The sequence below is a fragment of the Guptibacillus hwajinpoensis genome (genome assembly GCF_020171785.1).
Lineage (GTDB): Bacteria > Bacillota > Bacilli > Bacillales > Guptibacillaceae > Guptibacillus > Guptibacillus sedimenti.
On sequence record NZ_JAIVAE010000013.1, the window covers coordinates 57,672 to 115,342 of the forward strand.

The 57,671-nt window shown below is 40.3% G+C and carries 56 protein-coding genes and 4 tRNA genes (2 of these 60 cut by a window edge); 11 read left to right on the forward strand and 49 right to left on the reverse strand.

What is annotated here, in order from left to right:
* Positions 1 to 585, forward strand: partial view of a LiaG family protein gene (gene liaG / locus LCL91_RS17855; protein ID WP_224884330.1) — the 3' portion only. 267 nt of this gene lie to the left of the window's left edge; 585 of the gene's 852 nt are visible here — the last part of the coding sequence; its start codon lies beyond the left edge, outside the window; it ends in the stop codon at positions 583 to 585.
* A 129-nt stretch (positions 586 to 714) separates the two neighbouring features.
* Here liaG and LCL91_RS17860 read toward each other — a convergent pair whose 3' ends face one another.
* Genes LCL91_RS17860 through nagA form a run of 4 tightly spaced genes read right to left on the reverse strand, consistent with a single transcriptional unit; the run spans position 715 to position 4,141 of the window.
* Positions 715 to 1,464: an SIS domain-containing protein gene (locus LCL91_RS17860; RefSeq protein ID WP_224884333.1), complete on the reverse strand. Its 750-nt coding sequence runs from the start codon at positions 1,462 to 1,464 to the stop codon at positions 715 to 717.
* Positions 1,465 to 1,477: 13 nt separating this feature from the next.
* Positions 1,478 to 2,200, reverse strand: a complete 723-nt coding sequence (locus LCL91_RS17865) for a GntR family transcriptional regulator (protein ID WP_165998971.1) — start codon at positions 2,198 to 2,200, stop codon at positions 1,478 to 1,480.
* Between the two features lie 14 nt (positions 2,201 to 2,214).
* Positions 2,215 to 2,949, reverse strand: a complete 735-nt coding sequence (nagB, locus tag LCL91_RS17870; protein ID WP_224884335.1) for a glucosamine-6-phosphate deaminase — start codon at positions 2,947 to 2,949, stop codon at positions 2,215 to 2,217.
* A complete protein-coding gene (gene nagA / locus LCL91_RS17875; protein WP_224884337.1) occupies positions 2,927 to 4,141 on the reverse strand; it encodes an N-acetylglucosamine-6-phosphate deacetylase in 1,215 nt (404 codons plus the stop codon). Before nagA ends, nagB begins: the two co-directional genes overlap by 23 nt.
* Before the next feature lie 181 nt (positions 4,142 to 4,322).
* Here nagA and nagE point away from each other — a divergent pair, with 181 nt between their 5' ends.
* Entirely contained in the window at positions 4,323 to 6,182 is a 1,860-nt protein-coding gene (gene nagE / locus LCL91_RS17880; RefSeq protein WP_224884339.1) for an N-acetylglucosamine-specific PTS transporter subunit IIBC, read from the forward strand.
* Between the two features lie 47 nt (positions 6,183 to 6,229).
* Here the strand turns inward: nagE and LCL91_RS17885 are convergent, their stop codons facing one another.
* The 4 genes from LCL91_RS17885 to mqo all read right to left on the reverse strand — a co-directional run bounded on the left by LCL91_RS17885 (position 6,230) and on the right by mqo (position 10,426).
* Positions 6,230 to 6,790: a hypothetical protein gene (locus LCL91_RS17885; protein WP_159786907.1), complete on the reverse strand. Its 561-nt coding sequence runs from the start codon at positions 6,788 to 6,790 to the stop codon at positions 6,230 to 6,232.
* A 12-nt stretch (positions 6,791 to 6,802) separates the two neighbouring features.
* A complete protein-coding gene (locus tag LCL91_RS17890) occupies positions 6,803 to 7,996 on the reverse strand; it encodes a ParM/StbA family protein (RefSeq protein WP_224884341.1) in 1,194 nt (397 codons plus the stop codon).
* Positions 7,997 to 8,457: 461 nt separating this feature from the next.
* On the reverse strand, positions 8,458 to 8,724 hold the full coding sequence (locus LCL91_RS17895; RefSeq protein ID WP_224884343.1) for a DUF4190 domain-containing protein: 267 nt from the start codon (positions 8,722 to 8,724) through the stop codon (positions 8,458 to 8,460).
* Between the two features lie 139 nt (positions 8,725 to 8,863).
* On the reverse strand, positions 8,864 to 10,426 hold the full coding sequence (gene mqo / locus LCL91_RS17900) for a malate dehydrogenase (quinone) (protein ID WP_224884407.1): 1,563 nt from the start codon (positions 10,424 to 10,426) through the stop codon (positions 8,864 to 8,866).
* Between the two features lie 393 nt (positions 10,427 to 10,819).
* On the opposite strand from mqo, the gene LCL91_RS17905 reads away from it, so the two are divergent.
* The gene (locus tag LCL91_RS17905; RefSeq protein ID WP_224884345.1) at positions 10,820 to 11,818 is read left to right on the forward strand and encodes a tRNA dihydrouridine synthase; all 999 of its coding nucleotides are present in this window, start codon (positions 10,820 to 10,822) and stop codon (positions 11,816 to 11,818) included.
* Positions 11,819 to 11,973: 155 nt separating this feature from the next.
* Here LCL91_RS17905 and yiaA read toward each other — a convergent pair whose 3' ends face one another.
* From yiaA to LCL91_RS18045, 28 genes are all read right to left on the reverse strand, one after another.
* Entirely contained in the window at positions 11,974 to 12,438 is a 465-nt protein-coding gene (yiaA, locus tag LCL91_RS17910; protein WP_224884347.1) for an inner membrane protein YiaA, read from the reverse strand.
* A 270-nt stretch (positions 12,439 to 12,708) separates the two neighbouring features.
* Complete coding sequence (rlmH, locus tag LCL91_RS17915) at positions 12,709 to 13,188, reverse strand: 23S rRNA (pseudouridine(1915)-N(3))-methyltransferase RlmH (protein ID WP_224884349.1); 480 nt, start codon at positions 13,186 to 13,188, stop codon at positions 12,709 to 12,711.
* A gap of 109 nt (positions 13,189 to 13,297) precedes the next feature.
* A complete protein-coding gene (locus tag LCL91_RS17920) occupies positions 13,298 to 13,462 on the reverse strand; it encodes a CxxH/CxxC protein (protein WP_224884351.1) in 165 nt (54 codons plus the stop codon).
* Between the two features lie 79 nt (positions 13,463 to 13,541).
* Positions 13,542 to 14,753: a S1C family serine protease gene (locus LCL91_RS17925; RefSeq protein ID WP_425589694.1), complete on the reverse strand. Its 1,212-nt coding sequence runs from the start codon at positions 14,751 to 14,753 to the stop codon at positions 13,542 to 13,544.
* 77 nt (positions 14,754 to 14,830) lie between these two features.
* Complete coding sequence (locus tag LCL91_RS17930; RefSeq protein ID WP_224884353.1) at positions 14,831 to 15,625, reverse strand: MBL fold metallo-hydrolase; 795 nt, start codon at positions 15,623 to 15,625, stop codon at positions 14,831 to 14,833.
* A gap of 14 nt (positions 15,626 to 15,639) precedes the next feature.
* Positions 15,640 to 16,539: a two-component system regulatory protein YycI gene (locus LCL91_RS17935; RefSeq protein ID WP_224884355.1), complete on the reverse strand. Its 900-nt coding sequence runs from the start codon at positions 16,537 to 16,539 to the stop codon at positions 15,640 to 15,642.
* Positions 16,526 to 17,911: a YycH family regulatory protein gene (locus LCL91_RS17940; protein ID WP_224884411.1), complete on the reverse strand. Its 1,386-nt coding sequence runs from the start codon at positions 17,909 to 17,911 to the stop codon at positions 16,526 to 16,528. The genes LCL91_RS17935 and LCL91_RS17940 overlap by 14 nt, the downstream gene beginning before the upstream one ends.
* 2 nt (positions 17,912 to 17,913) lie before the next feature.
* A complete protein-coding gene (gene walK / locus LCL91_RS17945) occupies positions 17,914 to 19,716 on the reverse strand; it encodes a cell wall metabolism sensor histidine kinase WalK (protein WP_224884358.1) in 1,803 nt (600 codons plus the stop codon).
* A gap of 7 nt (positions 19,717 to 19,723) precedes the next feature.
* Entirely contained in the window at positions 19,724 to 20,431 is a 708-nt protein-coding gene (gene yycF, locus LCL91_RS17950; RefSeq protein WP_224884360.1) for a response regulator YycF, read from the reverse strand.
* A gap of 222 nt (positions 20,432 to 20,653) precedes the next feature.
* Positions 20,654 to 22,060 (reverse strand): peptidoglycan DD-metalloendopeptidase family protein, encoded by a 1,407-nt coding sequence (locus tag LCL91_RS17955; protein ID WP_224884362.1) that lies wholly within the window; start codon positions 22,058 to 22,060, stop codon positions 20,654 to 20,656.
* A gap of 274 nt (positions 22,061 to 22,334) precedes the next feature.
* Positions 22,335 to 22,410 (reverse strand) — tRNA-Phe (locus tag LCL91_RS17960).
* A gap of 49 nt (positions 22,411 to 22,459) precedes the next feature.
* A tRNA-Asp gene (locus LCL91_RS17965) sits at positions 22,460 to 22,535 on the reverse strand.
* Between the two features lie 54 nt (positions 22,536 to 22,589).
* Positions 22,590 to 22,666 (reverse strand) — tRNA-Met (locus tag LCL91_RS17970).
* 91 nt (positions 22,667 to 22,757) lie between these two features.
* Positions 22,758 to 22,833, reverse strand: a tRNA-Lys gene (locus tag LCL91_RS17975).
* 117 nt (positions 22,834 to 22,950) lie between these two features.
* A complete protein-coding gene (locus tag LCL91_RS17980; protein ID WP_224884364.1) occupies positions 22,951 to 23,388 on the reverse strand; it encodes a PilZ domain-containing protein in 438 nt (145 codons plus the stop codon).
* 128 nt (positions 23,389 to 23,516) lie between these two features.
* The gene (locus tag LCL91_RS17985; RefSeq protein WP_160918391.1) at positions 23,517 to 24,803 is read right to left on the reverse strand and encodes an adenylosuccinate synthase; all 1,287 of its coding nucleotides are present in this window, start codon (positions 24,801 to 24,803) and stop codon (positions 23,517 to 23,519) included.
* Positions 24,804 to 25,078: 275 nt separating this feature from the next.
* The gene (dnaB, locus tag LCL91_RS17990; protein ID WP_098445603.1) at positions 25,079 to 26,440 is read right to left on the reverse strand and encodes a replicative DNA helicase; all 1,362 of its coding nucleotides are present in this window, start codon (positions 26,438 to 26,440) and stop codon (positions 25,079 to 25,081) included.
* Positions 26,441 to 26,488: 48 nt separating this feature from the next.
* Positions 26,489 to 26,932 (reverse strand): 50S ribosomal protein L9, encoded by a 444-nt coding sequence (gene rplI, locus LCL91_RS17995; RefSeq protein WP_159786940.1) that lies wholly within the window; start codon positions 26,930 to 26,932, stop codon positions 26,489 to 26,491.
* Positions 26,929 to 28,905, reverse strand: coding sequence for a DHH family phosphoesterase (locus tag LCL91_RS18000; protein WP_098445605.1), 1,977 nt, complete (start codon positions 28,903 to 28,905; stop codon positions 26,929 to 26,931). Before LCL91_RS18000 ends, rplI begins: the two co-directional genes overlap by 4 nt.
* Positions 28,906 to 28,920: 15 nt before the next feature.
* On the reverse strand, positions 28,921 to 29,847 hold the full coding sequence (locus LCL91_RS18005) for a YybS family protein (protein WP_224884367.1): 927 nt from the start codon (positions 29,845 to 29,847) through the stop codon (positions 28,921 to 28,923).
* Positions 29,848 to 30,943: 1,096 nt separating this feature from the next.
* Positions 30,944 to 31,240, reverse strand: a complete 297-nt coding sequence (locus tag LCL91_RS18010) for an HPr family phosphocarrier protein (protein ID WP_224884369.1) — start codon at positions 31,238 to 31,240, stop codon at positions 30,944 to 30,946.
* Between the two features lie 150 nt (positions 31,241 to 31,390).
* Positions 31,391 to 31,627, reverse strand: coding sequence for a 30S ribosomal protein S18 (gene rpsR / locus LCL91_RS18015; protein ID WP_098445608.1), 237 nt, complete (start codon positions 31,625 to 31,627; stop codon positions 31,391 to 31,393).
* 63 nt (positions 31,628 to 31,690) lie between these two features.
* Complete coding sequence (ssb, locus tag LCL91_RS18020; RefSeq protein ID WP_224591208.1) at positions 31,691 to 32,194, reverse strand: single-stranded DNA-binding protein; 504 nt, start codon at positions 32,192 to 32,194, stop codon at positions 31,691 to 31,693.
* Positions 32,195 to 32,220: 26 nt separating this feature from the next.
* The gene (gene rpsF, locus LCL91_RS18025) at positions 32,221 to 32,517 is read right to left on the reverse strand and encodes a 30S ribosomal protein S6 (protein ID WP_048311133.1); all 297 of its coding nucleotides are present in this window, start codon (positions 32,515 to 32,517) and stop codon (positions 32,221 to 32,223) included.
* A 339-nt stretch (positions 32,518 to 32,856) separates the two neighbouring features.
* The gene (gene ychF, locus LCL91_RS18030) at positions 32,857 to 33,957 is read right to left on the reverse strand and encodes a redox-regulated ATPase YchF (protein ID WP_098445610.1); all 1,101 of its coding nucleotides are present in this window, start codon (positions 33,955 to 33,957) and stop codon (positions 32,857 to 32,859) included.
* Positions 33,958 to 34,152: 195 nt separating this feature from the next.
* Positions 34,153 to 34,350, reverse strand: a complete 198-nt coding sequence (locus LCL91_RS18035; RefSeq protein WP_098445611.1) for a DUF951 domain-containing protein — start codon at positions 34,348 to 34,350, stop codon at positions 34,153 to 34,155.
* Positions 34,351 to 34,363: 13 nt separating this feature from the next.
* Positions 34,364 to 35,248, reverse strand: coding sequence for a mechanosensitive ion channel family protein (locus LCL91_RS18040; RefSeq protein WP_224884372.1), 885 nt, complete (start codon positions 35,246 to 35,248; stop codon positions 34,364 to 34,366).
* Positions 35,249 to 35,273: 25 nt separating this feature from the next.
* Positions 35,274 to 36,296 carry a YkvI family membrane protein gene (locus tag LCL91_RS18045; RefSeq protein ID WP_224884373.1) on the reverse strand — a complete coding sequence of 341 codons (1,023 nt, stop codon included), beginning with the start codon at positions 36,294 to 36,296 and terminating at the stop codon, positions 35,274 to 35,276.
* Positions 36,297 to 36,421: 125 nt separating this feature from the next.
* Here LCL91_RS18045 and yyaC point away from each other — a divergent pair, with 125 nt between their 5' ends.
* Positions 36,422 to 37,048, forward strand: coding sequence for a spore protease YyaC (yyaC, locus tag LCL91_RS18050; protein WP_224884376.1), 627 nt, complete (start codon positions 36,422 to 36,424; stop codon positions 37,046 to 37,048).
* 54 nt (positions 37,049 to 37,102) lie between these two features.
* On the opposite strand, the gene LCL91_RS18055 is transcribed toward yyaC, so the two are convergent.
* The 13 genes from LCL91_RS18055 to rpmH all read right to left on the reverse strand — a co-directional run bounded on the left by LCL91_RS18055 (position 37,103) and on the right by rpmH (position 48,277).
* Positions 37,103 to 37,819 (reverse strand): DUF554 domain-containing protein, encoded by a 717-nt coding sequence (locus LCL91_RS18055; protein ID WP_224884378.1) that lies wholly within the window; start codon positions 37,817 to 37,819, stop codon positions 37,103 to 37,105.
* A gap of 13 nt (positions 37,820 to 37,832) precedes the next feature.
* Positions 37,833 to 38,978: an aminotransferase class V-fold PLP-dependent enzyme gene (locus tag LCL91_RS18060; protein WP_224884381.1), complete on the reverse strand. Its 1,146-nt coding sequence runs from the start codon at positions 38,976 to 38,978 to the stop codon at positions 37,833 to 37,835.
* A gap of 53 nt (positions 38,979 to 39,031) precedes the next feature.
* Entirely contained in the window at positions 39,032 to 39,877 is an 846-nt protein-coding gene (locus tag LCL91_RS18065; RefSeq protein ID WP_224884383.1) for a ParB/RepB/Spo0J family partition protein, read from the reverse strand.
* On the reverse strand, positions 39,870 to 40,631 hold the full coding sequence (locus tag LCL91_RS18070; protein WP_098445617.1) for a ParA family protein: 762 nt from the start codon (positions 40,629 to 40,631) through the stop codon (positions 39,870 to 39,872). The genes LCL91_RS18065 and LCL91_RS18070 overlap by 8 nt, the downstream gene beginning before the upstream one ends.
* 149 nt (positions 40,632 to 40,780) lie before the next feature.
* The gene (gene noc, locus LCL91_RS18075) at positions 40,781 to 41,620 is read right to left on the reverse strand and encodes a nucleoid occlusion protein (RefSeq protein ID WP_098445618.1); all 840 of its coding nucleotides are present in this window, start codon (positions 41,618 to 41,620) and stop codon (positions 40,781 to 40,783) included.
* 117 nt (positions 41,621 to 41,737) lie between these two features.
* On the reverse strand, positions 41,738 to 42,451 hold the full coding sequence (rsmG, locus tag LCL91_RS18080) for a 16S rRNA (guanine(527)-N(7))-methyltransferase RsmG (RefSeq protein WP_224884385.1): 714 nt from the start codon (positions 42,449 to 42,451) through the stop codon (positions 41,738 to 41,740).
* 18 nt (positions 42,452 to 42,469) lie between these two features.
* Positions 42,470 to 44,353, reverse strand: coding sequence for a tRNA uridine-5-carboxymethylaminomethyl(34) synthesis enzyme MnmG (gene mnmG, locus LCL91_RS18085; RefSeq protein ID WP_224884387.1), 1,884 nt, complete (start codon positions 44,351 to 44,353; stop codon positions 42,470 to 42,472).
* Between the two features lie 24 nt (positions 44,354 to 44,377).
* Positions 44,378 to 45,754: a tRNA uridine-5-carboxymethylaminomethyl(34) synthesis GTPase MnmE gene (mnmE, locus tag LCL91_RS18090; RefSeq protein ID WP_224884389.1), complete on the reverse strand. Its 1,377-nt coding sequence runs from the start codon at positions 45,752 to 45,754 to the stop codon at positions 44,378 to 44,380.
* Between the two features lie 277 nt (positions 45,755 to 46,031).
* On the reverse strand, positions 46,032 to 46,652 hold the full coding sequence (gene jag / locus LCL91_RS18095; protein WP_224884391.1) for an RNA-binding cell elongation regulator Jag/EloR: 621 nt from the start codon (positions 46,650 to 46,652) through the stop codon (positions 46,032 to 46,034).
* The gene (spoIIIJ, locus tag LCL91_RS18100; RefSeq protein ID WP_224884393.1) at positions 46,649 to 47,416 is read right to left on the reverse strand and encodes a YidC family membrane integrase SpoIIIJ; all 768 of its coding nucleotides are present in this window, start codon (positions 47,414 to 47,416) and stop codon (positions 46,649 to 46,651) included. The genes jag and spoIIIJ overlap by 4 nt, the downstream gene beginning before the upstream one ends.
* A gap of 56 nt (positions 47,417 to 47,472) precedes the next feature.
* A complete protein-coding gene (yidD, locus tag LCL91_RS18105) occupies positions 47,473 to 47,694 on the reverse strand; it encodes a membrane protein insertion efficiency factor YidD (RefSeq protein ID WP_098445624.1) in 222 nt (73 codons plus the stop codon).
* Complete coding sequence (gene rnpA / locus LCL91_RS18110) at positions 47,691 to 48,065, reverse strand: ribonuclease P protein component (RefSeq protein WP_142329598.1); 375 nt, start codon at positions 48,063 to 48,065, stop codon at positions 47,691 to 47,693. The genes yidD and rnpA overlap by 4 nt, the downstream gene beginning before the upstream one ends.
* Before the next feature lie 77 nt (positions 48,066 to 48,142).
* Positions 48,143 to 48,277, reverse strand: a complete 135-nt coding sequence (gene rpmH / locus LCL91_RS18115) for a 50S ribosomal protein L34 (protein ID WP_048311109.1) — start codon at positions 48,275 to 48,277, stop codon at positions 48,143 to 48,145.
* Between the two features lie 711 nt (positions 48,278 to 48,988).
* On the opposite strand from rpmH, the gene dnaA reads away from it, so the two are divergent.
* The 7 genes from dnaA to gyrA form a co-directional block, all read left to right on the forward strand.
* Positions 48,989 to 50,341: a chromosomal replication initiator protein DnaA gene (gene dnaA, locus LCL91_RS18120; protein WP_224884395.1), complete on the forward strand. Its 1,353-nt coding sequence runs from the start codon at positions 48,989 to 48,991 to the stop codon at positions 50,339 to 50,341.
* 196 nt (positions 50,342 to 50,537) lie between these two features.
* Positions 50,538 to 51,680, forward strand: coding sequence for a DNA polymerase III subunit beta (gene dnaN, locus LCL91_RS18125; protein WP_224884397.1), 1,143 nt, complete (start codon positions 50,538 to 50,540; stop codon positions 51,678 to 51,680).
* A gap of 188 nt (positions 51,681 to 51,868) precedes the next feature.
* Positions 51,869 to 52,081, forward strand: a complete 213-nt coding sequence (gene yaaA / locus LCL91_RS18130) for a S4 domain-containing protein YaaA (RefSeq protein WP_098445629.1) — start codon at positions 51,869 to 51,871, stop codon at positions 52,079 to 52,081.
* A gap of 14 nt (positions 52,082 to 52,095) precedes the next feature.
* On the forward strand, positions 52,096 to 53,214 hold the full coding sequence (gene recF, locus LCL91_RS18135) for a DNA replication/repair protein RecF (RefSeq protein WP_098445630.1): 1,119 nt from the start codon (positions 52,096 to 52,098) through the stop codon (positions 53,212 to 53,214).
* Positions 53,215 to 53,223: 9 nt separating this feature from the next.
* A complete protein-coding gene (gene remB / locus LCL91_RS18140; RefSeq protein ID WP_098445631.1) occupies positions 53,224 to 53,502 on the forward strand; it encodes an extracellular matrix regulator RemB in 279 nt (92 codons plus the stop codon).
* 69 nt (positions 53,503 to 53,571) lie between these two features.
* Positions 53,572 to 55,500, forward strand: a complete 1,929-nt coding sequence (gyrB, locus tag LCL91_RS18145) for a DNA topoisomerase (ATP-hydrolyzing) subunit B (protein WP_224884399.1) — start codon at positions 53,572 to 53,574, stop codon at positions 55,498 to 55,500.
* Between the two features lie 132 nt (positions 55,501 to 55,632).
* A protein-coding gene (gene gyrA, locus LCL91_RS18150) for a DNA gyrase subunit A (RefSeq protein ID WP_224884401.1) crosses the window boundary here: on the forward strand, positions 55,633 to 57,671 show its 5' portion. 520 nt of this gene lie beyond the right edge of the window; the window shows 2,039 of its 2,559 coding nt (coding positions 1–2,039); the start codon lies at positions 55,633 to 55,635; its stop codon lies beyond the right edge, outside the window.

Below are 57,671 nucleotides of genomic sequence, written 5' to 3' on the forward strand. Positions count from 1 at the left end.
CAGAAATGGTATCAATTTTTCAATTTTAATGGAGAATCAGATGTCAGTGTCTACTTACCCGCAGACTTTAATCAAAACCTTAAGCTTGAAGTGGGTTCAGGAAATGTTGAATTAAAAGGAGCTAGTTCTCTCGTTTTAAATGAGGTCGATATTGAGATGAGCTCTGGAGATGTTGAACTTTCTAACTTGCAAACGAAAAGCTTTAAACATGATGGATCATCAGGACGACTGATCATTGATCAGCTCTCAACTGAAAATGGAAGCTTTGATATTAGTTCTGGTGACGTGATCCTAACGAAATATTCGGGACCACTAAAAGGAGAAATGTCATCGGGTGAAATGAAGGTTCAAATGGAACAGTTATCTGGAGATGTATCGTTTGATTTAAGTTCAGGCGATGTAGAACTAGACCTTCCCGATGATGCTAATTTCACACTCGCTACAGAAGCAAGCAGTGGTGATATCTCTACAACTTTCACGTTAAAAGATCAAACGATAACGAACAATCAAATTTTTGGTGTCCATGGTAGCGGAGAACACCAGGTAAAGGTTTCGCTTTCAAGCGGAAACGCTCGCGTGTATTAAATCGAAAAGGATAGTTTGACTAACGAAACCTCTTCCATTATTGCCGGGGGAATGATTGGCAGAAGAATGCGGGAAACCAAGTAATACGGCTCACACTCAAAAAGCTCTCCACGACGGAGAGCTTTTTAACTAGGAATGAGGTTTATTTTCAAGTAGAGGTATACGTGATTTATATTTCTTAATTAATGTTTGATTCCACTCATCTGATCCATCTACATTCCCACTTTTAAATACAGGAGGATGAATTCCTCGTTCAATTAACTGCTGAATGGCTTCTACTGTAATGCCGTTCATAACGGCCATCCCGAGTATTGTTGAAGTCGAACCAAATGAGATTTGATTCTTCTCATTATGCATCGTCGCATCGCCTGATGGAACTTGATGATCAATCACCAGATCAACCACTTCATACAAATACTTTCCTGAATGATGCCTGGAAGTTTGCCCAATTGAAGCTTTTCGCGAAGTCACTCCAATTACATATGCTCCTCTTTCTTTGCTAAGAAGAGCTACATCGATTGGAACTGGATTACGCCCTGACGTCGATACAACAATAACGACGTCTCCTCGTTGGATATCTTGATGAGCCATAAACTCTTTGGCCAGGTCATTGGTTCTTTCTAACGCAGAAGAACGCAACCCACCCCTATGAAGCATTAGGTCTTCAATTAAAATGGGACGAATTGGAGCAAGTCCTCCTGCACGATAGAAAACTTCTTCTGCCATCATATGCGAGTGACCACAGCCAAAAACATGGACGATTTGTCCGTTTTCTATACTCGTTGCGACAGCAGAACTAGCTCGCTTTATGGCGCTTACTTCTTGTTCTTCAATGACTTGAAGTGCTTGATTAATGTGATTGAAGTATTCGCTAAACAAGCGGCATCCTCCTTTAACGTTTCAGTGTAATCATAAATTTATAACGATCTGCTCGATACGAAGACTTTACAACTTCTAGTGGTGTTTCGTCAGCAAGTTTCGTATTCCGCTGAATGAGCAGGATCGGTGCACCCTTTTGAATATTGAGGTACTCGGCCTCTTGCTGTGTCGCTACAGACGACTCAAGCACCTGGGTAGCCTCATCGATCTTGATCGCGAGCTGATTTTCAATGTGATGATACAAAGAATGTTGAACAGTTTCTTCTGTTAGTCCTTTGACGAGGTTCGCTGAGATGTACGTCTTCTCGAGAGCCATCGGAATGCCATCTGCAAGTCTAATCCGTTTTATTTCGTATACCGGCGCGTGTTCTTGTATTTTTAACTGCTGCGAAATGTAGGAAGGAGCTGGTACGATTTCAAATCCAACAAGTTTACTGCTAGGCTCCATGCCTCGAGATCTCATATCTTCAGTAAAACTGGTTAACCCCATCAACTGCTGCTCAATTTTTTTCTCGGCTACAAAAGTTCCTACGCCTTTTTGGCGATAAAGGTACCCGCCGTTCACAAGCTCTGTAATCGCCTGTCTTACCGTCATACGACTAATGCTAAACCGTTCAGCATACTCTCGCTCTGAGGGCAATGAATCACCTGGCTTTAATTCGCCACGTTCAATTAGCCCTTTTATCCACTCCACTAACTGATAATAAATCGGTAATGGGGATGTCTTATCAATCATCGAACAAACTCCTTTCAGCGCACATTTACGCCAGACAACGCTTCTTTATCAGCAATTATTGTAACATGAGAATGCTTGTTTAATACCGATGCAGGAAAAGACTCGTCGACTTCACCTTCCATCAATTTTTTCATCGCATCGTTTTTCGCTTCACCTGATACAAGTAGTAAAATTTCTTTGCTTTTCATAATTGTTGCAATCCCCATCGTAATGGCCTGGTATGGCACTTCCTTTATATCATCAAAAAATCGTGCGTTGGCTTCTCTTGTTGATTGCGCCAGTTCAACAATGTGCGTCGTTGCTTGAAAGGATGTTCCCGGCTCATTAAAACCAATATGACCATTACTCCCCATGCCAAGAAGCTGAACATTGATCCCACCCGCTTCCTCAATACGCTCTTCATAAACTTTACATTCTTCTACGAGATCAAGAGCAGTTCCGCTCGGGAGGTGAATATTTGTCGGAGGTATGTCGATTTTTTCAAATAAATTGTCGTACATAAAGGCGTGGTAACTATTTGGGTTTTCTGGCGAAAAACCTACATATTCATCAAGGTTGTATGTTGTCACCTTTTTATAGGACGTGCCGTTTTGTTCATAGTTTTTGATTAGTCGCTTATATGTCCCAAGTGGCGTTCCTCCAGTCGCAAGGCCGAGTACAATCGCCGGGTTTGTTTGCACTTTGTCTATTAGATAATTTGCTGCAAGTTCACTCATGTGTTCGTAATCATTCGCTTGAATAATTCTCATTTTCCTCACTCCTTTCATTTGAATATGCAAGATGCCCTTTACAGAAAGTCATCATGACTTCCCCGTCTTCAGATCGTACGAAAAGATCTGCCTCTTTTCCTACAGCCAGACTGCCTTTACGATCAAAAACTCCGAGCTGTTTGGCAGGATTTTCTGATGCCATTTTAATCGCACTTTCAAGGGAGCATTTTGTATACTCTTGAATATTAGTAAGGGCGTCTTTCATTTTTAATACACTACCCGCTAAAGTGCCGTTTTCTAATAGCGCCTTACCATCTTTGACTTCTACTTCCTGTCCACCTAAATCATAGCGACCATTTTTAAGACATTTCGCTCGCATTGCATCCGTTATTAAAATCACGCCTGCATCCGTTTTTTGCTGATAAGCTAATTGAATCATCTCCGGTCGAACATGATATCCGTCTGCAATCACTTCTGTTTTTAATTGTTCATTCAATAATGCAGCTCCTACAACACCTGGCTCTCGATGATGTAGTCCTTTCATTCCGTTATAAAGATGCGTAATATGCGTAGCGCCGCATTTTACTGCTTCCATCACTTGCTGATAAGTGGCATCAGAATGACCAACTGATGCGATAATACCTCGATAAGTCAAATAACGAACAAGCTCTAGACCACCTTCTTTTTCAGGAGCAAGCGTCACGAGTTTAATCTTTTCTTTTGCGAGCTTATTCCAAGCTTCAAAAACTCGAATGTCCGGTCGCTGCATCGCGTGCAGCGGCTGCGCACCTGCTCTCTCACTATTTAAGAATGGTCCTTCTAAATGAATGCCAAGAACTTCAGCATGACCTGCCTTTTGGTTCTCCTCCACATACTCTCCTGCATTCTTCACAGCACGTTCGATTGCTTTTGCATCCTGGGTAATGGTCGTTGCTAAAAAGCTTGTTGTGCCTTCGCCAGGAAGTGCTTTAGTGATCGTATCTAGTGCTTCCGTCGTTGCATCCATCGTATCCGCTCCATTCACCCCGTGAATATGAACGTCAATCATACCTGGAAGCAAAGATACTTTCTCATGGAACGTATATACTTTTTCAGCATCACTTTTATTACGTTGCTTTGCCTGCCCAATTTCAGTAATGATGCCATTCTCAACTTTAATGTAACCATTCTCAATCGTTTCTCGTTCGCTAAACACTGTTACCTGATCGATAACGAAACTTGTCTCAGCCAAACCAAACACTCCTCGCATTTCTGTTAAATGAATACTACCACCATTAAGTACAGTTGTCTATACCAGTAATCAACCCAATGTTAGATCAGACGACATAATTGGTATAGACAACTATATTTAGTGCTGTTATGATGAACAGGATAATAAAACGTTTTCAAATTTTGAAAGGGGTTGAACGTTTATGCTCGGAGCTTTACAACGCATTGGTAAGTCATTGATGCTTCCGATTGCCGTACTTCCGGCTGCAGCTTTGCTACTGAGGCTAGGACAAGATGACTTACTTGGTATTCCATTTGTCGCTGCTGCAGGTGGAGCAATATTTGATAATCTTGCTCTCATTTTTGCCATTGGTGTGGCGATTGGCTTCTCAAAAGATAGCAACGGAGCAGCCGGTCTAGCGGGGGCAATTGGTTACCTGGTTCTGACTCAGGGAACTCAAGCAGTGAATGAAAACATTAACATGGCGATTCTTGGAGGGATCTTATCTGGTATCGTTGCTGGACTGCTTTATAATCGATTTCACGATATTAAACTCCCCACCTGGCTTGGTTTCTTTGGAGGGCGACGCTTTGTACCAATCGTTACAGCCACTGCAATGGTTATACTTGCAGGACTATTTGGATTTGTATGGCCTCCTATTCAGGAAGGTATTAACGCGATAGGACAGTGGATTATTGATGCAGGCGCACTTGGGGTAGGGGTATTCGGCTTCTTAAATCGATTGCTTATTCCTTTCGGGTTGCATCACGTACTAAATAGTTTGGTCTGGTTCGTTTTCGGTGAGTATAACGGCGCCACAGGAGATCTGAATCGATTCTTTGCCGAAGATCCTTCAGCCGGAATTTTCATGGCTGGCTTTTTCCCGATCATGATGTTCGGGCTACCTGCAGCGTGTTTTGCGATGATTGCTGCGGCTAAAAAAGACAGAAGAGCTGAAGTAAGCGGAATGTTAATCGGTATTGCCTTTGCATCATTCTTAACAGGTATTACGGAACCGATTGAATTCGCCTTTATGTTCTTATCACCTTTATTATATGGTATTCACGCTCTTTTAACAGCTAGCTCAATGGTTCTCGCTTACGTTCTAGACATCCACCATGGATTTGGCTTCTCTGCCGGTGCCATTGACTTTTTCCTTAATTATGGACTAGCACAGAAAGCAGGACTATTACTTGTTATTGGCTTGATTTACGGAGTCATATATTTTGTGGTCTTCTACTTCTTAATAAAAAAATTAAACTTAAAAACACCTGGTCGAGAAGACGAAGATATGGCCATAGAAGCAACTTCTCCTACTGAAGGTGACAAATACGATGTGATGGCTGGGCATTTTATTCGCAGCATTGGCGGCATTGATAACATTTCATCTATCGATAACTGTACAACAAGACTTCGTTTACAAATGAATGATATGTCAAAAGTAGATGAAGCAGAATTAAAGCGTTATGGAGCTCGAGGCGTCGTCAAAGTGAATAATCGTAACCTACAAATTATCGTCGGAACAGATGTTGAATTTGTGGCGGATGCCATGCGAGGCACGCGCTCTAATCCATCTAAAGTGACTACTAACGCTGGAACATTAACAAAAACAATAGCAGATCAAGCGTTTATTATGCCAGTTAAAGGAAAGATTATTCCATTGAACGAAGTGCCAGACGAAGTCTTTTCTGCCGGAATGATGGGGGATGGTTTCGCCATTCTTCCTGAAGACGGCCATTTTGTTTCACCTGTTGACGGCGAAGTCATAAGCGTCTTCCCTACAAAGCATGCAGTCGGTATCAAATCTGAAAGTGGAGTCGAAGTATTAATACATGTCGGCATTGATACGGTCAATTTAAAAGGCGAAGGGTTTACGACTCATGTAAAAGAAGGAGATACTCTCAAGAGAGGGGATAAACTACTGACAGTTGATTTAAGTAGCGTCAGACGTGCTGTACCATCTCTTGCCACTCCAGTCATTTTCACAAATTTACAAACGTTAAAAATTAAAAAGACAGGAAACATTCCTCAAGGCGATAGCGGGATCATTTCCATTGATTAATTGCTTGAAAATGAAGAAAGGCAGCGGAAATTCCGCTGCCTTTCGTTTTATTTATTCATTTTATCAAGAAATCCGCCGAGCAAATCATCTACGCTCTCTTCTTCCTCTTCTTCAACAGCTGAGCTTTGCTCTTGTTTTGCCTGATCCCAATCAAAATTCATTAGATCATCATCAGACATCGGTGGTAAAGCCTCCACAGGTTCTGATACTTCTCTCTGGACTGCTCTTTCTTCCTGCAAATAAAGTGCCTGATCAATATCAATCGAGTTACTGTTAAATGATGCAAGAAGAGATGCAGCGCGTACAGGATCTGATAAAATTTGGTAAACGATGTTTCCAAGAAGCGCTTCTGAATGCTCATGTTTTAACCAATCCCTTTGGGCTTTGCTTAATCCCTTGGGCAAAGGTACAGTAATTGCATCATTATCGCGTCTGATCGTTTGCGTGACACCATCTAAAACATACTCCGCAATGCGGCTTGAGAAGTTCCGTTTTTCTTCCTCTTTTAACTTCTGCAGCTGCTTTAGAATATGATCAGGTGTATCAGAAGGAAGGCGAAAAGTGATCGCCTGTCCTCTCTGTAACCCCGTCATCCCCGCCTTTTTCATCAAATCACCCTACTAGTTTTTGACCTTGTTCTTTTCTTCTTTCTTATCCTGGTGTTGAGGTTGAGGCTTACTATTTTTACGAGTGAAGTCAGAGATAAGCTTGTAGTAAGCATTCGACATCATCCAGATGCTTTCTTTTTCATCTTCAAAGAAGTCAATGTTGTACCCATCAAGGTTATTGTTCAATGTTTTAAGGTAATCTTTCAATACAATTGAACCGCCGCCAACGAAATAGCAGATTTCAGATTGAGAGTTCTTCTGCCAAACGTTACGAAGGTGACGATATTGTTTCTTCGCAAGTTCCAAGAGAATACGATCTGTAATATCATGCACGCTTGTACGACTTCCGCGAACCATAATGTGATTACGATCATTCTTCTTCGTAATAATATCCACTACATCACGACGGCTATCGAGTTCCACCCCATGCTTCGAGCGAATTTCTTCACGAATGGCTTCAAGCGACTCAGCGACGCCAAGGTTAAAGCCCTGTGCCTTATCATCATCGACATTACGGTTTTTAATAACCGCGATATCGGTAGAAAGACCACCAATGTCTTGAATTAAAATTCGCTTGTCGATCAAATCTTTATTAATGATATTTAAATCGCTATCCATAACAAGGTTAATGTAAGCTGCAAATCCTTCAGGATAAACTTTCACTTCATCAAATTTAATATTAACTTTCTTACCTTGATATTTCGGTGTTACAAGAAACTCTACCTGGTGCACAGATCCAAGAAGTCTTGAACGATAACCAACGTCTTTTCCTTCTTTTACTTCACGAAGCGGAAGACCTGTACCAAGTGTGTAATTGGCATCAATCACGCCGTTTTGGTTTTTGAAATTCGCTGAGTTCTTTGGATCAACTGCATCTAAAGCTAGAGAAGCAAACAGCATAACTAGTGTTTGGTCTTCTTCTGACTTTGCACTTCCAGGATCTAATTCAGTCGGGTTGTCACTCTTTGTTGCTAGATTACCAACTCGGTAGATCGCATTGTTATCCTTCAAAGCAGGGGAGTGGACGCGAATGTGAATACCGTCAAGCGGATCTTTCGTATCCAATTCTTCAATTCCAATAACCGGTCGATCTTCTATATCTCTTGCAATCACATTTGGTATGTATAGGTCAGATTCGATTTTTCCATAGATTCCTTTTAGTGAGTCGTTACCTACATCGACTGCTGCAATTCTTGAATTACTCATAAAAATAATCCATCCTTTCATATTTAAAATCTAGTATTTCTACTATTAACTTAAAATTTATAGAATTTTTCAACCGAAGTCAATGAGCCATTCTATCTAGTTTACAAATATGTTTACATGTATACAAAACCGTTTACTTGTAAACAATTTTCGTACACTTGTATACAATATTGCATACATGTCGATTTAAAGCCATGTGTACGCATTTGTATACTTGTGTACATAAATAGTTTACATGCATACAAAATTGTATACTTGTAAACTAAATTCGTATACACGATTTTTTTCAAATTTTGCTTTAGCTACTTCCTTACATTTTAACTCTCTTTTTTAAAAAGAGAGTTAAAAGGAATGACCACTTAGAATAGAAAAAGAGTTAACTAGTTTATTCATTTCAAATTTATTAATAAGAAAAAGACTACACGAGAGGTAGTCTTTTTAAGAAGTTTATATGAAAGGGGTTACATGAAAAAAACGACTCCTGCCCAAAACCATATTTTCAAACCTAACGTAACAATGCCAGTGACAAGACCTGTTATAGCAAATCCTTTCTTAACCGGGTTTTTCTTGCCGATTATCCCAAAAATAATGGCCAAAATAGCCAATGGATAAGGAATTAGAGGAATTAAAAAGAGGACAAGGCCTATGATGCCCAATACCATTGAGGATACAGCTAGACCATTACTGCTACTCTCTGGTTGAGGTGTTGTTTTTACGTTACCTTCCAAATCAAATTCCCCCTTTTGAACCTATTTTTTTTCATAATTGAATGTATTTGAGTATGGAGTATTTTATTACAAAAAAAAGAAGCATGTAGCCGTTTCTTTATGCTACACGCTCACATTTGTTTCTATATCTTAGCAGTGATTAGCTATAAACAGGCTCTCCTTCATTAAGACCAAGAGTCTGTGCAATTAAGTGATTAATTTCTTTAAACAACTCTGGATTTTCCTCTAAAGCGTATCCATGTGATGGAATCATTTCTTTAATCTTTGGTTCCCATTCCTGTAGATACTCTGGGAAGCATTTTTCGAATACTTCTAACATAACATGGACAGCTGTTGATGCACCCGGTGATGCACCAAGTAGTGCAGCAATGGAGCCATCTGAAGCCGTTACAACCTCTGTTCCAAATTGAAGCGTTCCTTTGCCTTGTTCCTCTGTATCCTTAATAACTTGTACACGCTGTCCGGCTACAACAATATCCCAATCTTCCTTCTGGGCTGTCGGAATAAATTCACGCAATTCTTCTATACGCTTGTCTTCAGATAACATCACTTGTTGGACCAAATATTTGGTTAATCCCATTTCCTTAACCCCAGCTGCCATCATCGTTAACACATTATTAGGCTTCACAGAGCTAATTAGATCCATATTTGAACCGGTTTTAAGGAATTTGGGAGAAAATCCTGCAAACGGACCAAATAATAAGCTCTTTTTATTATCAATGAACCTTGTATCAAGATGAGGAACAGACATTGGAGGCGCGCCTACTTTTGCTTTGCCATAAACCTTACCATGATGCTTTTCAATCACTTCAGGATTATTACATACCATAAACAGCCCACTGACCGGAAAGCCTCCAATTTGTTTGGATTCAGGTATACCGGTTTTTTGGAGCAATGGAAGACTACCACCTCCGCCTCCAATAAAGACAAAGTCTGCCGTATGAAATTCTAAATTATTGTTGGCTATATCTTTTACTTTAACTTCCCACGTGCCCTCTTTCGTACGTTTAATATCCTCTACGCTATGCTTGTACTGAACGTCTACATTCTCATTTTCTAAGTGTTCAAACATAAGACGCGTTAATGCGCCGAAATTTACGTCTGTACCAGAATCGATTTTTGTTGCAGCCATTGGTTCATCCGATGACCGACCATCCATAATAAGTGGAATCCATTCCTTAAGCTTCTCAGGGTCCTCAGAAAGCTCCATTCCCTGAAACAGAGGGTTTCCTGACAACGCTTCCAAACGCTTTTTCAAAAATTTCACATTATCTTCTCCAAAAACAAGACTCATGTGTGGAATTGGTCTGATGAAATCTTGTGGATTATGGATTAATCCTTTATTCACGAAATAAGACCAGAATTGCTTTGAGAGCTGGAACTGCTCGTTTATCTTTACCGCCTTACTAATATCAATAGATCCGTCCGCTTTCTCGGACGTATAGTTGAGTTCACATAGAGCAGAATGACCTGTCCCTGCATTATTCCATTCATTCGAGCTTTCTTCTCCTGCACTTCCAAGTTTCTCAAAAACTTTCACATTCCATTCAGGTGCTAATTCTTTTAATAAAGATCCCAAAGTTGCACTCATGACTCCAGCACCAATTAAGATAATATCTTTTGTTTGATTCTTGCTCATGATACCCTTCCTTGTCTCATTTATTTGTAATAAAAAGAATACGCGCTCATGCTCAAATGTCATAAAAAAGCAAGGCGACAATGAAGTACACTACATGTTCTATCCTAATTATACCTTATCATAGACAATTGTTATAATTGTAGGAAAAATAACGGATAATCTGAGGCGTTTTTACTAAATTTTACACATTATTAGCTAGGAAAATGGCGAAAATAAACATAGAAGAGTAATAAATGTGAGATTAGACAGATAAATCATTTTGTTTGCTACTTCTCAGCTTTATTTTCGCAATTCGTTGTTTCTGGTAATACAAATCGATTCGTTCTCTTGCACTTTTTGGATAATACTATTAAAGTATATATCGGTTGAAACCGAGCCTAGCTAGATCTATTAAGAACATTTTTACTTTTTAATTTTGGGAAGTGCTTTCCCTTAAGGAAAGGGTTTAGATATACAATGAAAGAGAATTTTTGGAAAGAGTTGCCACGACCATTTTTTGTTTTGGCTCCAATGGAAGCCGTGACAGATGTCGTTTTTAGACATGTCGTGAGCGAAGCAGCAAGACCTGACGTGTTTTTTACAGAGTTTACAAACTCGGAAAGCTACTGCCACCCAAGGGGAAAAGACAGTTTAAAGGGCCGACTTACATTTACGGAAGATGAACAGCCAATTGTCGCTCATATTTGGGGAGACAAGCCCGAGTACTTCCGCGAAATGAGTATTGGTATGGCAGAAATGGGGTATCGTGGAGTTGATATCAATATGGGCTGCCCTGCTCCTAATGTTGCTCCAAAAGGAAAAGGATGCGGACTGATTCGTCGTCCTGATGTTGCAGCAGAAATCATCCAGGCAGCAAAAGCTGGAGGACTGCCCGTTAGTGTAAAAACTCGCCTCGGTTATACAGAAGTAGATGAGTGGCGCCACTGGCTTAGGCACCTGCTTGAACAGGATATTGTAAATCTCTCCATCCATCTCCGCACGAAGAAAGAAATGAGCGATGTTGATGCCCACTGGGAGCTCATTCCAGAGATCAAGAAACTTCGTGATGAGGTCGCTCCTGATACGCTTCTGACGATCAACGGAGATATTCCAGACCGTCAGAAGGGACTTGAACTTGTAGAAAAATATGGCGTCGACGGAGTTATGATCGGACGAGGAATCTTCCATAACCCATTTGCTTTTGAAAAAGAGAAAAAAGAGCATACGAGTGAGGAATTGCTTGATCTTCTTAGACTTCAGCTCGATCTACATGATAAATATGATAAAGAACTCGAGCCACGCATCTACAAAGCGCTTCCTCGTTTCTTCAAAATTTACGTTCGCGGCTTTCGCGGAGCAAGTGAATTAAGAAATAAATTGATGAATACAAAATCTACTGACGAAGCACGTGCTCTTCTTGATGAGTTTATAGCGAATAATGGCTTAAAAGGACAGAATGGTTTTACGGTTTCTTGAGTTAAATTTGTTTCGTTTAAAACGATAGTAGGTTCTTTCTAGGAGAGGAAAGCCAAGGGTGCTTTTCTCTCTTTTTTTATCGTTATGATAGTAAAAAAAGCATTGGTAAGCAACTAGGCTTCTCAATGCTTTCATTATTTTAGCTCCACCGACTATTAATCTCTATCTCTAGCCACCTGAGTATCTCGAATGTTTTTCTGAATTGTAATAGCCGCAAATAGGCTAAGAACAAAGGACATACCATAGAACCCTTTTTCACTTAAAATAATACTTCCAGCGTTATAAAGTCCGATTCCCATCAAGCCAATGGCTACAATAACCGCTAACCAACTAAGGCCATAATAAATGCCCGACACCGGGATTTCCTCTTCCTTGTCCCTCACCGCTTTTTGGAGGGATACAGCTGCATACAGACCGAATACCAATACGGCGAAGTAATACCCCTTCTCATTGAGCTCCATAGAGGCATTAAACAGGCCAATAAGATACGATGCTACTCCGACTACTAAAGCTGCCCAACTAGCCCCTTTAAAAGCTCCTGTGGGCTCCCCTTCTTTTCTTTCCACCTTGATCTTTTTTTCAGTCGACTCCATTAACTGATTTTCATTCATATCAGGCATTAGACGCCTCCTTCTACTTTATTCAATTTATAAGTTTCCTATAAAAACCATTATAGCAATTTCCCACAAATTGTCTTTATTAAAATTGAAGGACTGATGTATTGATTAATCATATGATCATACTGAAGCACACCTACTCATCCAACACAAGCTTTAAAATAAGAGGGAAAAGGGCCCAGATCTTGATTGCGATCCGGACCCTTTAGAATTATTTCTAGATAAAAGTTTCCTAGTCTACTTTTTCATATGTGATATCTATTTCATACCCATTCACTTATGATACGGTTCCCCTCGATTAATCTTAAACGCTCGATACACCTGCTCCACCAAAATAAGCCGCATTAGCTGATGAGGAAACGTCATTTTGGAAAAAGAAAGCGTATCGTTTGCTCGTTGCAGAACGTCGTTACTTAATCCAAGTGATCCACCAATGACGAAGGCAATCTTGCTTTTCCCGTATGTCGCTAACTGATCAAGATCTCGAGCTAGTTGCTCAGATGTTTTCATTTTTCCATTTATGGCAAGAGCGATGACGTATGCATCAGGTGAAATCTTAGATAAAATACGGTCTCCTTCTGCTTTTTTCACCTGGATCATTTCCGTCTCACTTAAATTTTCTGGTGCTTTTTCATCAGGGACTTCAATCACGTCGATTTTCGCGAAAGGCCCTAATCGCTTTGTGTATTCTTCAATTCCCAGTTTCAAATATTTCTCTTTCAGCTTTCCTACCGTAACAATACTAATATTCAAAAGTTATCCCCACCTGTGCATCATTTTGTAAGTCCACAGCAAATAAACAGGTTATCCACAGATTCTATCCACATATACACATTTTTCATCCACATATCGTGACCGAATATTAGTTCGACACCATATATGTTGCGTTATTTTTACAATACTCACATTCTGTGGACAACTTTCCTGTTTCATTTTCCACTTTCTCTAGTACAGGAAACTGTCCTGTTTCATCTACCGCAACATCAAGAGCCAGCTCTACATGTTCTTCACAACAATAAATTTTCATACAATCGCTCCTTTCTAACCCTGTCGTTTCTAAGAGGTTTTCACAAAAGGAAACAGGAGAGTTTCCTCTCCTGTTATGATTACGAATGTTGCTGCTCAGCTAGCGTAACTTCAACCTCTTGCTTTGTTCCTTCACGATAAATCGTTAATTTCACGCGATCGCCAATTTCTTTCTTCGTGTAAAGAAACTTACGTAGATCAATGGAATTCTTAATCTTATCCCCATCCATCGCTGTAATCACATCTAACTCTTTCAGACCCGCAATTTCTCCAGATGATGTTGGAAACACGCTCATCACCACAACCCCATAATCGACCTTATCAGGCAGCTTGAGAGACTCGCTCCAATGGTAAGTTGGAATTTCAGATAGTGATTTTGTTCCAATTCCAATCTCTGGTCTTCTTACTTCACCGTACGATTCAAGATCGTTGATAATTGGCTCAGCAATATTGATGGGGATTGAAAATCCGATTCCTTCTACGCTGGATTGAGCAATCTTCATAGAGTTAATGCCTATAAGTTGACCTGAAATATTAATTAACGCTCCACCACTATTACCAGGATTAATCGATGCATCAGTTTGAATAACATCTGCATTCCAATCAATCGTCCCGTTTTGATCTGTATCTACTGGAAAGGATCGCTCCGGATTACTGATGATCCCCTGCGTTACCGTCCCTTCTAAAAAACCTAACGGGTTACCGATCGCAATAGCTGGCTCACCTGGCTTTAACGTATCAGAATCGCCGAACTCTGCAACCATTGTAACCGACTCAGAAGGGATTTTAAGCACCGCCAGGTCCATCAGAGGGTCAGTGCCTATAAGCTCTGCTGAAACACGTTTCTCGGCGTTTAAACTCACCTCAAGCTGCCCAGCACCTTCTACCACGTGATTATTCGTTACAACAAAAGCATCTTTACCCTCTTTTTTGTAGATAACACCTGATCCCGCTCCAGCTTCTCCGTAATCTTCTGCCCAAAAATCGGTTTTCTGCAGATTAATAACACCTACTACCGCTTCCCCTACATTCTGTACCGCTGACGTAATATCATTTGTTACATCAATGCTAAGGTTCTTCGTAATCGGTTGCTGTTCAGCTTCTGACTCCGCTTTCTCTTCTTGAGGAGGAGCGATATCAGGTAGCACCCCAACGTCTGATAGAGCAGGAACCGTAAATAGAATGAGCAGTGCACCGAGGATCGCACCAACTAATCCCGCCACAAATGCTCCGCCGCGGTTCCCTTTCTGCCGCATTGGTCGGTTGTTTTCATCGCCATCATAATAGCCCAAAGTGTTCACCAATCCTTTCAATTAAAAAAGGAGACCTTTAAGACCAATTTCGTTCACCAAAACTCTTCTCTACGAATTTATAATTTTGTTAGAACGGTAGGGGAAGCAGGGTCTGTATCATATAACGCAACCTGCTCTCCTACCACAAAACCATTTTGTTCAAGAGTTTGTTGGACAGAAAGTCTTGCCAGGTCTTTCATGTTATTATCTTTACTTAAATGGGCTAAATAAATACGTTTTGTTTGATCACCAATAATGTCCGATAAGGCTACCGCAGCATCTTCATTGGAAACGTGCCCCATATCGCCTAGAATACGTCTCTTCACGTTCCATGGATAGCGCCCCATCATTAACATGTTAATGTCATGATTTGACTCAAACACAAGCATATCTGAATTACGAATCGTTCCTTTAATGCGATCACTGACGTATCCAAGATCAGTTGCAATACTCAACTTCTTGCCTTCGTGATGAAAGGCATAAAACATCGGCTCAGCTGCATCATGCGACACACCAAATGATTCAACATCCAGATCATCGAAAGTTTTGATTGTATCCATATCGAAATGAAACTTTTGCTCAACAGGTATTTCCCCAATTAATCCTGACATTGCCTCCCACGTTTTTGCATTGGCATAAATGGGCAGTTTGTAGCGTCTGGCGAAAATACCAAGGCCTTTAATGTGATCGCTATGTTCGTGCGTCACAAGCAACCCATCCAAATCTTTTGGATCAAGATGGGCTTTCGCAAACAGTTCTTCAAGTTTCTTTCCACTTAATCCGGCATCGACTAGAAGCTTGTGCTTCTCTGTACCAACATAAATGGCATTACCTGTGCTTCCACTTGCAAGCACACTAAATTCAAGAGACATATAATGTTCCTCTCCTACTCATCGCTTGTACCTGTCTTCGGCTTTGAAGGATCAGGCTGATTGCTGGCATCTGATTCCTTCTCCTCCTGTTCACTTTCAATACTTTCTTCCGTATCACTAAACACGGTTTTTTCTATCGCGTTAACGTAATAATTTTTTTCTGGATCATCGCTCTTTTTATTCGAAACAACAACTTGCCACGTTGGAACAAAAACAAATGTATCTCGCTCATCTTCATTTGCGACAGTTGTATAATAACCAATTGACATATTTTCAACTTCATCGTTTAAACCAATATCTTGTTGGTTTAGTAAAAGGCCAATCGTTTCAGAAGCAGGATCAATTTTACGTTCTTTGCCTATTTTCTGAAGGCTTAAATAGGTTTGTGTATAAGAAACAACTTTATCGTCCTCAAGTGTGACAATCAACATGCCTGATTCTTGACTATATATCGGGCGATCTTCAAACGTTTCTACAAAATACTTAATGTTTGGGTTGTTTTCAGCAGGACCGTAATATTGATACTTCCCACCTTCGTAAACATACGTTTCTAGAAAGATCGAAAAAGCAGAAGGCACTGTTGGATCACTTATAGGAAAAGGCTTCTTAAGCGTTGAAACTAGTTTTTCTCCATCAAGTGTAATATCCTGACTCGTTCCTTCTTCTAGCGTTTTCTCTTCTTCCTCAGTAAATTCATGAACATCTCCGCTAATAAAAGACATTTTCTCTGATTGCACAGGAAGGTTCTTTTCATACGTTACGTTTAGGTTTTTTAGCTGATCTTCAATCGTAACCTGTTTCTGTTGTTCAATTTCACTTAATTCCGTTTGCTTTTTAAATAAATCACTTGCCAGAAAGATATTAAACACTAGGAAGGTTAAGATTAATATCGTTTTCGTTCTATTCCAATCCAACTTCTTCCCCTCCCAGTGCATTGCTAGTAGGTTGCAGCGGTGTCCAGGTACCATTCAATTTCACAAACCATTGGGGTATGAGCGAAAAGTCATATGGCTGATTTGCTGAACGATCAATTGTATAACCAACTGTCATGTTTTGTATCTCACTTGTTTTAAAGCTTCCTTCTTCAAGTAGCTCCTTAACCTCTTCATAACCTGGCAGCTGACGTTCACTAATTTCCTTCGTGTATTGAATAATTTTCAACATCCGCTTGTACGTACTAACGTCATTATTTTCTAATGTCACGTTAACTTCATCTAAATCTTCTGTAGAAGAACTATAGACGGGGTAACCTTCTGTATAAAGACGGAACGTGATTTGATCTGTATTTTTCTGAGAAGATGTAACCCATTCGCTCAGCACGTACTTATCATCGTTTAAATCAGTTACACGAAAGCCAAAATGCTTGTTAATAAAGCCATACGCATCAAGAATAGGTGATTCATTTGCGTCAAATTGACTTGACGTTGATGGTGGATTTTTAAAAACCATGTATTCATTGTCGTAATTAAACGTTAAATCTCGACTTCCATCTGTATAAAGATCTGATATGTTGTTAAACGTGTTCTTTTCAACCGTATCTTGTTCAGGAAAGAGCGCTTCTTTAAAATCTTCTTCATTTGCTAGTTCGTCTGTACTTCCTCCAAATGAAGCAATCGACTGTCCTTGAATCGGTAAATAAAAAATGGGAGAGTTATTAGAAACTTGAAGTTCTTTAGCTCGCGCCATTTCCATTTCCTCTGCTTCACTGCTCGAGATATCGAAGGAAGAGAAGACGTTTGTATACCATTCTTTCATTTTACTAGAAGCCTCAATCGTGGCACGCATGCCAACTTGACTTGATGTGTTGAGAAGAATGATCTCGTTATTTTTACCAGACGCAATCGAAGGAATAATAATACGATCAAACGTCGAAAGAGGAATATCGTCTTTTGATATGCTTACTAATTTTTTTAACACATCATTGGAAAGCAAGGTAGGGAAAATCAGCTCAACGCTATCCCCCCTTCCCTCTAAATCTTCCATATCATTTTCCACCGTAAAGGATTTAATTTTAATTCCAGAAATAAATTCATTATAAAAATTATTAATGGCGTTGAAATTAAAGGAAGTAAAGTGCTGATTATCAATATGATATACGAGCTGATTTGGCTTCACCACATCACTAATATTTACTTCCTGAATACCAACAGGACTTGCTTCTGTTGGTGCTGCTTCTTTCTCATACTCAGGTTCGAACGTCCAGATCTGCCAGGTGAGAAATAAACTTGTTAGAACAAGGACGTTCAATAAGATTGTTTTAAAATTCTCAAACTGCTTCTTTGTCATTCTCACTTGTCCTCAACCTCCCTTATTCGTTTATAAGGGAGAGTAAAGTAGATCGTTGTTCCTTGTCCCCACTTACTCTCTGCCCAGATGTCCCCATGATGCGCATGGATCATTTCCTTGGCAATAGCCAAACCAAGCCCAGTTCCCCCGATCTGCCTAGAACGGGCTTTATCGACGCGGTAGAACCGATCAAATATCTTCGAAAGATTATTCTTCGGAATCCCTACACCTTCATCACTAATGCTAATCCGGATCTTCTTACCAATCGTCCAGCATCGCGCAGTGATCGTACCGCCGTCAGGTGAATACTTAATCGCATTGGATAGAATGTTATCCAACACTTGTGTCATTTTATCTTGATCGACTTTCGTATAAATTGCGACGCGAGGAAGCTGTCTGACGATGTTAATATTATCTCGCTTTGACATTTCAAATCGATCTAGAACATGATCAAACATTTCGACAAAATCAACTTCCGTGAACTCTAGACGATATTCCTTTTTATCCATTTTAGATAATTGCAGAAGATCATTTACTAATCGAATCATTCGTTCCGTTTCATTTTGCGTCACACTTAAGAAGCGAGGTGCAATCTCAGGATCCTGGAGCGCCCCTTCTTGAAGAGCTTCGAGATAACTTCTCATCGTTGTAAGTGGCGTGCGTAGCTCGTGTGACACATTGACAACGAACTCACGACGCTCCTGTTCAAGCTGTTCTTGTTCCGTAATATCATGGAGAACAGCAATTAACCCGTTAATAGGACCATCTTCTTTATGGATAATTGAGAAATTAACGCGTAAGATAAACGTTTGATGGTCATCACTTAAATCAAGAATCATTGAATCTGGTCCATTGTAGACATCATCCCACGTTTTTTCTTCTGAAAACTGGAGAATTTTATTCAAAGATGTTCCAAGGACCGTTTCACGTGAAACGCTCATCATTTCTTCTGCACGATCATTCATTAAAATAATCATACCTTCTCGATCTGTAGCAATAACGCCATCTGTCATATAAGCAAGAACAGATGTAAGCTTGCGACGCTCACCCTCCGTTATGGCATTAGCTTCTTGAAGTCTACGTGTTAAATCATTGAAAGCCAGAGCAAGTTGTCCAATCTCATCTTCGCCATATACTTTTACTTTTCGGGTAAAATCTCCACGTGCCATGACAAGCGCTTGTCTTCGCATGTCCGAAATTGGCCTTGTAATTGTACGAGAAATAATAATGCCAAGTAGCCCAGTTAACACTAATGCGATGAGAGCGGATTGAGCTAATAAGCTATTCACTTCATCTGCCTGTTCGAAGACTTGATTCATATTTGCTTGGATGTAGACTGCGCCGACAGTTGTATTGGTTTCGCCTTTTATAGGATAACTATAAGCAAAGAAACGTTCTCCCTCACTGTCGATCAAAATGTTTTCCTTTGAGACGCCATTTAAAGCACTAGCCACATAATCGTTCGTTGCGCGTGTTCCTTCAAGACCATCATCATTAAGCGTCCCGACTACCTGCCCTAATGAATTAACAACAAGGATTTGGCGAATTTCATTTTGCCTAAAATTTCTTATCAAGCTTGTAATCGTATTTTCTTCTTCATCACTCTTACTATTCACCTGATCAGACACATTATCAGCCAGGAGCTCAGCACGGTCTCGAATTGAACTCATATAGTTCTGCTGAAACTGATCTTCTAATTTGTCATTAAAATAAACAGAAATAAACTGAATCGCAACTAAAATGAGGAGAACATACACAATTGCAAACTTAAAATGGATGGACTTAAAAAAACCGACCTTTCCCATCTAAAGTTTACTGCTCCTGTTCCGGTTCACGCATATAGTACCCCACACCACGTCTTGTAATAATCCATGTCGGGTGGCTTGGATTATCTTCTACTTTCTCGCGCAAACGACGTACCGTTACGTCTACTGTTCGTACATCACCAAAATAATCATAACCCCATACGGTCTGTAATAAGTGTTCACGCGTCATCACTTGTCCAATATGCTTCGATAAATAATGCAGCAGTTCAAACTCTCGGTGCGTCAATTCAATCGATTCCTCGCGCTTTGTAACAAGATAAGCATCTGGATGAATCGTTAGCGCCCCAACCTTAATAAGAGAATTTGGAGAAGTCTCTTTCTCAGGCTCCTGCTGACGACGACGCAAATTCGCCTTTACTCGAGCAATCAGCTCTCTTGTGCTAAAAGGCTTCGTCACATAGTCATCTGCGCCAAGTTCAAGTCCTAGCACCTTATCAATTTCGGAATCCTTTGCGGTAAGCATAATAATTGGCATTTCATATTTTTTACGAACTTCTCGGCAAACTTCCATGCCATCACGCTGAGGTAACATAATATCCAAAAGAATCATATCAGGATTCTCTTCCTCAACTTTAGCAATGGCCTCATCGCCATCGTAAGCGCAAACAACTGTAAAGCCTTCCTTCTCAAGGTTAAATTGCAGAATATCTGCAATTGGTTTTTCATCATCTACAACAAGAATTTTCTTGTCCATTATGAACGCTCCTTCTTTGATATGACACTATCAATTTAACGTTGATATGAAACATGCATACTTTTGTCTATTTTATCATATTATGTAGGTTTTATTACGATCTTCCCTACAGCTCTTCCCTTAACTTCTTTCCGAGAAACGCTTTGCCTGTTATAGATCGCTCAAAAACACTAGCTTACCTATATAAAAGAAACCTTCAGCTCTCACTGAAGGCTTATCTCTTTATTTCTTTAAGTAATCCATCGGATTTTCTAACTCACCATTTTTATAAACTTCAAAATGAAGATGAATTCCAGTCGATTTCCCTGTTGTCCCCATCACACCAATTTTATCACCTTTTTGAACGGTATCACCTTTTGAGACAGAGATAGTTGCTAGATGAGAATAGGTTGTCTTCATTCCATTGTTATGACTAACCGTTACCTGTTTTCCATAACCACTTCTCGTACCTGCGGCTGTAACCTTTCCATTATCAACAGTTTTAATGGTTTTATCTGTCACACCAGCAATATCGATTCCTTTATGATAAGAACCCCAGCGTTCTCCCTGTTTACTAGTAATTGTACCTCCGACAGCTGGCCATCCAAATGTACCGGTTCCTTTAGAGGAAATTTCTTTCGTTCCAATCACTATTTCTTTAGAAATAGGTTTTTTCGTTACATCCTCTTTCACAACCTCTTCCTCGACTACCTGCCCATTCTCATATTCCTTGGAATATGTAACAAGCTTCTTTCCTTTTTCTCCATCTTGCTTTACTTTCTCTTCGCCTTTAAGAAGTTTACTACTTTTTTTCTTAATCACTTCAAAATCAATTTCTTCTAATTTCTCGACTTCGATCGTTTCCAAAACAGTTGCAAACTCTTTTTCCTGAAGAACCTTCAATTGATCGCCTTTCTTAATTTCATCATCATTCGAAAGATTATTTCGATCCAACAGTTCTTCTTTCTTCATTTTAAACTCTTCTGCAATTTCGTTAAGCGATTGATTTTTTTCTACTTCGTATTCCATCTCTTCCTTATAGCCATTAGCTAAGAGCGAAACACCTTTTTCTTTAGACACAATGTCATTCGGATGAACCTCTACCTTTTTAATTTCAAAGGGACTAGAGAAGTCTACCGCTTCAACAGGATGAAACTCTTCTTCTGAATCTTCCATGCTTTTAACCATCTTCTCAATTTCTTTTACTTTTTCATCAGAAAGAAAAGGTTTAGCATAGCTCCAAAGAGCATCCATGGCTTCTTTTTCACTCGAAAAGCTTCCAATCTGTTCGTCATGAAACGACAGGGAGTAGCCTTCACCAATAAACGAGATTTCCTCTTCTAGTTGTTCAAGAGCTTCCTTGTTATCATAAGGCGGTTTAAACAGTCGTTCGGTTACGACTTCCACATCATTCTCAACTGAAAGCTCAATACCATCGATATTTTTTTCATCCTTCAGTTCTTCTATGCTTTTGTCTAATACCGCTCGATTATCAACCGTTCCGATATTTTCTCCATCTATATAAACATGATAAACGGGTTTCATTAAATTATGAACAGACGCTCCGACTGGTTCGATCCAAAGAAGCGAACTGAAACTTGTAACAATAATGGAAAGTTGTAAGAAACGACGTACATTCATTCTTTTCATGCGACTTCCTCCTGCAATAGCTGAAACTATCTTTTTTACTCACGTTTCGCACTTTATCATAAATAGGAAGTCACATGGGTACAAGTACTCAACTTGTAATAAAAATGTAGTCTTTTCGTCACGATCGTGGCAAGTGATGGTAAGAATCTGGAAGGTTATTCATGAGTTACCACAAGAATTGACCAAAAGAGCACATTACGAAAATCCCTCAACAAAAAACGCATATCCCTCAAAGAGAGATATGCGATATATGTACGTTGTTAATTGAGAACTATGGTGGCTCCGGACGGAATCGAACCGCCGACACGTGGATTTTCAGTCCACTGCTCTACCGACTGAGCTACAGAGCCATTTAAATAATGTCTAGTAACTTTTACTATTACCATTTAATAGATTAAATGGCGGTCTCGACGGGAATCGAACCCGCGATCTCCTGCGTGACAGGCAGGCATGTTAACCGCTACACCACGAGACCAAATTATCATTGTATAATACTCACATACGTTAGTACGTAGTCAGAATTATGTATTGGTTGCGGGGGCAGGATTTGAACCTGCGACCTTTGGGTTATGAGCCCAACGAGCTACCGAACTGCTCCACCCCGCGACGGTATGAATGTAAATATGCTACACATGCTTCATTATGCTGTGCACTGTTTCTTCCTCTATATGTATCATTTCCATCTAAAGAAAGAAAATGGTGAGCCATGAAGGACTCGAACCTTCGACCCTCTGATTAAAAGTCAGATGCTCTACCAACTGAGCTAATGGCTCGTCATAAGTATCTTGTAACGACGACAAGATTTATCATATCATTGGAATTCATAAAAAGCAAGCGATCTTCAAAAGAAAATAAAAAACAGTCATGGAGCAAGTTGATCTACTCTTACTTTACCCCTTTGCCTGTTTATTTAATCGCTCTTTCATCATTTCACGGATTTCTTGTTTACGACGATGACGTTTAATCGCAAAACGATTAACCTCTTGGAAAATCAAAGATGACTCCTTTTCCGTTTTGAGATAAAATTTCACACCAAAGAAGTTACTTGCTCTCGTATTTGGGTCGTTAGGATCGTTGGGTTTCCCCCATACGACTTCACCTCTAATTCGGAATGGTTCATCGTTTAATTTGATGGAGAATTCCATATCCGTATGCATTGGGACTTCTAGATCTACTGAAAAACCAATACCTTCGAGTCCAATATCATGGATATAAATTTTATGATTAAATTCTGGAGCGACAGGTGATTCTTTTTCAATCACTCTCATTCTTGCGGCAAATGGAACGTCAAGTTGCTGACGAAAAACCTGCCTTTTATTACGACTCATATGCACACCTCATCAAAGGTCACCGATTTTAATAGTTTAAGTTTACCATAAAATTTGTTTTTCTGCAGAATTTTCCAAAATCTAAACCTTAAAAAAAGCTGACAGTTTTAAGCTGTCAGCTCTGTTCATTAAGCAAAAACGCCACGAATCATGTTTGTTTGATTGCGATCAGGTCCAACCGAGAAGATCGACAATGGAATGCCAGTAAGTTGTGATACGCGCTCAATATAATGACGTGCATTAGGAGGTAGCTCTCCTAAGTTTTTAACACCCGTAATATCTTCTGTCCAGCCAGGCATTTCTTCATAAACTGGCTCGCATTCAGCCAATACTTTAAGGCTGGCAGGGAATTCTTCAATAATTTCGCCTTTGTACTTATAAGCTGTACAAATTTTAAGCGTTTCAATTCCAGTTAATACATCAATTGAATTCAAAGAAAGGTCTGTAATGCCACTCACGCGACGCGCATGACGGACAACAACGCTATCGAACCAACCAACACGACGAGGACGTCCCGTTGTTGTTCCATATTCATTTCCTACTTCACGAATTTGATCGCCAACTTCGTCATGAAGCTCTGTAGGGAAAGGCCCGTCTCCAACTCTTGTTGTATAGGCTTTTGAAACACCTACAACATGATTGATTTTGCTCGGTCCTACTCCAGATCCAATCGTAACGCCACCAGCGATTGGGTTAGATGATGTAACAAATGGATAAGTACCCTGATCAATATCGAGCATAACGCCCTGAGCGCCTTCGAAAAGAACACGACGTCCTTCATCAATTGCATCATTAAGAACGACTGAAGTATCTACAACATACTTTGCGATCTGTTGACCATACTCATAGTATTCTTCTAGAATATCCTCTTTTTTAAAACCTTCTACTTCATACATTTTTTCAAGAAGGCGGTTTTTATCTGTAAGGTTACGTTCTAATTTTTCTTCAAAAACTTCACGATCAAGTAAATCACAAATACGGATACCAACTCTTGCTGCTTTATCCATATATGCTGGACCGATTCCTTTTTTCGTCGTTCCAATTTTATTAGCGCCTTTGTATTCTTCCTCAACAACATCAAGTTTTAAGTGATAAGGAAGAATAACATGTGCGCGATTGCTTATACGCAAATTATCTGTATTGATATTACGTTCATGTAAGTATGAGAGTTCTTCTAGAACAGCTTTTGGATCGACAACCATTCCATTTCCAATAACACAAATCTTATCATCATAAAAAATTCCGGATGGAATCAAGTGAAGTTTGTACTTTGTATCATTAAATACAATGGTATGTCCCGCATTATTTCCACCCTGATAGCGAGCGACAACCTCTGCATTTTCCGAAAGGTAATCTGTGATCTTTCCTTTACCTTCATCGCCCCACTGTGTACCTACCACAACTACTGATGGCATTTGAGCACCTCCAGATGCTTCCTAGAATTAATTGTCAGAAGCATACTACTTTTTTAAAAAACCCAGGCTAAGTGTACCAATTTGATCTTGATAAGTCAACAAACCCGAACAATTATATAGACAAAACTAAATATGTTCGTTATTTAGTTTTGCTTTCCCATTAACATAAACAAATCACGCCACTTTTATTATGCACAAAATTGGTCATCTAATAAAAGGTCGCCGCACTAATACAATCTCCTAATAAATAAAAAAGCCTCAAAAATGAGGCTTTTTTAAGCACCTGGTGGCATGTCACCTTCATCGTGACGCCTCTCCAGATTAACGAACTTATTATATTCTTTCACAAACGCTAGCTCGACTGTTCCAACAGGACCATTTCGCTGCTTTGCAATAATAATTTCAATGATGTTTTTATTCTCTGATTCCTTATCATAATAATCATCTCGATAAAGGAAGGCAACGATATCTGCATCCTGCTCAATACTTCCAGATTCACGAATATCCGACATCATCGGTCTTTTATCCTGTCTCGATTCAACACCACGTGAAAGCTGTGAAAGCGAAATAAGAGGAACTTCAAGCTCACGTGCAATCCCTTTTAGAGATCGTGATATCTCAGATACTTCCTGCTGTCTGTTTTCACCAGATCCATTTCCACGTATCAGCTGCATATAGTCAATCAGAATCATACCAAGACCTTTTTCTTGCTTCAATCGCCTGCATTTGGCACGAATGTCACCAACACGAATACCTGGTGTATCATCGATATAAATTCCCGCATTCGAAAGACTTCCCATTGCCATCGTGAGCTTTTGCCAGTCATCGCCTGTTAACCCACCTGTACGAAGACGCTGAGCATCTATATTACCTTCCGCACAAAGCATACGCATCACAAGCTGTTCCGCACCCATTTCAAGGCTAAAGATCGCGACATTCTCATCGGTTTTCGTTGCAACGTTTTGAGCAATGTTAAGTGCGAAAGCTGTTTTACCTACAGAAGGACGTGCAGCTACGATGATTAAATCATTTCGTTGGAAACCTGCCGTCATACGATCAAGCTCAGAGAACCCTGTAGGAATCCCAGTAATGTCTTCTGTATTGTTCTGAAGCGTTTCAATATTATCATAAGCAGTGACAAGAACATCTTTAATCGAGATAAAGGCTCCTGTATTCTTACGCTGAGAAACTTCCATAATTGACTTCTCAGCTTCCGAAAGAAGATTCTCAATTTCATTCTCTTTCGCATATCCATCAGATGCTATATCTGTTGCTGCGCGAATCAACCTTCTTAAGATCGATTTCTCTTCAACAATTTTGGAATAATACTCAACATTTGCAGCAGTTGGGACTGAATTAGCTAGATCACTTAAATAAGATACTCCGCCAATTTCCTCAAGAATCTTAAGATCCTGAAGCTCTGAAGTTACCGTGACAAGATCAACAGGCTCTCCTTTTTCAGAGAGATCGATCATCACAGAGAAGATTTTCTGATGTGCCGCTCGGTAAAAGTCTTCCGGCTGCAGTACCTCTGTTGCTGTTGTGAGTGCATCGATTTCCAAGAAAACAGCACCGATTACCGCTTGTTCAGCTTCAATATTTTGAGGTGGCGTACGATCAGCAAATAAATCACTCATGTTGTTTTCCCCCTGAGCAGTTCGCTATTTTCCACCCGTAATCACCTACTATTGCTCTACCACATGTACTTTAACAGTTGCTGTTACATCATGGTGCAATTTAAGGGGTACATTTGTGTAACCCAGGGAACGGATTGGTTCATCTAGTTCAATTTTGCGCTTATCAACTTTAATATTGTGCTTTTTCAATTCTTCCGCAATATTTTTGCTTGTAATGGAACCGAACAAACGGCCACCTTCACCAGATTTAGTTTCTAATTCAACCTCAAGGCTTTCAATCTTTTCCTTCAACGCTTTCGCTTCATCAAGCTCTTCTTGCGCTTTCTTATCGTCGCTACGTTGTTTCGCCTTTAGGGTTTTCATATTTGCATTATTCGCTTCTAGAGCAAGATTATTCTTAAGCAGATGGTTACGAGCATATCCATCTGCTACGTTTTTAACTTCACCTTTTTTACCTTTACCTTTTACATCTTCTAAGAAAATCACTTTCATGATTCATCTTCGCTCCCTTCCAAATAATTATCAATTGTTTCCTTCAACATTTCTTCGGCTTCTTCAATTGACCCTGAGTCAATCTGCGTCGCAGCATTCGTTAAATGTCCACCGCCATTAAGGCCTTCCATAATAATCTGGACATTCACTTCCCCTAGCGACCTAGCACTAATGCTAATTTTACCATCATTTCGTTTCGAAATAACGAAAGAAGCAATCACACCGCTCATTGATAAAAGCGTATCTGCTGCTTGAGCAATTAATACTTGATCATAGGTCTGATCCTTTTCACCTAGCGCGATCGCAATCCCACTCCGATAAATGTGTGACTTCTCTATAATTTTGGCTCTTCTAATATACTGCGCAATGTCTTCACGTAGGAACTCTTGAACAAGCACAGTATCAGCACCATGCGCCCTCAAATAAGAAGCAGCGTCAAAAGTTCTAGAACCGGTCCTAAGCGTAAAGCTTTTCGTATCCACAATAATACCGGCTAGAAGTGCAGTTGCCTCCATGATGTCCATTTTAAGCCGTTTTGGCTGGTATTCAAAGAGTTCCGTAACAAGCTCCGCTGTGGAAGAAGCATAGGGCTCCATGTAGACAAGAACGGGATCCTCAATAAACTCTTCTCCACGTCTATGGTGATCAATGACAACGACATGATCGAGCTTTTGCAAAAGACGCTCTTCCATAACAAGGGAAGGTTTATGCGTATCGACGACAACTAAAAGCGTGTTAGGCGTACAATTCTCAAGCGCATCTTCAGGATCGATAAAACGTGCCCAAAGTTGCTCATTCCCTTCAATCTCTTCGATTAATCGTGAGACACCGCTAGTCCGTTGATTTTGATCAAAAACGATTGAACCTTCTTTTCCATTTGCCTGGGCTACTTTAAGAATACCAATGGAAGCACCAATGGAATCCATATCAGGGTTTTTATGCCCCATGATAATCACTTGGTCACTATCAAGGACAAGCTCCCGTAATGCATGGGAAATGACTCGTGCTCTTACCCTCGTTCGCTTTTCAATAGGGTTAGTCTTTCCACCATAAAATTTCACTTTTCCTGTCGTCTGCTTAATAGCAACTTGATCGCCACCGCGTCCAAGCGCAAGATCAAGGCTAGATTGAGCCAACTGACCAAGTTCGGTAAGCGTACTATGTCCGCTACCAACTCCAATACTTAATGTAATCGAAACATTTTCCTTAGAAGTCGCTTCACGAACTTCATCAAGAATCGAAAACTTATTTTTTTCTAAGTCTTGAAGAATTTTTTGATTTAAAACAGCAAAGAATTTCTCAGAAGAACTTCGCTTCAAGAAGATTCCCTGTTCATCTGCCCAATTATTTAGAATCGATGTGACGGAGCTGTTTAAGTTACTGCGCACTTGGTCACCAAGACCCTGGGTGACTTCTTCATAGTTATCAAGATAAATAATCCCAACAACTGTTTTTTCTTCATTATAAAGACGCTGAATTTCAACTTTTTCACTCACATCAAAGAAATAGAGCAATCTTTCTTCTTGCTTAAAATACGTTTTGTATTTTCGATCATGAATCGTTAAAATCTCTTCATTCGCCTCTGATTTTAGAAAAGGAATAATTTGTTCGGAAATATCATTCAAAGAAAGTCCTATCAATTGCTCTTTCTCCATCATGATAGGCAAATAAGGATTCGTCCATTCGATGTGATATTCCTCATCATACAGCAAGATTCCGAATGGCATTTCCATTAGAGCCTCGTCTCCCACCTTCTTCACGCGGTGGGACAGAGTCGAAACGTAGTCTCTCAGAGCAGCTTGGAATAAAGACTCAGCTCGAATCGCTGTATAAACAAGAAGCGTCATTACGATTACGCTCCCAATTCCTAATATCCAGTTGTAATAGGTGATGATGCCGATAAACAGGATGGAAATGACGAACAAGGCTACCACATGATAACCATGCCACCGTTTCGTTAAAAACTTTGGCATACTTTCAGCTCCTACCTATAATTTCATTCTCCTCCGCAATTCGAAACCAAGATCAATGATTCCAATAATAACAACAAATGATGTTAGTGCGAAGCCAAGAAACGTTAACAGAATTGGCACGACGATGGGCCATCCTTTACGATGACTAAAAAAGTAAATGACAGCAAGACCCTGAACAAATATCAGAGCATTGAGTACAGAGTACACATTAATGGCTGCTACAAATACAGCCGATCCTTCTTCTAATCCTACCATCATAACAATAGTAACAACTAAATAATACCATAAAAAACTCTTCGGAAATGCCCATTCTCTGATTGGCTGAAAGACGGGTGGCTGAAAGTTGCCTACCCTCCTTAAAATTGGAATGGAAAGTAGCTGTGAAATCAGTGCAATCACAACACCCATGAGCACTAAACCAGTCGGAATTAAATAGCGCAATAAACTAATTTGCTCTTTAAGTTGATTAAACTGGCTAGTGTCCAAACCTAACGAACCATATATTGATTCTGCTTGTTGAAAGGATTGATTCATCATTTCAACAACAAGATCAGCTGGATTTTGACCGATCACTAGAATACTCGATACAAAAGCAAGTACAAGGCCGACTACATACGCTAACCCGCTTCCTACCAATACAGCAAGTGCAGACTTACGAATTGCGTATAAATACCCAGCAGTTATCCCTCCAAGCCCTACCGTAAACGTCATAACGAGAGAAGGAAGACCTGCAGTTAACACACCAAGCACAAGCGTCACAGCCCACATCACTAGCCCACTCTTCATACCATTGCGCACAACCATCAGTATAAACGGGATAGGAAGAGCCCAGAGCGTAAGAGAACCTAGAAGTGGTACATAAATCGTAATCAGAAACAATACAGCAAACACGGCCGCAAGCGCAGCCCCTTCAACTAACTGCCTAACACCTTGATTCTTCAATAGTCTTCTCCTTTTTGTAAAGCGGAGCGGGCCTGCTTAAATCCGTAGGATGTTGGAGCCCATGAGACTGAGACGCTTTTTGTCTCATTCGATTGGGCGAAACAGCCGAAGGATTTGGCCCGCGCAGCTGGATCATGTAAAGCGGAAGTGACCGTTTAGGCTCGACAAGCACTGGAACCTTTACCTTTGAACACGGTCTTTGTGTTCAGAGGTAAAGGTGAAGTGATCGAGAGACTGGTCACTGCAGCTGGATCAATGTAAAGCGGAAGTGGGCGATTAGACCCGTCAGGCACTGGAGCCTTGCAAATTGAACATGGCCTTTGTGTTCGAGTTGCAAGGTGAAGTGACAGAGGGTCTGCCCACTGCAGCTGGATCAATGTAAAGCGGAGCGGGCCTGCTTAAATCCGTAGGATGTTGGAGCCCATGAGACTGAGACGCTTTTTGTCTCATTCGATTGGGCGAAACAGCCGAAGGATTTGGCCCGCGCAGCTAGATCATGTAAAGCGGAAGTGACCGTTTAGGCTCGAGAAGCACTGGAACCTTTACATTTGAACACGGTCTTAGTGTTCAGAGGTAAAGGTGAAGTGATCGAGAGACTGGTCACTGCAGCTGGATCAATGTAAAGCGGAAGTGGGCGATTAGGTCCGACAAGCGCTGGAAGCCTTTCATTTGAACACGGTCTTTGTGTTCGAATGAAAGGGTGAAGCGACTCGAGGACCTGCCCACTGCAGCTGGATCAATGTAAAGCGGAAATGGGCGATTAGGTCCGACAAGCGCTGGAAGTCTTTCATTTGAACACGGTCTTTGTGTTCGGATGAAAGGGTGAAGCGACTCGAGGACCTGCCCACTGCAGCTGGATCAATGTAAAGCGGAAGTGGCCGATGAAACGCAATAATTAATTGCTACCTTCTAATCACTTAAACCCTATACCTATAGTCCATCCATTCATTTTATCAACCCGCTTAGTTAAAATACAAAAAACGGGTTGAAATCCCCTTACTATATTGTAAGAATTTCTGCCCGTTTCAGCAAATGTTTCATTAATTTGAATAGTGAGCATTAAGAAAAGGCTGTATCGTTAACAGCCTTTTGTGTACTACATAAGAGATAGCGTCTCTTCCTTCGCACCATCCATCTCTTTTTGAAGCCACTCGACTAATTGCATAGATGCTTCTTCGGCATCTTCGCCATCAGCAATAAGTAGAAGCGAATCGCTTTCTTTCACGGTGAGATTAAACGTAATAACGCTCGTTAAATTCTTTCCGTTAATGCTATGCCCATTTCGATAGAGAGACACATGACTATCAAACGTTTTTGCTTTTTTGACGAATGCCATAAGAGAATTCATACTAAGCGGTGCGGTAAGTGTTACTGTTGAAGTTTCAACGTTCATTATTGTGGTTCCTCCTTACAGGATTCTTGTAAGGGTTGTATTCCCCCATCATGCAGGAGTGTAAACCACTTATTCCAAAATTGCGTTATCATCTTAGAATAGCGTTGTATAGAAAAAAGCAGTAGGACATCATCCTACTGCTTTTCATCCTTACTCACCAAGTACGTATGGTAGTAAAGCCATTTGACGAGCGCGTTTAACTGCGCGAGTCAATTGACGTTGGTATTTAGCGCTAGTACCTGTTACACGACGTGGAAGAATTTTTCCACGCTCAGATACGAAGCGTTTAAGAAGATCTACATCTTTATAGTCGATGTAAGTGATTTTGTTTACTGTGAAGAAACAAACCTTTTTACGACGACCTCTGCGTCCACCTGGTCTTGCCATGGGTAGTTACCTCCTTTGCATTTAAAATTCGTTCTCTGCTTTCACCGCTCGAAACAGAGAGTATTAGAACGGCAAGTCATCATCTGAAATGTCGATCGGCTTGCCATCGCTCGCAAACGGGTCATCTCCAAAATTGGAGTGATCACGGTTGTTATCACGATTTTGGTTCTGATTCCCGTAACCGCCGGTTTCTCTGTTTTGGTTGCCGCCACCGTAGTTGCTGCTTCCGCCACCGCCTTGGTTAGAACCTTTAGGCTCGAGAAATTGGACGCTTTCAGCCATCACTTCTGTCACAAACACACGCTGTCCCTGGCTATTATCGTAAGAGCGAGTCTGAACTCGTCCATCTACACCAGCAAGGCTGCCTTTTTTCAAGAAATTGGCTGCATTTTCTGCCTGTCTGCGCCATACAACAATGTTGATAAAATCAGCTTCGCGGTCTCCCTGCTGATTCGTAAACGGGCGATTTACAGCAAGTGTAAAGTTCGCAACCGCTACGCCACTAGGGGTATAACGCAATTCAGGGTCTTTTGTTAAACGTCCAACTAATACGACGCGATTCAGCATCAGAACCCCTCCTATTTATAAAACAATTACTTTTTAGCTTCTTCTAGGTTGATCGTCATGAAACGAAGAACATCGTCGTTGATTTTCATCAAACGGCTGAATTCATCAATCGCTTCAGTGTTACTGTTAATGTTAAGAAGCATGTAGATCCCGCTGTTGAAATTCTCGATTTCATAAGCAAGGCGCTTCTTACCCATTTCTTTAGTTTCATTAATTTCCGCACCATTGTCAGTAAGGATTCCGTTGAAACGCTCGACAAGAGCTTTCTGTGCATCCTCTTCAATGTTTGGACGGATAATGTACATAATTTCGTAGTTACGCATTCCGTTCACCTCCTTTTGGTCTAACGGCTCTTAACTTGAATTAAGAGCAAGGAGTAAGTATACAAAGATAATTACTCACAGCTTTAGATTATACCAAATTAATTCTTTATTAGCAAGTCCCGTAGAAATTGAATCTATAGGCTGGTTGATTTCCGCTCCAGGATGCTCGCTTTCCGCGGGGCGGGCGGTGAGCATCCTCGGCACGCATTGGGCGTGCCTGTGGGGTCTCACCTGTCCCGCTAGTCCCGCATCTAGCATCCTTCCGCTCCAATCAGCTAAATGTGGACTTTTTTAAGAAAATCCGTTCAAATACAAAAATCTATTACAAAAGATCCTATCTTATACGTTAAAACGGAAATGGATTACGTCGCCGTCTTTTACAATGTACTCTTTTCCTTCAAGACGAACTTTTCCTTTTTCTTTCGCAATCGCCATTGTTCCAGCTTCAACGAGGTCATCATAAGCGACAATTTCAGCACGAATAAAGCCACGTTCAAAGTCAGTATGGATAATACCAGCTGCCTGAGGAGCTTTCATACCAAGACGGAAAGTCCACGCACGAACTTCTTGCTCACCTGCAGTGAAATAAGTTGCTAATCCAAGAAGGTCGTAAGAAGCGCGAATTAATTTGTTCAAACCTGGCTCTGAAATACCAATATCTTCAAGGAAAGCATCTTTCTCTTCCCCATCAAGCTCAGCAAGTTCAGACTCGATTTTCGCACATACAACAATGACTTCGGCGCCTTCTTTTGACGCATATTCACGAACTTTAGCAACATATTCATTATCTGAAGGATCAAGAAGATCATCTTCATCAACGTTTGCTACATAAAGAACAGGCTTTTTCGTTAGTAGGTGATACCCATATACGATTTTCTCTTCTTCTTCTGTTAATTCTACACTTCGAGCAGGCTGCTCTTCTTCAAACGCTTCTTTCAACTTTGTAAGAACGTTAAACTCAGCCAATGCTTCTTTGTCTTTTTGTTTCGCCATTTTTTGAACGCGCGCAATCCGCTTATCAACTGATTCAAGATCGGCAAGAATAAGCTCAAGGTTAATTGTTTCAATATCTGAAATAGGATCTACTTTACCAGACACATGCGTAATGTTCTCATCATCAAAACAACGAACAACCTGAGAGATTGCGTCTACTTGGCGGATATGAGAAAGAAACTTGTTTCCTAGTCCTTCTCCTTTACTTGCCCCTTTTACAATTCCAGCAATATCGGTAAATTCAAATGCTGTCGGGATGGTTTTCTTTGGCTTTACTAGTTCAGTAAGCTTTTGTAGACGCTCATCAGGAACCTCTACAATCCCAACGTTCGGATCGATTGTACAGAACGGATAGTTCGCTGACTCTGCTCCTGCCTGTGTAATTGCATTAAATAACGTTGACTTACCAACATTTGGAAGTCCTACTATACCGGTGGTTAATGCCATCTCGGTCACTCCTTTAAAGTATCTGCCTAAACAGGCGATTTTTATGAAATAAAGATGGCTAAACAAGCCATTCCTAGACTATTTTCTTCATTCTTATACACAAACGACATACCTTACTAATTATAGAGATGAGAACGTAAAAAAACAAGCGTCCTCCATTTCTGTGTAAGTAAAATGACCGCCCATAATGGACGGTCAAGATTCTGCATGCTCGAGGACTTTCTTCAGCTTTTTAGAAAACTCTTTTCGTGGAAGCATTACACTGTGGTCACAACCAAGACATTTAATTCGAATATCCGCTCCCATTCGAATCACTTTCCATCGGTTCTCCCCACACGGATGGGCTTTCTTCATTTCAACAACGTCATTTAAGCCAAATTCTTTATCGGACATAAGGATTCCCCCTTTATGCTTTTTCCTTCACTTCACCCTGTTCATCACGTTGATACATCACAACACGCGGAAGAGCAATTTCAATTCCTATTTCATCAAAACGTTGCTTAACCGCTTTTCTAATTTCTCGACCAATGACCCAGTGCTCCATTGGCTGCACTTCCGAGATGATTCTGAGAACCACTTCTGAAGGTCCTAAATTCTGTACGCCAAGATATTCTGGTTTTACAATCATAGCATCGAACTGTTCATATAGCTCGTCCAATAAGTGAATGATCACTTTTTCAGCTTCCGGTATACGTTCTTCATACGCAATGTTTACATCCACTACCGCAATACTATTATGAATGGAGTAATTCGTCACTTGATTTATGTTACCATTCGGTAGAATATGAAGTTCTCCTGTCCAACTTTTAATTTTCGTGACACGTAACCCTATTTCCTCCACAAAACCTTCCACTCCAGAAATCCGCACATAATCTCCGACGGAAAACTGTTTCTCAAAAATAATAAAAAAGCCTGTAATGACGTCGCGAACGAGGTTCTGAGCACCGAAACCAACTGCCAACCCAACGACACCAGCTCCGGCAATAAGTGTTCGAACATCGATCTCAAACTCGCTCAAGATCATGACAAGCGCAATAAAATAAGTGACGTAGGTTAAAATATTTTCAATTAAACGGATAAGCGTCGCTTCTCTCCGTTCTGATAATCGAAGCGGGCTTTTCAATCGGATCGCGAAAATTTGCGCAAGGGCAGATTTTGCGATCCGAAGAAAAATCCACGTTCCAATGATAATTGCCAGAATCGTAAACCCTCTTTTGACTACATTTCCCCAAAGATCACGATTGGATAAATAATCGTACGCAGAATTCCACATTGGCTCGAACCCATCCAAGCATCATCCCTCCCAGTATTTTGTACTATGATAACAAATCATACCGTTTTAGAACTGGGAAAATCAAGATAGATGCCAAAATATAGAGATTGAGCACACCATAGAGAGGGTATAAAAAAGCAACTAGGGTAGAAAAACCAAACGAAGTAAAAGGAATCATCGTCAACACAATGAGAAAGGCAACGAACCATAAAGGAAGTCCTAATACACCGCGGAATCTAGACGTAAGTCCAAACACACCGCTAACTGCAGTCGTGTAAATGGCTAACCATAGTAAGACAGACATAATTAAGATCATATAGTACGGGTAACTTTTCAAAATCGCAAACAGTGGGATTTCATATACAAGTAAGTCATGAGCAACTTGGATCAACGATTGATTGTAGAGAAATGAAACACCCCCCAGGATAACCCCGCTTCCAACGCTCGCAATCCAAATCTCCCCCCGATGCTTAATTTGATGGCCAACAGCCGAAAGAACAGCAACGAGCGGTAAAATATTAAGTGCAGTAAAGGTGAATGCGGCAGGCCAATTTGACTGCTTTGTCCAATTAAACAACATCGTTGATGGATTAGCATTAATAAACAATGTAAGAACAGAAAGTAGTAGAATAATAAGAAGAGGAAGAATAATAGCATTCATTGATAACATGCCATTAATATCCCAGAAGAATAAAATAACAACGAGCACTGCGAGAATACCAATACCTAACGCATAAGGAAGATGAACAACTTCCATCGTTGCCCCGCCACCTGCCAACATCACAATCGTCGTCGTAAACAAATATAAGATAATTAACAAATCATAGATGCCCGTCAGCTTTTTCCCAACAAGTCGCTCTAAAATAGGAATATAGTGCGTTGACTTCGTTTCATAACTAATTTTCATAACCACATAACAACAAATTGAGAACATGATCGTAAACAACCCAATGGCAAGTACACTTTCATGACCAAAAAACTGCCAAAGTTCACGGCCGGAAGCGTAACCAGCGCCAATCATTGTACCTAATATAAGAAACAGCCATTTCAATCCACCGCTTAACATGGCATTCCCTCCTTGGACTTCTCGTTATACGATCGAAGTGAAATACATTGTAAAAATCATCTTATATGTATAGATCACGTCAGATTTCCGTATACTGTTACTACTATTACAAAGGAGAGAATCCTATGAATCTTCGAGACAAGTTTTTTCAAAAAAAGCCTGCTGCGTATCGAATCCATCATGAGGATACTCTTGCTAGTAAAACGCTTAGTGAGAGGCTTGCCTTACTTTTACCAGCACGAAGAACGGATTCAATCGTAATTGTTTGTATTGGCACTGACCGCTCAACAGGAGATGCACTCGGTCCGCTTGTTGGCACCAAACTGCAACAATTAAAGCCTAAAGCTACAATATACGGAACACTTGAGTCGCCTGTGCATGCAGTTAATTTAAATGAGGTGATGGAATCAATCGCAGAGCAGCATCCTCGTCCATTTATAATTGGAATTGATGCTTGTCTTGGACGACTTCACTCAGTCGGTATTATTACTGCTGGAGAAGGACCAGTTAAGCCAGGAGCAGGTGTGAAAAAGGAGCTTCCGGAAGTAGGCGATATTCACTTAACTGGTATTGTGAATGTAAGTGGGTTTATGGAATACTTTGTCTTGCAAAATACGAGGTTAAATCTTGTGATGAAAATGGCTGATGTGATGGCAGTCAGTCTTCACGAATCGATTGAAGCATATGGAAGAGACGTTCCAATTGAAAAACACAAAGCAAATTGGGGAGATGACCTCATTCAACTTCCATAGCAAAAAGCTCATGGTTCGGCTACAAAGCCAAAACATGAGCTTTTTTAAATCTACTTAATTAAAGAGTAGCGGGAAAAGATACAAGGACGTTACAAGAATCGCAGCAACTAATAAAGCAGGAAGAAAATTAGCCACACGAATTTTTATGATATCAAGCAAGTTTAGGCCAATCGCCATAATCATAATGCCTCCAGCTGAAGTGACTTCTGCAATAAAAGCATCCAGGAGGAACTGAGGGACGACTTGATTAATTTGAGAAGCAAACAAAGTGATTAATCCTTGATAAATCATAACCGGAATAGCTGAAAACAACACCCCATAACCAAGTGTGGCAGTAAACATAATTGCGGTAAAACCATCAATTAGTGACTTCGTAAATAAAATTGAATGATCATTTCGCAATCCGCTATCAAGAGCACCAAGAATCGCCATTGCACCAACTACATAAACGAGAGTAGCTGTGACAAAAGCCTGGGCGACGCTCCCCTCAGAAGTAGCGCCTGTTTTCTTTTCAATCCAGTTACCTACTGTTGCAAGTTTCCCTTCAAGATCCCAGTACTCTCCTAGCATCCCTCCAATAACAAGACTGCCAATTACAATAAGGAATTGCTCACTTTTCATAGCCATTTGCAGGCCAATCACCGTAATAACGAGAGCAAGCCCTTGCATGATGGTCGTTTTCATTCTGTCTGGAATTCGACTGCTAACTGTTCCGATTAAAGCACCAACCATAATGGCCAATCCATTTACAACTGTACCTAAAAACACCATTCCCTACATCTCCTCAGCCGAAGTACCCCTCAACAATTTCTTCTATTGCTTCAATTACTTTATAAACCTCATCTTCCGTATTATAAGGGCCTACACTTAAACGAACAGTTCCCGTTCTGCTCGTACCAATCGTCTCATGACCGAGCGGAGTACAATGCAACCCAGCTCTCACTGCTATTTCATAATGCTGATCTAGGATAATTGCAATCTCCTGGGCATCTATTCCTTCAATTGTAAATGGAATAACGGCAAGTCGTTGCTCTGGTCCGTAAACGTGAACATACTCGATTTGATTCAACCGATTAACGAGAATCTCTGTTAGCTTCTGTTCATGTTTTCTTATTTCAGAAAGACCCATCTTTTTTACCGCGTTTAGTCCAGCTAGTAACCCTGCAATCCCAGGCGTATTTAGTGTACCGCTCTCAAGACGCTCCGGCAGTTGATTCGGCTGATCAATTAATTCTGAGCTCCCCCCCGTTCCGCCGTGATAAAGAGGCTTTAGTTCAATGCCTTCACTAACCATTAGCACACCTGTTCCTTGAGGACCTAGCAAGCCTTTATGACCAGGGAAGGCTAATAGATCAATATTCATATCACTCATATGGATAGGCATGATACCAGCGGTTTGAGAGGCATCAACTAAAAAGGTAATTTCTTTTTCTCTTGCCATCTCACCTACAACATCAATTGGAACAACGTTACCGGTTAAATTCGATCCATGTGAAACGATAATCATTTTTGTATTTGGTTGAATCGCCTGGCGCAATAGATCGCTATCAAATTCATTAAATTCCCCTAGGTTAATGTAATCGACTTCAATTCCCACAGTCTTTTTCATATATTCAAGAGGACGGCGAACAGAGTTATGCTCATAAGAGGTCGTTAGAACATGGTCTCCTTCAACAAAATGATAACCTTTAATCGCCTGATTTAGAGCCGCAGTTGCATTAGCTGTAAAGCAAACGCGTTCTGAATGGTTAAAACCAAAAAAGTCAGCCAGTTGTTCACGTGCACGAATAACCGTATCATTAGCACGTCGAGACAAGGCGTGTCCACCTCGGCCTGGATTTGCTGCATACTCTGTCATCACCTCTGTCATAGCTTGGACAACTTCCGGCGGTTTAGGAAAAGATGTAGCCGCTTGATCGAAATATATCACGTTACCACCCCATCATTTTCGTTAGAATAAGAGCATGAACTAAGCTCATGCTCTTATTCGGTACCTTCATCTAAAACTTCTAAAATACGATTAAGATCTTCTTCTGAAAAGAATTCAATTTCTATTTTACCTTTTTTCTTTGACCGTTTAATTGAAACAGATGTCCCGAACTTCTCACGAAGGGAACTTTCTTTTTCCTTCAAAAACGGGTCAGATTTCTCATCTTTCTTTGTTTCACGTGAAACGCTCTGATTCAATTGCGTAATTAATTTTTCAAGCTGCCGAACGTTTAATTTTTCTTCTAATGCTCGATCAGCTAACGCTTTTCGAGCTTCTTTTTTCTTTAATCCAAGTATCGCTCTTCCGTGTCCCATTGAAAGTTTTCCATCAGAAATATACTCCTGCACTTCAGATGGTAACTGCAGTAAACGTAAAAAGTTAGCCAAATGCGGCCTGCTTTTTCCGAGGCGCTTTGACAACTCTTCTTGGGTAACGTCTGTTTCTTTCATCAACTTCTGATAAGCAAGAGCTTCTTCAATTGGATTTAAATTTTCGCGCTGTAGATTTTCAATTAATGCGATTTCCATCATTTTTCGATCCGTTAACTTTTTCACAACAGCGGGAATTGTTGTAAGTCCTGCTTCTTTTGAAGCGCGATATCTTCGTTCCCCTACAACAATTTCATAACCCTTAATACTTTGTCGAACGATTAATGGTTGAAGAACACCGAAAGATTCAATCGAAGCGCGCAATTCTTCAATTGCTTCATCACTAAACTTCTTTCTTGGTTGATAGGGGTTAGGACGCAGTTCATTGAGCGGTATTTCTTTCACAACCTCGTCCTCTTTTTGAGAAGGAAATAAAGCGTTGATTCCCTTTCCCAAACCACGATTAGCCATTGTCTAACACTTCCTTCGCAAGTTCTAAATAAGTTTCAGCTCCTCGAGATTTTGGATCATATACAATGACTGGCTTACCATGACTTGGCGCTTCACTCAAACGTACATTCCTTGGAATAATTACTCGATACACTTTTTCTTGAAAATATTTCTTCACCTCTTCAATGACTTGAATACCAAGATTTGTTCTGGCATCGAGCATTGTTAAGAGCACTCCTTCAATTTCTAATTCTGTATTTAAATGCTTTTGAACAAGTCGCACGGTGTTCAATAACTGACTTAACCCTTCTAATGCATAGTACTCGCACTGCACAGGGATAAGCACTGCATTCGCAGCGGTTAGAGCATTTATTGTTAATAATCCTAATGATGGAGGACAATCTATTATAATATAATCATACTTTTTTTCAACTTTATTGAGGGCCCTCTTCAATCTTACTTCCCGGGAAATGGTTGGAACTAGTTCGATTTCTGCACCTGCAAGCTGAATTGTCGAAGGAATCACATCCAAGTTCTCGACGATTGTCTGCTGGATAACCTCTTCCGCTTCCACATCATCGACAAGAACATTATACACACAAGTTTCGATATCCCCTTTTTCAATTCCTACACCGCTGGTTGCGTTGCCTTGAGGATCAATATCTACCAGTAGAACTTTCTTTCCAAGATAAGCAAGACATGCACTCATGTTAACTGAAGTCGTCGTCTTTCCAACTCCACCTTTTTGATTCGTAATCGCTACAATATTCGCCAAGATGCCACCCCACTCCCATTCCCAACTTTACTGTCTTTAGTTTATCATGTTTCCAATTTTCCGGACCTCTTTTTCATTTCCTATCAAGTTCCCACCTTCACATGGGCATGGATTTTTGATAAGAAAAAAACTCATCCGCCTGGATGAGTTCACTTCTTTTTTGGTATTCGAATGGTAAATTGATAGTATTCGTCGTGGTCTTCTTCATCTGTGTCAATCATTAAACCAGTCTCTGTAACCATATCAAGCGATTGGCGGATGGTGTTTACTGCCAATCTCATATCCTTACTAACCGATTTTTTCCTCGGCTTCGGTTTTTGGATCGTGCCTTCTAACATACGAGCTACGCGTTCTTCCGTCTGCTTTACATTCCACTGTCGTTCAAGAACTTCACTCAGAACTTTCACCTGATTCTCAGGGTTCTTAAGTGGAATTAACGCTCGGGCGTGCCTCTCCGTAATTTTCTTCTGTAAAAGAGCTTGTTGAACAGGTTCAGGCAACTTCAATAACCTTAGTTTATTCGCTATGGTAGATTGCCCTTTGCCAAGCCGCTGAGCAAGACTCTCCTGTGTTAAATCATGTAGCTCGATTAATTGAGCGTAAGCCATTGCTTCTTCGACAGCAGTTAATTCCTCACGCTGCAAATTTTCAATAAGAGCGATTGAGGCTGTTTGAGAATCATTAAATTCCTTAACGATAGCAGGAATTCGTTCCCAACCAAGCTTCTTGACTGCTCTCCAGCGTCTTTCCCCGGCAATAATTTCATACTTGCCTTCACGTTCTCTAACCACGATCGGCTGAATAACTCCATGAGTCTTTATCGTTTGAGATAGTTCAGTAATTCTCTCATCTATAAAAATTGTTCGAGGCTGGAAGCGGTTCGGAATAATATCCTCAACAAGAAGCTGCTTCACTTCCTCTTGTTCTACTTCCATCGTCTCGCTTTTTTCATCGTTCAAACCGAAAAGACGTGAAAACGTATGCTTCATCGCCTAACACCACCTTTAATCGACTCCTTAACTGATTCGCTGCCTAAAAACAAATTCCTTCCATAGGAGCAGCGTTCCATGTGAAACACTTAACCGTTCATATGCAGTCTATCTTCATTATAAAGGATTTTTATTTGGCGTGCCTGGCTTTCTTGGATATTTTTTAGGAGTCGTTTTGATTTTTTTAATCGTTACGATATTTCGCTCACTTTTTTCAGCTGGTAGTGTTAGCGTATCTCGCTTAACGACTTCCCCACCAAGAAGCTTAATTGCTTGCTTTCCTGTATCAAGCTCATCCTCTACATTTGGACCTTTCAACGCCACAAAGTAACCGTTAGTTTTAACGAGAGGTAGACATAATTCACCAAGAACAGACAGACGCGCAACAGCTCTTGCCGTAACAACATCATACTTTTCGCGATGATCTTTGTTTTTACCAAATAATTCTGCACGATCATGATAAAAAGAGACATTTTCCAATTGAAGTTTAGAAGAAAGATGCTCTAGGAAACCAATTCGTTTGTTAAGTGAATCGACAATCGTAATGTTTAAATGAGGAAAACAAATTTTAATAGGCAAACTTGGAAATCCAGCTCCTGCTCCCACATCACAAATATGGTAGTTAGAAGAAAAGTCAAATGAGAATGCGGCCATAATTGAATCAAAGAAGTGCTTTTCGTACACTTCTTCCTTATCCGTAATAGCCGTCAGATTCATTTTCTCATTCCATTCAACAAGAATCTCATAGTAGGTTTGAAATTGTTGAAGTTGCTTAGAAGAAAGAGTAATCCCTTTCTCCTCTAACAACTCCTGAAACTGTTGCTCGTTCATAGCCCCTCCACTTGTACGTTATTTTGCAATTTTAGCGATTTTACCTTGTTCGATATACACAAGTAAGATCGATACATCAGCTGGATTAACTCCTGAAACGCGGGAAGCTTGACCAATTGATAGAGGACGAACTTCGTCAAGTTTCTGCTTCGCTTCCGTCGCAAGTCCACCAATCGCATAATAATCAATACCATCCGGAATTTTCTTCTCATCCATCTTCTTCATGCGCTCAACCTGCTGCAGACTTTTATTAATATAGCCGCTGTATTTCACTTGGATTTCAACTTGTTCTGCAACATCCTCAGGAATATCATAATCAGCTGGAGCAAGTTGATGAATCTCTTGATACGTTACTTCCGGTCGTTTCAATAAATTTGCTGCATGCATGGCTTCTTTTAATTCCGTACTTTTCTCAGGAAGCACTGCATTCACTTGTTCGCTCGGCTTAATGACCACTTTCTCGAGACGCTTCATTTCTTGCTCAATCATTTCTTTCTTAGCTATAAACCGGTCATAGCGTTCTTTCGGAATCATACCAATCTCATATCCAAGCTCTGTTAATCTTAAGTCGGCATTATCATGACGAAGAAGAAGTCGATATTCCGCACGTGAAGTTAACAGGCGGTACGGCTCGTTTGTTCCTTTTGTTACAAGATCATCGATCATAACCCCAATGTATCCTTGTGAGCGATCCAAAATCACCGCTTCACGCTCCTGTGCATTCCTTGCAGCATTAATACCAGACATAATCCCTTGCCCTGCAGCCTCTTCATAACCTGAAGTTCCGTTTAACTGTCCTGCAGTAAAGAGATTTTTAACTGTCTTCGTTTCAAGTGAAGGCCATAATTGCGTTGGAACAACGACATCATATTCAATCGCATAGCCCGCACGCATCATTTCAACATTTTCGAGTCCAGGTACGGTTTTAAGAATTTTCTGCTGCAAGTCTTCAGGAAGACTAGTGGATAGACCCTGCACATAAACTTCCTTTGTGTTGCGTCCTTCTGGTTCAAGAAAAATCTGATGTCGCGGTTTATCATTAAAGCGAACAATCTTATCTTCAATCGATGGACAGTAACGTGGTCCTGTTCCTTCAATCATACCTGAGTACATTGGAGAACGATGAAGGTTATCGTTGATCAGCTTATGCGTCTCTTCTCCTGTATACGTTAACCAACACGGCAGCTGGTCTGTAATAAATTCAGTCGTTTCATATGAAAAAGCACGAGGTTTTTCATCTCCAGGCTGAATTTCAGTTTTACTATAATCAATTGATTTATTATTAACACGTGGCGGAGTTCCTGTCTTAAAACGAACCATTTCAAATCCTAGCTCTTCTAAATGGTGAGACAAGTTCACGGACGGCTGCATATTATTTGGACCACTTTCATAAGAAAGATCACCAATAATGACGCGACCACGCATAAACGTACCTGTTGTTAACACAACAGATTTCGCTTCATACTCTGCACCTGTTTTGGTAATGACGCCTTTGCAGACACCATCTTCCACGATTAATTTCTCAACCATCCCCTGCAAAAGCGTGAGATTATCTTGCTCTTCAATTGTTCTTTTCATTTCACTTTGATAGAGAACTTTATCAGCCTGAGCACGCAGTGCGCGTACAGCCGGTCCTTTACCCGTGTTTAACATACGCATTTGTATATGCGTTTTATCAATATTACGGCCCATTTCTCCACCAAGTGCATCGATTTCCCTTACAACAATTCCTTTTGCAGGGCCTCCTACACTCGGATTACATGGCATGAAAGCGACAGAATCCAGGTTAAGTGTAAGCATGAGTGTTTTGGCACCCATTCTTGCTGAAGCAAGTCCTGCTTCCACACCTGCATGACCTGCGCCAACGACAATAACATCATAAGAATCGGCTTTGTAACCCATTGCCGTATTCCTCCTTTAATCTTCTTATTTCCCAAGACAAAACTGTGAAAATAACTGATCGATCAAACTATCAGAAACGGTATCACCAATAATTTCTCCAAGAATCTCCCAGGTGCGCGTAATATCAATCTGCACCATATCAACGGGCATTCCTGTCTCCACTGCTTCTAACGCGTCTTCAAGCGTTCTTCGAGACTGCTCCAGTAAAGCGATATGACGAGAATTTGATACATATGTTAAATCCTGCGACTCAACTTCACCTGCAAAAAACAGTTCTGAAATGGACTGCTCTAGTTCATCAATGCCCTGTTCATGTTTAAGAGAAGTTGTAATCATTGGATGTTCTTCTGCTAACTCTTTCACTTTGTCTAAATCAAGTTTCTTATCAAGATCTGTTTTATTAATAATAACGATGACATCCATACCTTTAACAGCTTCGAAAAGCTTCTCATCTTCATGGGTTAGCTCATCATTATAATTTAGCACAAGTAGAATAAGATCAGCTTGTTTCAAACGCTCCCTTGAACGCTCAACACCAATTCGTTCGACAAGATCTTCTGTTTCTCGAATCCCCGCTGTATCGACGAGTCGTAATGGCACGCCTCTTACATTAACATATTCTTCAATAACGTCCCGCGTCGTTCCGGGTACATCTGTTACGATCGCTTTATTTTCATGAACGAGGCTATTTAACAAAGAAGACTTTCCAACATTCGGTCGTCCCACAATAACGGTTGAGAGACCTTCACGCAAAATCTTTCCCTGCCTTGCAGTTACGAGAATCCCTGCAATCTCCTTTTCTACTTCTTTTAATTGAGTCGAGAGAAGATCCTTCGTCATTTCCTCTGCATCATATTCAGGATAGTCGATGTTTACCTCAACATGGGCAACCGTCTCGAGCAATTGCTGTCTCAAAGAGGCAATTAATGTCGACAAACGTCCTTCCATCTGATTCAAAGCAACGTTCATCGCACGGTCAGTTTTCGCTCTTATCAAATCAATCACAGCTTCTGCTTGCGATAAATCGATACGACCGTTTAAAAAAGCTCTCTTAGTAAATTCACCTGGTTCTGCAAGACGAGCGCCACTTCGTAATACCAATTCAAGGACACGATTCACAGAAACGAGCCCTCCGTGACAGTTGATTTCAACAATATCTTCTTTCGTAAATGTACGAGGTCCTCGCATGACCGAAACCATTACTTCTTCGGCAACTTGTTTCGTATCTGGATCAATTAAATGCCCATAGTGAATCGTATGTGTATCAACAGACGCCAGCCGCTGCTTTCCTTTGTATAACAGGTCGGCTATTTTTATAGCCTCTTCTCCGCTAAGTCGGACAATCGCAATTGCTCCTTCACCCATTGGAGTCGATATCGCAGCAATTGTTTCATATTCCACTTTACATTCACCTCTCTATCCACACTTTGTCTTTTTATTTAACGTCTATTTCTATTAATAAGTACTATTAGTTTAACCAATTATCCACAGTGGATAACTATCAGCCCAAATGCGACAGACTAATCCACAATACCTTTTAGTGTAACCCATTTTTATAAAAAAAGAAATAACGATGCTTATCCTAACAACATCAGACAGAACTACGAAAACAGTCCATTAGCAACATAACCCTCGTTCCTCAAAAAAACCTTCGGGCTACTTGCCCGAAGGTTTCATGTTACTTATTACGTGGAACAATGACCACACGTCGGTGCGGATCTTTTCCATCTGAGTGAGTTGTAATCCCTTTTTTATCTTTCAGATAAAGATGAATCACTTTTCGTTCAAGCGACGGCATCGGTTCTAGCTGTATGTCCTTTTTCGTAACCATCGCTTTGTCTGCAAGACGATCCGCCAGTTTCTTTAGCGTATCTTCACGTCTTTCACGGTAGTTCTCAGCATCGAGCACCACCCGGACAAATCGGTCAGAAAATCGATTTGCGGCAAGATTTGTTAAATATTGTAGAGAATTAAGAGTTTGGCCACGTTTCCCTATCACAATCGCAATTTTTTCACCAGATAGCGTAAAGAAAAGATCGCGATCTTCTCTTCTACCTTCTATACTGGCTTCAACTCCCATGTTACGGATGACTTTTTCTAAAAAAGCCCTTGTTTGCTCCATGATGTCAGGTTTCTCGCTAACTTTAATGCGGGCGGGCTTTCCTCCAAAGCCTAAAAATCCTTTTTTAGGCTCGTCTAACACTTCAACATCAACATTCTCTTGAACAGTCCCGATTTGATTGAGCGCATCTTCGATGGCTTTTTCAATCGTTTTCCCCGTTACCGTAACGCTTCTCACTTCTTCGCTCCCCCCGTATTCGTATCAGCGGTTTTGATGGTAGGCTTCGTAATAAAGTAAGTTTGCGCAATCATAAAGATGTTACCTACAACCCAGTATAATGCAAGCGCTGCAGGGAAGTTAATGGCAAAAACAATAATCATAATCGGCATAACGTATAGGAGCATTTTCATTTGAGGCTGCACCGTTCCGCCGCTACCCATCATGATTTTTTGTTGAATGAATGTTGTTAAACCTGCAGTGAGTGCCAGGATGATATCTGGCTCTCCAAGGCTAAACCATAGGAAAGTATGCGTTTCAATTGCTTGTGTACGCATAATCGCGTGATAAAAACCTAATAGAATTGGCATTTGTACTAAGATTGGTAAACAACCAGCAAGCGGGTTAACCCCATTCTGTTGAAATAGCTGCATCGTTTCTTGCTGAAGCTGCTGCTGCGTTTTCTGGTCTTTACTGCTATATTTCTCTTTTAGCTTCTGCATTTCTGGTTGCAGTTCCTGCATCGCTTTAGAACTTCTCGTTTGTTTGATCATTAATGGAAGCAAGAGAAGTCGAATTAAGATCGTTACAATAATAATTGAGAGACCGTAATTTCCTTCACCTGTTAAATCGGCGAAAAACGTTAAGGTCATGGATAGTGGATAAACGATATATTCCGTCCAAAATCCTGTGCTTTCTGCGTTAACTGGCTCGTTAATGTTACAGCCTGAAAGGACCGCAACGAGACCAATTAATAGAAATGCGAGGGTTAGTTTTTTCCTCACGCTTCATCCTCCTTGCAATCATATCTCGACAAAATTTATGTAGTTAAAGCATACCGTTATTTCTTCTTATCTGGAACGGGGTCAAAGCCGCCAGGATGAAATGGATGGCATTTCGAAATTCTTTTCACCGTCAACCAGGATCCTTTAATAAATCCATGCTTCTGAAAGGATTCGAAACTGTAATGAGAACAAGAAGGGTAGAAACGACAGGAAGGAGGAGTTAATGGAGAAATGAATTTCTGGTAGACGCGAATTAGCATCATAGCCAGCTTTTTCATTTAGCATCCCTTCCTTTACCAGTCTGTTTCACTCCTCTTAATACACGAGCTCGGTTCAGCACATGAATTAAGCTACTCTTTACTTCTTCAAAACTCATCTCTGAAGTAGGTTTTCGAGCAATAACGACAAAGTCATAAGGATATTTAATTTGATCGGACAATTGATGGAAGGATTCTTTTACGAGTCTCTTCACACGATTTCTCGTCACTGCATTGCCGATCCGCTTACTTACAGAAAGACCGAGTCGAAATTGAGGTTGATCATTTCGCTTTAATACGTACACAACAAATTGTCTGTTTGCAGTTGAGTTTCCATTCTTGAAAACGTTCTGGAACTCAGAATTCTTTTTAATCCGGTAGTTGCTGTTCAATCCGCACACTCCCAGTGTTACTTGGATAAGCATATTATAAACCTTATCTTAAAAAAAGACCACTGATGATCAGTGGTCTATGCAGACAATACTTTTCTACCTTTACGGCGACGACGAGCAAGAACTTTGCGTCCGTTAGCTGAGCTCATACGCGCACGAAAACCGTGAACTTTTTTACGTTTACGTGTGTTTGGTTGAAACGTTCTTTTCATTCTATTACACCTCCCTGAGGATAAACTGTATAAAGACAGTCCAAGTAATTATAAGGAAAGTGGTGGGTAATTGTCAAGTTTAATTAAAATTTCAACCTATCGCTTTCAAATCTCAATATTAAATCACCAGGTAGATCCACCTCATGTGCTTGTCCTCAAATCATCAACGAAAGGTCTACAAATAGCTGTGTGGATAACTCCATTCGACACTTTTCACTTATTCACATCACTTATCGACAGCTTCTACACAAAATCTAGTGCTGTGGACAGTTTGAATCCACAAGATATGTCCTCTGTGGATAACCACTTGAAAAACATTGCAAACAAGCTATTCTTTTGTTATGATATTTGTGTTTTAACTCGTGAATAAGTTTAGCGAACTCAAAACTAATCCACAGTCTGTGGATAAAAGTGTGGACAGTTATTAAGAGCTGTTATTCATCGTATCCACAACGGTGTGAACATAGTCGATAATTCGACTTTCTTCTATATTATATGATCCACTTCGATATTGTGGACAGTATAATTATTCGTGAATATTCAAATGATTGTACAAAGGTTGTACGTTGGCACATTAGGCGAGTATCGTCAGCGATTACAGCCTGTTTTTATTTGGGGGAAAATACAGGATACCTATTGAGCTAAGTATCATCAATAGAAGTAAACCGGTTTGCCCTAGTTAGATATTTTTGAACAAAAGGAGGGACTTCGTTGGATAACATCACGGATCTCTGGCAACAGGCTCTATCCGAAATCGAAAAAAAATTAAGTAAGCCAAGCTTCGAAACCTGGCTCAAGTCTACTTCTGCAAACCGAATGGAAGGCGACACAATTATTATTACTGCTCCCAACGAGTTCGCTAGAGACTGGCTTGAGTCAAGATATTCAAGTTTAATAACGGAAACGTTGCTTGAGCTGACCGGAAGTGAATTACAAGCTAAGTTCATTATTCCTCAAAATCAGTCCGATGCTGATTTGGATCTAGAACAAGCTATGAAAAAAAAGCCTAAGGGAAATCCAGCTCAAGAAGAACACCCTCAAAGTGTGCTTAATTCAAAATACACGTTTGATACGTTTGTTATTGGATCTGGAAATCGCTTTGCGCATGCTGCTTCTTTAGCCGTAGCAGAAGCACCAGCAAAAGCGTATAATCCGCTATTTATATATGGAGGAGTTGGGCTTGGAAAAACCCATTTAATGCATGCTATTGGTCATTATGTTATTGAGCATAATCCGAATGCCAAGGTCGTTTATTTATCATCGGAAAAGTTTACAAACGAATTTATTAATTCGATTCGAGATAATAAAACCGTTAACTTTCGAAACAAGTATCGTAATGTAGATGTACTACTGATTGATGATATTCAATTCCTGGCTGGAAAAGAACAAACGCAAGAGGAGTTTTTCCATACATTCAATGCTCTTCATGAAGAAAGTAAACAAATTGTTATTTCAAGTGATCGACCACCTAAAGAAATCCCAACACTAGAAGACCGACTTCGATCACGTTTTGAGTGGGGATTAATTACTGATATTACGCCTCCTGATCTGGAAACGAGGATTGCTATTCTTAGAAAGAAAGCAAAAGCAGAAGGTCTTGATATTCCTAATGAAGTTATGCTTTATATAGCGAATCAAATTGATACCAACATTCGTGAACTTGAAGGTGCGCTCATACGTGTAGTTGCCTATTCTTCATTGATTAATCAAGATATGAATGCAGATCTTGCAGCTGAGGCGTTAAAAAACATTATTCCATCTTCAAAACCAAGGGTGATTACGATTCATGATATCCAAACTGTCATAGGAGATCATTTTTCAGTAAAGCTCGAAGACTTTGCGGCGAAGAAAAGAACAAAATCTGTTGCATTTCCTCGTCAAATTGCCATGTACCTTTCGAGGGAGCTTACCGATTTCTCGCTTCCAAAAATCGGAGAAGAATTTGGTGGAAGAGATCATACAACCGTCATTCACGCACATGAGAAGATCTCGAAATTAGTGGATTCTGATCAAACTTTTCAAAAGAAACTACAAGATATCGTCGAACAACTAAAAAACGGATAAGTCTCTTTTTGTGGATAGTAGTTAATAGAGTGTGTACAATTATCAACAGTTACTCACACACTATCCACAGGTGGATAACTTATTCGTTATGGGTTTGTGAGCACTTATCCACACATTCACAGCCCCTACTAGTAAGACTACGACTTTTTTTAAGTAATAATTATATAATCTGGGTCATTTATTTAGGAGGTTAATTATGCGTTTCAAGATCGAAAGAGATTATCTAGTATCAAGCGTATCTGATGTAATGAAAGCCGTGTCTTCAAGAACAACGATACCTATTCTTACGGGGATTAAAATCGTAGCAAGTGATGAAGGCGTAACGTTAACAGGTTCTGACTCAGATATTTCAATCGAATGTTTCATTCCCTCAGAAGAAAATGATAAACAAATTGTTGAAATCTCTCAGATGGGAAGTATCGTACTACAAGCTCGATTCTTTTCTGATATCGTGAAAAAGCTACCAGGTGATCAAGTCGAGATCGAAGTACACGATAGTTTAACAACAAGAATCCGTTCAGGTTCTTCAGAATTCAACTTAAACGGTTTGGATCCTGAAGAGTACCCTCGTTTACCTGAAGTGGAAGCACAAGAAGGTTTTCAGATCCAGGCGGACTTACTTAAAAACATTATTAGGCAGACTGTATTTGCTGTTTCTACATCAGAAACTAGACCGGTGTTAACAGGTGTAAACTGGAAGCTGGAAGATGGTGAGCTTAACTGTACTGCTACAGATAGTCATCGACTTGCACTCCGCACAGTTAAAGTTGAACCGAATGGTAATGACCTTTCGTTTTCAAATGTAGTAATTCCGGGGAAAAGTTTAAGTGAGCTTTCTAAAATCATCGATGATAACGAAGAACTTGTTGATATTACGGTTACTGAAAATCAAATATTGTTTAAATCAAATCACATTCTTTTCTTCTCAAGACTTCTTGATGGGAACTATCCGGATACAAGCCGCTTGATTCCAAATGAAAGTAAAACAAACGTAACAGTTTCTGCAAAAGAATTGTTACAAGCAATCGATCGTGCATCCGTATTAGCACGAGAAGGAAGAAATAACGTAGTAAAACTCGCTAGCCTTGAAGAGTCAACACTAGAGATTTCTTCAAATTCTCCTGAAATCGGTAAAGTTATTGAACAAGTTCAATCACATTCTTTTGATGGTGAGGAACTTAAGATTTCATTTAGTGCAAAATACATGATGGATGCTTTAAGATCAATGGACTCTAACGAAGTAAACATTAGCTTTACGGGGGCTATGAGACCATTCTTGATTAAACCAGTTGAAGGTGCTGCGATTATGCAGTTAATCCTCCCTGTACGAACTTATTAAATTCTAACGAGGTATTACCTGTTGCCACTGAGAAGTTTTCCTTCCAGTGGCTTTCTTTTTTTAGCTATTTATGAAATTTCCATGAGATTATTCATGCGTTATAATAAAAAAAGAGTTATAATAAACTATTGTCATCCTTCAGACTCTATATAGTAAGATGGAGCAGGAGGAAAATGAGGTGAACGAACGTGAATGAAATTAAACTAATTAAAGAATTCATCACTCTTGGACAACTTCTTCAAGAAGCAGGAGTGATCAATACAGGCGGAATGGCAAAGTGGTTCCTGTCAGAGTATGAGGTCTATGTAAACGGAGAATTAGAAGACCGACGTGGCAGAAAACTCTACAACAAGGATACAGTTATGATTCCTGGCGTAGGAGAGTTTGTTGTATCTAGCTGAATGGGGGTTTCCCGTTGCATCTAAACACATTAAAAGTAACGAATTATCGTAATTATCATAAGCAAGAACTTCAGTTCGAAAATAACGTAAATGTTTTTCTTGGCGAGAATGCGCAAGGAAAAACGAACATCATGGAAGCCATCTATGTCCTTGCTATGGCGAGGTCCCATCGTACACCAAGAGATAAAGAATTAATCAATTGGGACGAGGAATATGCTAAAATAGAAGGTAGAATTGAAAAACGAAATGGTCCCCTCTCCCTCCAACTGGTTATTTCCCAAAAAGGTAAAAAAGCCAAACTAAATCAATTGGAACAGCAGAAGCTTAGCAACTATATTGGTGCCATGAATGTCGTCATGTTTGCACCAGAGGATCTCAATCTAGTTAAAGGTAATCCTGGCGTGCGTAGAAGGTTTATCGATATTGAGATTGGCCAGGTTCAACCCGTTTATCTTTATCATCTGGGAAGATACCTTAAACTTCTTCAGCAGCGGAACAGCTTATTAAAGACGATGCGATATCAAAAGAAGCCTGATTATGTCATGCTTGATATTTTGACCGAACAATTAATAGAAGCAGCTGCGAATATCTATTTACGACGAGTACGATTCGTTCAACTCTTGCAACAGTGGGCTGAACCAATTCATTATGGGATTAGTAGAGGACTAGAAAAACTTGAAATCCATTATAATCCGACGGTTGAGGTATCAGAACCAACGGATTTGTCGAAAATAGTAGATGGATATAAGGAAAAGTTTGATAAAATTAAAGAGAGAGAAGTTGAGCGTGGCGTCACGCTCGCGGGACCGCACCGAGATGATTTGTCGTTTTTTGTAAATGGAAAGGACGTTCAAACGTATGGATCCCAGGGACAACAGCGAACAACTGCTTTATCCCTGAAACTCGCTGAAATTGAATTAATCCATAGTGAAGTAGGCGAATATCCTTTACTTCTACTCGATGACGTACTGTCAGAGTTGGATGACTTTAGACAGTCTCATCTTTTAAATACAATTCAAGGAAAAGTTCAAACGTTTGTGACCACAACGAGCGTTGAAGGCATCCATCATGAAACGCTTGAAAAAGCGACGACTTTTCAAGTTCAAGAAGGACTAATCGAAAAGGTGAAATGAGGTGAAGTGTTGTTTATACACTTAGGAGAGGACGTTGTCGTCCAATCGAGAGATGTTGTAGGAATCTTTGATTGGCAAGTTATGGAGGAAGCAGAGATCACAAGTGAATTTTTGCATCGCCATCAAAAAGACAGGCTAGTAGAAGACATTGGTGGTGATTTAACGAAATCGATCGTTATCACGACTGATACGGTCTATTTGTCTCCTTTATCTTCACTCACACTAAAAAGACGAGCATACACAATCTCAGACAGTGTGGAAGTTACATCAAATGGAGAATCATCTTAAAACCAGGTTGTCTGATCATCAGCAAGCTGAATTGAGTCTATCTTTGATAGAGAAATGTAGGTGAACAATATGACATTAGAGCAACAGTCGAATAAAGAAAGTTATGATGAAAGTCAGATTCAGGTCCTTGAAGGACTTGAGGCTGTTCGAAAACGCCCAGGTATGTATATCGGTTCAACGAGTAGCCGTGGACTGCACCACCTTGTATGGGAAATTGTCGATAACAGTATTGATGAAGCCCTTGCAGGGTACTGTTCGCAAATTACTGTAAGTATTGAGAAGGACAATAGTATTACGGTTGAAGATAACGGACGAGGAATCCCGGTCGGAATCCAAGAAAAAATGGGACGTCCTGCAGTTGAAGTTATTATGACCGTACTGCATGCCGGCGGTAAGTTTGGTGGCGGCGGATATAAAGTATCTGGTGGACTGCATGGTGTGGGAGCATCTGTAGTAAATGCTTTATCCTCAAAGCTTGAAATTACAGTAGAGCGTGAAGGAAAGGTTTATTATCAGAGCTATACGCGCGGTGTACCTGATGAAGATCTTAAGGTAATTGGTGAAAGTGATGTGACGGGTACAACAATTCACTTCATCCCAGATAACGAGATTTTTACTGAAACAACAGAGTATGAATTTGATATTCTTGCTCACCGCCTTAGAGAGCTTGCATTCCTAAACCGTGGAATCATGATTGTTGCACAGGACAAGCGTCCTGAAGAAACGAAACGCAACGAATACCATTATGAGGGTGGTATTAAGTCTTACGTAGAACATTTGAATCGTTCTCGAGAAGCTTTACACGAAGAACCAATCTTTGTGGAAGGTGAACGTGAAGGGATTTCTGTAGAAATTGCCGTTCAATATAACGATGGATTTGCAAGTAACATTTATTCTTTTGCAAATAACATCAATACCCATGAAGGTGGAAGTCACGAATATGGCTTTAAGACGGCTCTTACTCGCGTAATTAATGACTATGCACGAAAAAATAGCTTGTTCCGTGAAACGGATCCAAACCTAACAGGCGACGATGTTCGTGAAGGACTAACAGCCATCATATCGATTAAACATCCTGATCCTCAGTTCGAAGGTCAGACGAAAACGAAGCTTGGAAATGCTGAAGCTCGTACCATTACCGAATCAATCTTTGGAGAGAAGTTCTCTACTTTCCTTTTTGAAAATCCTCTCGTTGCAAAGCAAATTGTTGAAAAAGGCCTAATGGCTTCAAGAGCACGTGCTGCAGCAAAGAAAGCAAGGGAGTTAACAAGAAGAAAAGGAGCACTCGAAGTAAGTGCACTTCCTGGTAAGTTAGCGGATTGCTCTTCTAAAGATGCATCGATCTCTGAAATTTATATCGTTGAGGGTGATTCAGCTGGTGGATCTGCAAAGCAGGGGCGTGATCGTCACTTCCAGGCTATTCTGCCGCTGAAAGGTAAAATTCTTAATGTGGAAAAAGCTCGTCTAGATAAAATCCTTTCAAACAATGAAATTAGAGCCATTATCACCGCACTAGGAACTGGGATTGGAGAAGATTTTGATTTAGCAAAAGCTCGATATCATAAGTTGATCATCATGACAGATGCCGATGTTGATGGTGCACATATTCGAACGCTCTTATTAACATTCTTCTATCGCTATATGCGCCCTTTGATTGAAAACGGCTATGTCTATATTGCTCAACCACCTTTGTATAAGATTTCTCAAGGGAAAAAAGTGACTTACGCTTATAATGACCGTGAGCTTGATGTCATCTTAAATGAGATTCCGAAAAACCCTAAGCCTGGTATTCAGCGTTACAAAGGTCTTGGTGAGATGAACCCAACGCAGCTATGGGAAACAACAATGGATCCTGAATCACGTACTGTATTGCAGGTAGAATTGCAAGATGCTATTGAAGCGGATGAAGTGTTTGATATGCTCATGGGTGATCGTGTTGAACCGAGACGAAACTTTATTCAAGATAATGCTCATTACGTACAGAATTTAGACGTTTAAGAGACAAAGGGGGATATCCCCCTTTTCTTCTGTTTCTATTAAGTGGTTACGTTAAAAGACAATATAGATTATCGAAAAGATCATTAGCTAAATGTTATGAGATGAACAAGAGTATAATTGGAGGTTTTCCGTATGTCTGATATGGAAAGATCGAGAGTTAAAGAAATAAATATTAGTCAGGAAATGCGCACCTCCTTCATGGATTATGCGATGAGCGTTATTGTAAGTCGTGCTCTTCCTGATGTGCGAGATGGTCTAAAACCAGTACATCGACGAATATTATATGCGATGAACGACCTTGGTATGACTTCTGATAAGGCTTATAAAAAGTCTGCGCGTATTGTTGGAGAAGTCATTGGTAAGTATCACCCACACGGTGATTCAGCTGTATATGACACAATGGTCCGTATGGCTCAAGACTTCAGCTATCGCAATATGCTGATTGACGGTCATGGGAACTTTGGTTCTATTGATGGTGATTCAGCAGCTGCAATGCGTTACACAGAAGCAAGAATGTCCAAGATTGCCATGGAAATGGTGCGAGATATTAATAAAGATACCATCGATTATCAGGACAACTATGATGGTTCTGAACAAGAACCCATCGTTCTTCCAGCAAGGTTTCCTAATCTACTTGTAAATGGTGCTTCAGGAATTGCCGTCGGAATGGCGACAAACATCCCACCGCATAATCTAGGTGAAGTAATTGAAGGACTTTTAGAACTAAGTAAAAATCCTGAGATGACAATTCCTGAACTAATGGAATTTATTCCTGGACCAGACTTCCCAACAGCAGCTGAAATTCTTGGACGTGAAGGAATTCGCAAAGCTTATACGACGGGGAGAGGTTCAATCATTCAGCGTGCAAAAGCTGAAATTGAGGAATTCAGCAATGGTAAGAAAACGATCATTGTTTCTGAGCTTCCTTATCAGGTTAATAAAGCGCGTCTTGTCGAGAAAATTGCAGAGCTTGTTCGTGATAAGAAGATTGAAGGAATCACCGATCTACGCGACGAATCTGACCGTACAGGTATGCGTGTTGTGATTGAAGTCCGTAAAGATGCAAATGCAAATGTTCTATTAAATAACTTATATAAACAAACGGCACTTCAAACTAGCTTTGGTATTAACACTCTTGCATTAGTAGATGGACAGCCTAAAGTGTTAACTTTAAAAGAATGTCTAGAACACTATCTTGAGCATCAGAAGGTCGTTATTAAAAGAAGAACGCAATTTGAGTTAAATAAAGCGGAAGCAAGAGCTCATATATTAGAAGGTTTGCGAATCGCACTTGATCACTTAGATGAAGTAATCAAATTGATTCGTGCTTCTGAGACGACAGATATTGCTAGAGAAGGCCTGATGACTAAGTTCTCCTTAAGCTATGATCAGTCTCAAGCCATTCTTGATATGAGACTTCAGCGTCTGACTGGTTTAGAACGAGATAAAATTGAGTCTGAATATCAGGAGTTAATGAAGCGAATCGCAGAATTAAAAGCTATTCTTGCTGATGAAGAGAAAGTTCTTGAAATCATTCGCGAAGAGCTAACAGAGGTAAAAGAAAGATTTGCTGACAAACGTCGTACCGAAATCACAGTTGGTTTCGATATGATTGAAGATGAAGATCTTATTCCTAAACAGAATATCGTGATCACCTTAACTCACAAAGGGTATATTAAGAGATTGCCGATCGATACGTATCGAAGTCAAAAGCGTGGCGGTCGTGGAATCCAGGGGATGGGTACAAACGACGGAGATTTCGTCGAACACTTATTTACAACACTTACGCATAACACCATTCTTTTCTTTACGAATAAAGGTAAAGTATACAGAATGAAGGGATATGAAGTACCTGAACTTAGTCGAACAGCAAAAGGGATCCCAATCATTAACCTGCTCCAGATCGAAAAGGATGAATATATCACTGCGATTATTCCTATAGAAGAATTCGTTGATGATTGGTTCGTGTTCTTTGCTACAAAGCAGGGTGTTGTCAAACGTTCGCCACTTTCTGCTTTTGCGAATATCCGAAAAGGTGGACTCATTGCCATCAACTTTAAAGAAGATGATGAGTTAATGGGCGTTCGACTAACAAATGGATCGAAAGAGCTAATCATGGGAACAAAACAAGGGATGGCGATTCGTTTCCATGAAGAAGACGTTAGATCTAT

What these genes read in the sequence shown, in the direction of transcription:
- LCL91_RS17865 (WP_165998971.1), bottom strand. Translation starts at nt 2,200, where the DNA reads ATGATTGATAAGACATCCCCATTACCGATTTATTATCAGTTAGTGGAG.
- nagB (WP_224884335.1), bottom strand. Translation starts at nt 2,949, where the DNA reads ATGAGAATTATTCAAGCGAATGATTACGAACACATGAGTGAACTTGCA.
- nagE (WP_224884339.1), top strand. Translation starts at nt 4,323, where the DNA reads ATGCTCGGAGCTTTACAACGCATTGGTAAGTCATTGATGCTTCCGATT.
- LCL91_RS17885 (WP_159786907.1), bottom strand. Translation starts at nt 6,790, where the DNA reads ATGAAAAAGGCGGGGATGACGGGGTTACAGAGAGGACAGGCGATCACT.
- LCL91_RS17890 (WP_224884341.1), bottom strand. Translation starts at nt 7,996, where the DNA reads ATGAGTAATTCAAGAATTGCAGCAGTCGATGTAGGTAACGACTCACTA.
- mqo (WP_224884407.1), bottom strand. Translation starts at nt 10,426, where the DNA reads ATGACATTTGAGCATGAGCGCGTATTCTTTTTATTACAAATAAATGAG.
- LCL91_RS17905 (WP_224884345.1), top strand. Translation starts at nt 10,820, where the DNA reads ATGAAAGAGAATTTTTGGAAAGAGTTGCCACGACCATTTTTTGTTTTG.
- yiaA (WP_224884347.1), bottom strand. Translation starts at nt 12,438, where the DNA reads ATGCCTGATATGAATGAAAATCAGTTAATGGAGTCGACTGAAAAAAAG.
- LCL91_RS17920 (WP_224884351.1), bottom strand. Translation starts at nt 13,462, where the DNA reads ATGAAAATTTATTGTTGTGAAGAACATGTAGAGCTGGCTCTTGATGTT.
- LCL91_RS17930 (WP_224884353.1), bottom strand. Translation starts at nt 15,625, where the DNA reads ATGTCTCTTGAATTTAGTGTGCTTGCAAGTGGAAGCACAGGTAATGCC.
- LCL91_RS17940 (WP_224884411.1), bottom strand. Translation starts at nt 17,911, where the DNA reads ATGACAAAGAAGCAGTTTGAGAATTTTAAAACAATCTTATTGAACGTC.
- walK (WP_224884358.1), bottom strand. Translation starts at nt 19,716, where the DNA reads ATGGGAAAGGTCGGTTTTTTTAAGTCCATCCATTTTAAGTTTGCAATT.
- yycF (WP_224884360.1), bottom strand. Translation starts at nt 20,431, where the DNA reads ATGGACAAGAAAATTCTTGTTGTAGATGATGAAAAACCAATTGCAGAT.
- LCL91_RS17955 (WP_224884362.1), bottom strand. Translation starts at nt 22,060, where the DNA reads ATGAAAAGAATGAATGTACGTCGTTTCTTACAACTTTCCATTATTGTT.
- LCL91_RS17980 (WP_224884364.1), bottom strand. Translation starts at nt 23,388, where the DNA reads ATGAGTCGTAATAAAAGGCAGGTTTTTCGTCAGCAACTTGACGTTCCA.
- LCL91_RS17985 (WP_160918391.1), bottom strand. Translation starts at nt 24,803, where the DNA reads ATGCCATCAGTAGTTGTGGTAGGTACACAGTGGGGCGATGAAGGTAAA.
- dnaB (WP_098445603.1), bottom strand. Translation starts at nt 26,440, where the DNA reads ATGAGTGATTTATTTGCTGATCGTACGCCACCTCAAAATATTGAAGCT.
- rplI (WP_159786940.1), bottom strand. Translation starts at nt 26,932, where the DNA reads ATGAAAGTGATTTTCTTAGAAGATGTAAAAGGTAAAGGTAAAAAAGGT.
- LCL91_RS18000 (WP_098445605.1), bottom strand. Translation starts at nt 28,905, where the DNA reads ATGCCAAAGTTTTTAACGAAACGGTGGCATGGTTATCATGTGGTAGCC.
- LCL91_RS18010 (WP_224884369.1), bottom strand. Translation starts at nt 31,240, where the DNA reads ATGAACGTTGAAACTTCAACAGTAACACTTACCGCACCGCTTAGTATG.
- rpsR (WP_098445608.1), bottom strand. Translation starts at nt 31,627, where the DNA reads ATGGCAAGACCAGGTGGACGCAGAGGTCGTCGTAAAAAGGTTTGTTTC.
- ssb (WP_224591208.1), bottom strand. Translation starts at nt 32,194, where the DNA reads ATGCTGAATCGCGTCGTATTAGTTGGACGTTTAACAAAAGACCCTGAA.
- rpsF (WP_048311133.1), bottom strand. Translation starts at nt 32,517, where the DNA reads ATGCGTAACTACGAAATTATGTACATTATCCGTCCAAACATTGAAGAG.
- ychF (WP_098445610.1), bottom strand. Translation starts at nt 33,957, where the DNA reads ATGGCATTAACCACCGGTATAGTAGGACTTCCAAATGTTGGTAAGTCA.
- LCL91_RS18035 (WP_098445611.1), bottom strand. Translation starts at nt 34,350, where the DNA reads ATGTCCGATAAAGAATTTGGCTTAAATGACGTTGTTGAAATGAAGAAA.
- LCL91_RS18045 (WP_224884373.1), bottom strand. Translation starts at nt 36,296, where the DNA reads ATGTTAAGCGGTGGATTGAAATGGCTGTTTCTTATATTAGGTACAATG.
- yyaC (WP_224884376.1), top strand. Translation starts at nt 36,422, where the DNA reads ATGAATCTTCGAGACAAGTTTTTTCAAAAAAAGCCTGCTGCGTATCGA.
- LCL91_RS18055 (WP_224884378.1), bottom strand. Translation starts at nt 37,819, where the DNA reads ATGGTGTTTTTAGGTACAGTTGTAAATGGATTGGCCATTATGGTTGGT.
- LCL91_RS18065 (WP_224884383.1), bottom strand. Translation starts at nt 39,877, where the DNA reads ATGGCTAATCGTGGTTTGGGAAAGGGAATCAACGCTTTATTTCCTTCT.
- noc (WP_098445618.1), bottom strand. Translation starts at nt 41,620, where the DNA reads ATGAAGCATACGTTTTCACGTCTTTTCGGTTTGAACGATGAAAAAAGC.
- rsmG (WP_224884385.1), bottom strand. Translation starts at nt 42,451, where the DNA reads ATGAACGAGCAACAGTTTCAGGAGTTGTTAGAGGAGAAAGGGATTACT.
- mnmG (WP_224884387.1), bottom strand. Translation starts at nt 44,353, where the DNA reads ATGGGTTACAAAGCCGATTCTTATGATGTTATTGTCGTTGGCGCAGGT.
- yidD (WP_098445624.1), bottom strand. Translation starts at nt 47,694, where the DNA reads ATGAAAAAGCTGGCTATGATGCTAATTCGCGTCTACCAGAAATTCATT.
- rpmH (WP_048311109.1), bottom strand. Translation starts at nt 48,277, where the DNA reads ATGAAAAGAACGTTTCAACCAAACACACGTAAACGTAAAAAAGTTCAC.
- dnaN (WP_224884397.1), top strand. Translation starts at nt 50,538, where the DNA reads ATGCGTTTCAAGATCGAAAGAGATTATCTAGTATCAAGCGTATCTGAT.
- gyrB (WP_224884399.1), top strand. Translation starts at nt 53,572, where the DNA reads ATGACATTAGAGCAACAGTCGAATAAAGAAAGTTATGATGAAAGTCAG.